The sequence below is a fragment of the Verrucomicrobiia bacterium genome, assembly GCA_035946615.1.
GTDB lineage: Bacteria > Verrucomicrobiota > Verrucomicrobiia > Limisphaerales > UBA8199 > DASYZB01.
On sequence record DASYZB010000137.1, the window covers coordinates 1 to 48,047 of the forward strand.

38 protein-coding genes, 1 tRNA gene and 1 pseudogene are annotated in these 48,047 nt (G+C 57.6%); 22 read left to right on the top strand and 18 right to left on the bottom strand.

The features are described from left to right. Positions 1–164 precede the first annotated feature (164 nt). The 3 genes from VG146_19980 (at position 165) to rnhC (ending at position 2,166) form a co-directional block, all read left to right on the top strand. Entirely contained in the window at positions 165–467 is a 303-nt protein-coding gene (locus tag VG146_19980) for a hypothetical protein (GenBank protein HEV2394638.1), read from the top strand. A 151-nt stretch (positions 468–618) separates the two neighbouring features. Then, positions 619–1,197, top strand: coding sequence for a hypothetical protein (locus VG146_19985; protein HEV2394639.1), 579 nt, complete (start codon positions 619–621; stop codon positions 1,195–1,197). Between the two features lie 3 nt (positions 1,198–1,200). Continuing rightward, complete coding sequence (rnhC, locus tag VG146_19990; protein ID HEV2394640.1) at positions 1,201–2,166, top strand: ribonuclease HIII; 966 nt, start codon at positions 1,201–1,203, stop codon at positions 2,164–2,166. 10 nt (positions 2,167–2,176) lie between these two features. Here rnhC and VG146_19995 read toward each other — a convergent pair whose 3' ends face one another. Then, a complete protein-coding gene (locus VG146_19995) occupies positions 2,177–2,869 on the bottom strand; it encodes a hypothetical protein (protein HEV2394641.1) in 693 nt (230 codons plus the stop codon). A gap of 155 nt (positions 2,870–3,024) precedes the next feature. Between VG146_19995 and VG146_20000 the strand changes: the two genes are divergently transcribed. Further along, a tRNA-Pro gene (locus VG146_20000) sits at positions 3,025–3,102 on the top strand. A gap of 266 nt (positions 3,103–3,368) precedes the next feature. Here VG146_20000 and VG146_20005 read toward each other — a convergent pair. Together VG146_20005 and VG146_20010 are read right to left on the bottom strand one after the other, a co-directional pair. Further along, the gene (locus tag VG146_20005) at positions 3,369–3,713 is read right to left on the bottom strand and encodes a nucleotidyltransferase domain-containing protein (GenBank protein ID HEV2394642.1); all 345 of its coding nucleotides are present in this window, start codon (positions 3,711–3,713) and stop codon (positions 3,369–3,371) included. Between the two features lie 55 nt (positions 3,714–3,768). Continuing rightward, positions 3,769–4,107 (bottom strand): P-II family nitrogen regulator, encoded by a 339-nt coding sequence (locus tag VG146_20010; GenBank protein ID HEV2394643.1) that lies wholly within the window; start codon positions 4,105–4,107, stop codon positions 3,769–3,771. Positions 4,108–4,485: 378 nt separating this feature from the next. Between VG146_20010 and VG146_20015 the strand changes: the two genes are divergently transcribed. Together VG146_20015 and VG146_20020 are read left to right on the top strand one after the other, a co-directional pair. Further along, positions 4,486–5,727, top strand: coding sequence for an ATP-binding protein (locus VG146_20015; GenBank protein ID HEV2394644.1), 1,242 nt, complete (start codon positions 4,486–4,488; stop codon positions 5,725–5,727). Then, complete coding sequence (locus VG146_20020) at positions 5,724–6,428, top strand: response regulator (protein ID HEV2394645.1); 705 nt, start codon at positions 5,724–5,726, stop codon at positions 6,426–6,428. The genes VG146_20015 and VG146_20020 overlap by 4 nt, the downstream gene beginning before the upstream one ends. A gap of 111 nt (positions 6,429–6,539) precedes the next feature. On the opposite strand, the gene VG146_20025 is transcribed toward VG146_20020, so the two are convergent. The 3 genes from VG146_20025 to VG146_20035 all read right to left on the bottom strand — a co-directional run bounded on the left by VG146_20025 (position 6,540) and on the right by VG146_20035 (position 10,983). Continuing rightward, on the bottom strand, positions 6,540–8,297 hold the full coding sequence (locus VG146_20025) for a protein kinase (GenBank protein HEV2394646.1): 1,758 nt from the start codon (positions 8,295–8,297) through the stop codon (positions 6,540–6,542). Positions 8,298–8,549: 252 nt separating this feature from the next. Beyond that, positions 8,550–10,601, bottom strand: a complete 2,052-nt coding sequence (locus tag VG146_20030) for an APC family permease (protein ID HEV2394647.1) — start codon at positions 10,599–10,601, stop codon at positions 8,550–8,552. Between the two features lie 43 nt (positions 10,602–10,644). After that, positions 10,645–10,983 carry a P-II family nitrogen regulator gene (locus tag VG146_20035; GenBank protein HEV2394648.1) on the bottom strand — a complete coding sequence of 113 codons (339 nt, stop codon included), beginning with the start codon at positions 10,981–10,983 and terminating at the stop codon, positions 10,645–10,647. A gap of 307 nt (positions 10,984–11,290) precedes the next feature. On the opposite strand from VG146_20035, the gene VG146_20040 reads away from it, so the two are divergent. Continuing rightward, a complete protein-coding gene (locus VG146_20040) occupies positions 11,291–12,718 on the top strand; it encodes a sodium:proton antiporter (protein ID HEV2394649.1) in 1,428 nt (475 codons plus the stop codon). Between the two features lie 80 nt (positions 12,719–12,798). Here VG146_20040 and VG146_20045 read toward each other — a convergent pair whose 3' ends face one another. Further along, positions 12,799–13,167: a hypothetical protein gene (locus tag VG146_20045; protein ID HEV2394650.1), complete on the bottom strand. Its 369-nt coding sequence runs from the start codon at positions 13,165–13,167 to the stop codon at positions 12,799–12,801. 422 nt (positions 13,168–13,589) lie between these two features. On the opposite strand from VG146_20045, the pseudogene VG146_20050 reads away from it, so the two are divergent. Continuing rightward, a pseudogene (locus VG146_20050) lies at positions 13,590–14,021 on the top strand (ammonium transporter). Positions 14,022–14,441: 420 nt separating this feature from the next. On the opposite strand, the gene VG146_20055 reads toward VG146_20050, so the two are convergent. Genes VG146_20055 through VG146_20065 form a run of 3 tightly spaced genes read right to left on the bottom strand, consistent with a single transcriptional unit; the run spans position 14,442 to position 21,611 of the window. After that, positions 14,442–15,872 carry a sugar porter family MFS transporter gene (locus tag VG146_20055; GenBank protein HEV2394651.1) on the bottom strand — a complete coding sequence of 477 codons (1,431 nt, stop codon included), beginning with the start codon at positions 15,870–15,872 and terminating at the stop codon, positions 14,442–14,444. Beyond that, positions 15,873–19,430 carry a DUF5107 domain-containing protein gene (locus tag VG146_20060; GenBank protein ID HEV2394652.1) on the bottom strand — a complete coding sequence of 1,186 codons (3,558 nt, stop codon included), beginning with the start codon at positions 19,428–19,430 and terminating at the stop codon, positions 15,873–15,875. A 15-nt stretch (positions 19,431–19,445) separates the two neighbouring features. Continuing rightward, entirely contained in the window at positions 19,446–21,611 is a 2,166-nt protein-coding gene (locus VG146_20065; GenBank protein HEV2394653.1) for a DNA topoisomerase IV subunit A, read from the bottom strand. 82 nt (positions 21,612–21,693) lie between these two features. On the opposite strand from VG146_20065, the gene VG146_20070 reads away from it, so the two are divergent. Both VG146_20070 and VG146_20075 read left to right on the top strand, forming a co-directional pair. Next, positions 21,694–21,948 carry a hypothetical protein gene (locus tag VG146_20070; protein ID HEV2394654.1) on the top strand — a complete coding sequence of 85 codons (255 nt, stop codon included), beginning with the start codon at positions 21,694–21,696 and terminating at the stop codon, positions 21,946–21,948. Further along, complete coding sequence (locus VG146_20075; protein HEV2394655.1) at positions 21,945–22,409, top strand: type II toxin-antitoxin system VapC family toxin; 465 nt, start codon at positions 21,945–21,947, stop codon at positions 22,407–22,409. Before VG146_20070 ends, VG146_20075 begins: the two co-directional genes overlap by 4 nt. Positions 22,410–22,411: 2 nt before the next feature. Here VG146_20075 and VG146_20080 read toward each other — a convergent pair whose 3' ends face one another. Together VG146_20080 and VG146_20085 are read right to left on the bottom strand one after the other, a co-directional pair. Then, positions 22,412–24,238, bottom strand: a complete 1,827-nt coding sequence (locus tag VG146_20080) for a toprim domain-containing protein (protein HEV2394656.1) — start codon at positions 24,236–24,238, stop codon at positions 22,412–22,414. Between the two features lie 141 nt (positions 24,239–24,379). After that, the gene (locus VG146_20085; protein ID HEV2394657.1) at positions 24,380–25,276 is read right to left on the bottom strand and encodes a diacylglycerol kinase family protein; all 897 of its coding nucleotides are present in this window, start codon (positions 25,274–25,276) and stop codon (positions 24,380–24,382) included. A 272-nt stretch (positions 25,277–25,548) separates the two neighbouring features. On the opposite strand from VG146_20085, the gene VG146_20090 reads away from it, so the two are divergent. Beyond that, positions 25,549–26,655 carry a carboxypeptidase-like regulatory domain-containing protein gene (locus VG146_20090; protein HEV2394658.1) on the top strand — a complete coding sequence of 369 codons (1,107 nt, stop codon included), beginning with the start codon at positions 25,549–25,551 and terminating at the stop codon, positions 26,653–26,655. Positions 26,656–26,833: 178 nt separating this feature from the next. On the opposite strand, the gene VG146_20095 is transcribed toward VG146_20090, so the two are convergent. Together VG146_20095 and VG146_20100 are read right to left on the bottom strand one after the other, a co-directional pair. Then, the gene (locus VG146_20095) at positions 26,834–27,757 is read right to left on the bottom strand and encodes a CheR family methyltransferase (protein ID HEV2394659.1); all 924 of its coding nucleotides are present in this window, start codon (positions 27,755–27,757) and stop codon (positions 26,834–26,836) included. Between the two features lie 509 nt (positions 27,758–28,266). Continuing rightward, entirely contained in the window at positions 28,267–28,719 is a 453-nt protein-coding gene (locus VG146_20100; GenBank protein HEV2394660.1) for a hypothetical protein, read from the bottom strand. Positions 28,720–28,808: 89 nt separating this feature from the next. Here VG146_20100 and VG146_20105 point away from each other — a divergent pair, with 89 nt between their 5' ends. The 10 genes from VG146_20105 (at position 28,809) to VG146_20150 (ending at position 40,933) form a co-directional block, all read left to right on the top strand. Continuing rightward, positions 28,809–31,112: a tetratricopeptide repeat protein gene (locus VG146_20105; protein ID HEV2394661.1), complete on the top strand. Its 2,304-nt coding sequence runs from the start codon at positions 28,809–28,811 to the stop codon at positions 31,110–31,112. Further along, complete coding sequence (locus VG146_20110; protein HEV2394662.1) at positions 31,109–32,140, top strand: galactitol-1-phosphate 5-dehydrogenase; 1,032 nt, start codon at positions 31,109–31,111, stop codon at positions 32,138–32,140. The genes VG146_20105 and VG146_20110 overlap by 4 nt, the downstream gene beginning before the upstream one ends. 6 nt (positions 32,141–32,146) lie before the next feature. Further along, positions 32,147–32,986 (top strand): glucose 1-dehydrogenase, encoded by an 840-nt coding sequence (locus VG146_20115; protein HEV2394663.1) that lies wholly within the window; start codon positions 32,147–32,149, stop codon positions 32,984–32,986. Between the two features lie 22 nt (positions 32,987–33,008). Then, the gene (locus VG146_20120) at positions 33,009–33,989 is read left to right on the top strand and encodes a prepilin-type N-terminal cleavage/methylation domain-containing protein (protein HEV2394664.1); all 981 of its coding nucleotides are present in this window, start codon (positions 33,009–33,011) and stop codon (positions 33,987–33,989) included. A 236-nt stretch (positions 33,990–34,225) separates the two neighbouring features. Next, positions 34,226–35,335: a hypothetical protein gene (locus VG146_20125; protein ID HEV2394665.1), complete on the top strand. Its 1,110-nt coding sequence runs from the start codon at positions 34,226–34,228 to the stop codon at positions 35,333–35,335. A 61-nt stretch (positions 35,336–35,396) separates the two neighbouring features. Continuing rightward, positions 35,397–35,591 carry a hypothetical protein gene (locus VG146_20130; protein ID HEV2394666.1) on the top strand — a complete coding sequence of 65 codons (195 nt, stop codon included), beginning with the start codon at positions 35,397–35,399 and terminating at the stop codon, positions 35,589–35,591. Between the two features lie 324 nt (positions 35,592–35,915). Continuing rightward, positions 35,916–37,985 (top strand): glycoside hydrolase, encoded by a 2,070-nt coding sequence (locus tag VG146_20135; protein HEV2394667.1) that lies wholly within the window; start codon positions 35,916–35,918, stop codon positions 37,983–37,985. A gap of 8 nt (positions 37,986–37,993) precedes the next feature. Further along, positions 37,994–39,100: an alcohol dehydrogenase catalytic domain-containing protein gene (locus VG146_20140; GenBank protein ID HEV2394668.1), complete on the top strand. Its 1,107-nt coding sequence runs from the start codon at positions 37,994–37,996 to the stop codon at positions 39,098–39,100. Between the two features lie 92 nt (positions 39,101–39,192). Further along, positions 39,193–39,963, top strand: a complete 771-nt coding sequence (locus tag VG146_20145) for a glucose 1-dehydrogenase (GenBank protein HEV2394669.1) — start codon at positions 39,193–39,195, stop codon at positions 39,961–39,963. Positions 39,964–40,045: 82 nt separating this feature from the next. Then, positions 40,046–40,933, top strand: a complete 888-nt coding sequence (locus tag VG146_20150; GenBank protein HEV2394670.1) for a TIM barrel protein — start codon at positions 40,046–40,048, stop codon at positions 40,931–40,933. Positions 40,934–40,975: 42 nt separating this feature from the next. Here VG146_20150 and argF read toward each other — a convergent pair whose 3' ends face one another. The 3 genes from argF to VG146_20165 are packed head-to-tail and all read right to left on the bottom strand — an operon-like array spanning position 40,976 to position 44,001. Continuing rightward, positions 40,976–41,875 carry an ornithine carbamoyltransferase gene (gene argF, locus VG146_20155; GenBank protein HEV2394671.1) on the bottom strand — a complete coding sequence of 300 codons (900 nt, stop codon included), beginning with the start codon at positions 41,873–41,875 and terminating at the stop codon, positions 40,976–40,978. A gap of 4 nt (positions 41,876–41,879) precedes the next feature. After that, complete coding sequence (locus VG146_20160; protein ID HEV2394672.1) at positions 41,880–43,163, bottom strand: acetylornithine transaminase; 1,284 nt, start codon at positions 43,161–43,163, stop codon at positions 41,880–41,882. Between the two features lie 37 nt (positions 43,164–43,200). Then, entirely contained in the window at positions 43,201–44,001 is an 801-nt protein-coding gene (locus VG146_20165) for a nitrilase-related carbon-nitrogen hydrolase (protein HEV2394673.1), read from the bottom strand. 406 nt (positions 44,002–44,407) lie between these two features. Here VG146_20165 and VG146_20170 point away from each other — a divergent pair, with 406 nt between their 5' ends. Then, positions 44,408–46,000: a peptide chain release factor 3 gene (locus VG146_20170; GenBank protein HEV2394674.1), complete on the top strand. Its 1,593-nt coding sequence runs from the start codon at positions 44,408–44,410 to the stop codon at positions 45,998–46,000. Positions 46,001–46,016: 16 nt separating this feature from the next. Here VG146_20170 and VG146_20175 read toward each other — a convergent pair whose 3' ends face one another. After that, on the bottom strand, positions 46,017–46,925 hold the full coding sequence (locus VG146_20175; GenBank protein ID HEV2394675.1) for a LysR family transcriptional regulator: 909 nt from the start codon (positions 46,923–46,925) through the stop codon (positions 46,017–46,019). Between the last annotated feature and the right edge of the window lie 1,122 nt (positions 46,926–48,047).

Below are 48,047 nucleotides of genomic sequence, written 5' to 3' on the forward strand. Positions count from 1 at the left end.
CCCCGCGAAGGCAAGCCTTCACGGGGGTTCCTGTTTAAAGCATCAGCGCGGTTTCAGGAATTTCGAGGGGTATTTCCGCTTTCCGTCACAATCTACGACCGCTATCCGCCACCTGAGCCTCGCTTTGCGAGGCCACGCTCATTGAGGCCAAGGAAAGAAATTCCATGGAGCTTCTTGGATGGTTGAAAAAAGGCAGCAAGGGGCAGAAGGAATTGGGCGAAATGTCCAAAAGGCAAGCTCTGCAGTTTGCGCGAAAGCTGTATTCTTTGGGCGCAGGCAAGGTCTGGACAACCAAGATCGAGCGGGATGAGGATGGAGCTGAGTTTTCAAACAGGCTCATTATCGCGTTGCCTGAAGTATCAACGAAGCAAAGCAAGATTTATGAACTATGTGCCGACCCAGCACGGCCATTTATTGGTGGCAGAGTTCCCGCCATCAGGGTGGGAAAGAAATATATGAGTTTTTGATTTAAAGACCGTGTCTACCCAGGCTTGCGCCCGCCAAAAAATCCATCTCCTGCCTAGCCACAATCCCAGACCTTCTTGCGAAGCCAACGGAATGTTGGAATGCGCGAATGCGCGCTTGCCAGAACGGTTGCAGCCGATACACTGCTAGGCCATGAGATTGTCTCTTTTTTCTGCCATGGCGCTGGCGTCGCTGGTCGCCGGGTGCGCCCACCACAGCACTCAAAAGACCCCGGAGCCACAGGCGACCACAGCGTCTTATCCTTATACCAAACCCCTCACCTCGCTAGGCGCGAAATACGGCGCCTTGCCGACCGCCGTCCAAAACACCGTGCGCGCTCAAGCCGGGGTCGAGGAGCTTGCCGATGTCCTCAAGGAATCGACCGCTGACCGCGTTTATTACAAGATTCTTTTCAAGCAAACCCGGAATTTCCCGCCGCTCTATGTCGCCGCCGATGGCAGTGTGCTCAACCCCGACCTTACCGTGGCGGTTCCCGCCCCCCAGGAAGGCAGCGCCTTGGCCAGCGCGCCTCCGACCAAAGTGCAAATGCAGGACCTGCCCACTGATGTTTCCAAAACCATTAAAGAGCGCGCGTCCAACGTCGAACCCGCCTCCATCACCAAGGAAATCTGGGGCAATCATGTGGTGTATGTCGTTTCCTTCAAGGAGCAAATCCCCAAGCTCTACATTATGGGCGAGGACGGCGCTACGCTGACCGAAGCCACCAAATAACCGTTGACCTCCTACACGTCGAAGCTCTCGGACGATCAGGCCGCGGCCCTCAAGAGCTGGCTGCAGGCGCATGGTTATTCGTTTCGTCAGGTCCCCTATGCGCGGTTTGCCGCCGAAAAGGAGAAAACCAACCTGGTCTTCTACGAAAGCGGCAAACTCGTCGTGCAAGGCAAGGGAACGCATGACTTTGTCGAATTTGTCCTTGAACCCGAGATTCTCAAGCAAGCCCGGCTGGGCTACGAAGCGGTTTTGAACCCGGAGTTGCTGCTGCCCAGGCTCGGGGTGGACGAAAGCGGGAAGGGTGATTTCTTCGGTCCTTTGTGCATCGCGGGGGTGTATATCAATGAAGACGTGGTAAAACGCTGGAAAGATTCCGGCATCCGTGATTCAAAAAATATTTCCAGCGATAAACGGATTAGAGAGCTGGCGGAACTCATTCGCGACACGCCCGGCTGCGTGACGAACGCCGTGTGCATCGGCAACGAAACCTATAATCGCCTCTACGCCAAAATGCGCAGCGTCAATACGCTTCTGGCCTGGGGCCACGCACGGGTCATCGAGAACCTCATGGGCCTGAAATACAAAATGAACCCACCGCCGGTCCGCGCCATTAGCGATCAGTTCGCTTCCAACAAAGAAACTGTTGCCAAGGCGCTCATGACCATGGGCCGGACTGTCGAGTTGGTCCAGAAACATCGCGCGGAGGAAGACCCGGCCGTGGCGGCCGCATCAATCTTGGCCCGGCATGAATTTGTGACCCGGTTAGGGAATCTGGAAAAGCAATTTGATAGGGTGCTTCCCAAAGGCGCCTCGGCTGCTGTTGATGCGGCCGCCAAGGCCTTTGTTGAGAAGCACGGCGCTCAGAATCTCCCCAAAGTTGCTAAAATGCATTTCCGAACCGCCTTGCGGGCTCAAGGCCTCCCTGAACCGCCCAAAGTCGAATGGCGCCGCCGCCCTGCCGGGGCTTGAATCTTCCGCGTCAGGAAGCTTGCTTCACCCAGAGACGCCGATAAGCCGGCCTGACTGCAGTGGCCAACCGCTTCGCAAACCCAAGCGGCAGTTTCAACCGAGTTATCAAACTTTGAACATCAGCCGCATCGCGCAGCCGGTCCCTGGCTGAGAGATACGAGGCCAGTTTATCGTTTATGAACGCAACGGTGGCATCGCCTCGCAATGTAAATGCCAGTTTGCCCGCAGGATGCGCTCGCCCCTTTTGCATCCCACGAATCCTGGCGATTTGCTCGTGGGTGGTTCCCTCTGGCCATAGCTCAATCGGAACGCCGTGCGGTCCAATAACCGCTAGCCCGGCTTCCGGCTTTTGCGGCAGACCAAAGCGGATGCCGGGCCGGTCGGTGGCTATTTCGCTCACCGCCTGAATGGCCCGCAACCAATCCGACCGCCGCACAACCAAATCGATGTCCTTGGTTGGCCGGCCCGCTCCGCGCAAGTTCAAGGCGATGCCACCGGTCTCACGAAACTGTATCCGCTTTTTTTTGAGCACCCGAGCCGCCTGTTTATACGCATCCAACACATTGGGGTGCATCATGGGTTCAGCGTCGAATAGATGCACGGCGGAGCCGGCAACAGAGGCTCTATTTCCCGCCGATTCCCGCAGCCCGTTTACCTTTCGAGCCGCTCTCGTGCTGGCTTCATTCCAACCGCGACGATTCATCGAGTTGATTATACGTTGTGTCCCTCGGCATCCCAATCCTGAAGATTGCATTTCTTCACCAAATCCGAGTGTCACCCTGACACCCTGACTCCCCCCATCTAGCCATTTTCTTATTGCGCGCGCTGCTGCTAGGGGGATATTCTCAGCCCGTTCATCGGAGCGTAGCTCAGCCTGGCTAGAGCACTTGGTTTGGGACCAAGACGTCGCAGGTTCAAATCCTGTCGCTCCGACCATTTTCCCTCTTTTGGTTCTTCGTGAAAAGGCGTCACGCCCTGTCCCCGACCAATTTTAATGCCACGTTGCCAAGGCGCTGATTCGCGTTGCCGTTCATTTCAGAAAATCATCCAACCCCTTTTCGAGCTTTTGCAATTTTTCTTCCAAACGCATCGTTGCTTGCGGAATTCATCCCACTCGGACGAGTTCATTCTCCGAGCGGAGGTAGCGGGTGAACGGCGTGTTACTGCCCAGGTCAATCAAATCCACCGAACGGCCAATCAAATCACTGACACGCGCCCATGCGATAGAAAACCGACGGCGGCAGCCCGGAAACCGCTAGGTCGAGATCGGAAGCGGCATCACCTGTCCCGCGTGCACCGGAGCCAAAGACGTAAATTTCCCGTAGGTCATCGCCGGTGAGTTCCCCTGGAGCTGTCACGATGAAGGTCGTTCCATCGGCGGCGGCAGCATCGCTGGAAGCCCCCGTCGAGGTGCCAGTGGGGTCCGGTTTGGGTTCGGCGGCGGCTGGAGCACTGGCGGCTGAAACCGCGTTGGTGTCCTGGGCGCGTGCGATTGTCCAGCAGCACAAAGCCAGAACTGGCAACAAATAAGCAATTCGTTTTAACATAGCTTCTAACGTGTTGTTTGAGCTTGTTCTATGGTGGTGTGGTTTAATCGAGGCTTCAGACTGCTTTAACCCCTTTCTCCTCGGTCCGGATGCGGATGGCATCGTCGATGGTCGAAACGAACACCTTTCCGTCTCCGATTTTGCCGGTCTTAGCGGTGCTGACGATGGCGGCAACGGCGCCATTGAGGTGCTCGTCATCCAGGACGATCTCGACTTTGATTTTGGGGAGGAAATCCACCGTGTATTCGCTGCCCCGGTAGATTTCCGTATGGCCCTTCTGTCTGCCAAACCCCTTGCACTCGGCGACGGTCACCCCGGTGATGCCGACCTCGGCCAGTGCGTGCTTTATCTCTTCCAACTTGAATGGTTTAACTATCGCATCGATTTTCTTCATATATGTTTCGGGCCGGTTGCTGGCCGCGCGGTCAGGTCGGTCAGCCGAACTGGGTTCCCGCTCACGGCCTCTCGATCAGTTGGTTGTTTGCCGCGCACCAGAGGCGCTTTAGCAACGGCGGTGCCAAGGGGAAAGACAGCCCAATAATCAGGCGTTTTCGGCCTGTTTTTATGGGGTATTTATGTAAAACGCTCTCTTGTTTATCTGGCTTTAACCTGGGAATTTTGTGTCGCCTTTTAGCCACGGCGTTCACTTCCTGAACAATTCAGGTGCTGGCCGATTTTAATTTGCAACAGGCGCTTACAAGCCCACTGCCAATCCGGCTAAAATTGATTCTGGCTTGTAACAGTTTACAGGTGTTACACTGGGCTTCGAACCATGCGCGAAGCCAGTCAACCCGGCACCGGGCTCGCCCGTGTTGCTAATCCTGGAACGGGACGTTCCTCATTGCGGCATGGCAAGCCTCGACATCAACCGGAGCCGCTAACCATTCCTTCCCCACAGGCACAAGGAGATAGCTCGCCACGACAGGATGGGGCCGGTTGGCGCGAATACGCGGTAGCGGTGACGACGGTCGCGGCGGTCTCTGGGCTCAACTTGTGGCTGCAGAAATGGGTGGGTTATGAAGCGGTGGCACTGGTTTATTTGCTGGCAGTGATGTTGCTGGCGCTGGGGGTAAGCCGTGGGCCCATCCTGTTTGGCACAGCGCTGACGGCCCTGAGCTATAATTTCCTGTTCGTCCCGCCGCGCTACTCGTTGGGAATCGAGCGGTTCTACGACAAGATGATGCTCGCCATGTATTTTTTTGTGGCCCTGACTGTGGGGCAACTGACCGCTCGGCTCCGAGCACAACGGTTTGTTGATAAGAAGCGAGAGGAAGAACTGCGGGAAGCAGAAATCAATTCGCGGCTGCTTGGGGAATCCGAACGGCTCGGTCGGACTTTGCTGAACTCAGTTTCGCACGAGCTACGAACGCCTCTTGCTGCGATTACGACCGGGACCAATAGCCTGCGCGCCGCCGGACCCCTGACGCCGACGCAACAAAATCTGACCGCCGAGATTGAATCCGCCGCCGGGCGCCTGAATCGGGTCGTTCAGGGCCTATTGAGTGCCGCGCGTCTTCAGGCCGGTCAACTTAAGCCGACCTTCGACTGGTGCGATATTTCCGAGCTGGTGCGAGTAACGCTGCGCGAGGCGGCGCCCTGGCTGGCGGGTCATCTGGCGCAAACGCAAATCGCGCCGGATTTGCCGCTGTTGAAGGCTGATTTTGTATTGCTGGAGCAAGCTCTGAACAACCTGGTGGTGAATGCGGCAGTGCATACGCCCGCAGATACGGTCATTGATATCAAAGCTCGCATCGAAGGGAGGTGGGTGGTGTTGGAAGTGGCCGATAACGGCCCTGGTCTGGCGCGCGAGCAACTCGAGCGCGCATTTGAGATGTTTCAGCGGGGACCCGATACCAAACCGGGGGGCGCCGGGCTGGGATTAGCTATCGTCAAAGGGTTGATTGAGGCGCAGGGAGGCCATGTCCGCGCAGCAAACCGCCCGGGTGGCGGGGCCCTGTTCACGCTTTATCTGCCCGTGCCCGAGGCTCCTAACGCCCCACCAGAAGCATTGTGAATTCCTGCGAAAAAAAGAGCCCGGTGTCCGTATTGGCGATTGATGATGAGCCACAAATCCAGCGTTTGCTGACCATTGCCCTCGAGGCACAAGGGTATCGAGTGGCGACGGCCGGTCGAGGGCAGCAAGGCTTGGGGATGGCTGCCCAGCGCCGCTATGACCTGATTATTCTCGATTTGGGCTTGCCCGATACCGACGGGCTGTTGGTTTTAAAGCAACTGCGCGAGTGGACTCAGGCACCGATCATCATCATCACCGTGAAGGACGCCGCCGATGACAGGATTGAAGCGCTGGACTCCGGCGCCGATGACTACGTCACCAAACCTTTCAATACAGGGGAACTCCTGGCCCGCATGCGAGTGGCCCTGCGCCATTCGAATCGCCTAAAATCCGAAGAGCCCATTTTCCATTTCGGCGCCCTGGAAGTGGACCTCGCCAGCCGCCGCGTGGCTCTGAAAGGCGAACCGGTGAAACTCACGGCCACCGAGTACATCTTGCTGCGGCTTTTTGTTCAGCATGCCGGCAAGGTGCTGACTCACACTCAAATCCTGCGCGAGGTCTGGGGCGCCGGACATGAAGAGCATACAGAGTATCTGCGGGTTTACATGGCCCGTTTGCGTGAAAAGCTCGAGACGGACCCCGCCGCCCCGCCTTTGTTCCTGACCGAGCCCGGAGTGGGGTATCGTCTGGCCGAAGGGTGAAAGAGAGTTTGCTCGAAGTTCTGGTTGGGCTGTCCGCTACCCTGTTCGGCGCGGGGCGCGCGCTCGCCAGAAAACGCAATTGGATGGAGTGGGAAAAGCAGCCGGCGCAATTTACCGTTTCTTGAAGTGATAGAAAAGGATTAGGAACAGGAGCACTTGAAATAAAATGACTCCGACTACAACGGGGACCATGCGGAAGCGGGACTTCCAGATTTGGGGCGCCTGCAGGCGCGTGTGGCGGGCGGTCATTTCGACAATTTCGTAATCATCCAACTCCCGCTTCATGTCAGCAGCGGATTGGTAGCGCCGCTTGGGATCCCGCTCCATGGCATGGAGTATGATCTCTTCAAGAACTGGCGTTAGTTTCGGGTTGAGTTTTCGGGGCGCAATCGGGTCGCCGGTGACGCGGGCGTTCATGATGACATAGGCGCTGTCGCCGCCGAAGGGAGGGTCGCCGGTGGTCATTTCATAAAGGATAGCTCCCAGGCTATAGATGTCGGTCCGTTGATCGCCGCGGCTGCCCCGGACCTGCTCGGGGGCCATATAATCCGGGGTGCCCATAGCCGGGGTAAAGCCAACAAAAGTGAGCCGTCGAGATTGCTGGGCGCGGGCGATGCCAAAATCCATGACGCGGATGGCGCCGTCGTTGCAGAGCATGATGTTTTGTGGCTTCAAATCGCGATGCACGACCCCCTTTTGGTGCATATACTCGAGCGCCTCGCAAATGCGGCTGGCTATCTTCACTGCATCCGGTTCGGGCAAGGGGCGGACATTCTTGAGCAACTCGCTCAGGGTCTGGCCTTCGAGGTATTCCATCACCAGGTAAGGCCGGCTCTTATTCTCGACGGGAATGATCTTGAGGATATAGGGGTGCTGGAGTTGCAAGCCGATCTCCTCCTCGCGCCGAAAGCGATCAAAGCCGCCGGGGTCGCTTTCGATTTGAAGATAGGGGACCTTGATGGCCACCGCTTCGCCGGTCTTGCGGTCATTGGCCTTAAACAGGGAGGCCATGCCGCTCTTGGCAATCACGTCGGTGATCTCGAATCGATCATCCAGCAACGTACCGACTCCCAAGTCGCTGCCCAGTCCGCTGCGCCCCCGCGCCTCGGGAGGAAGCGTCTTGGAACGGTCCACTTCCCATACCTGCACAATCTGCAAGGAAACATTGTCGCTTACCTGGCGCTTTTCGGTCAGCGCGAGGAGTCGTTTGCAGGCTTCGCCCGGATGATATTTCACCACCGCGTCGAGAATCTCATCGTCCAGGAGGAATCCATAAAGGCCGTCGGTGCATTGAAGGATGATGTCCCCCTGCTGTAACGGCAGGGTGGTAATGTCATAGTGGCACATGGGCTCATAGCCAATGCTGCGGGTTAAAGTGGAACGGTGGGGGCTGGTCATGGCCTTGCGTTCGAGCAATAACCCGAGCTTGACCTGCAGCGAGGTGTAGGAGTGGTCGGTTGTGAGGCGTTTAATCTTGCCGGCGCGAATAAGGTAAGCGCGTGAGTCGCCGACATGGGCGATCGTGACTTTGTCATGCCGAAACAGGGCTACGTTGAGAGTTGTCGCCATGCGCCCGTTGTGTTGGGTCGCTTGAAAGACCTTGGCGGCTGCCGTGTCGAACATCTGGCGGATAGTATCGGTTACCGAGCCATCCGGTTTGGATTCCTTGAATATGGCCAAGGCGGTTTCGGTTGCCAGGCGGCTGGCCACGCCGCCATTGCCTTCCCCGCCGACGCCGTCGGCCAGGATGGCAACGCTGCCCAACCTCTGCCGGAGATCAAACTCGGCGGGTTCCCAAAACAGCACGAAATCCTCGTTATCCTCGCGCACCGAACCGGTGCTGGAAATTTGATGGCATTTAACGTTCATCTCGGGTTAAGGAACTTACCGGTTATGTGCCGGGTGTCGAGACGGCAGTGGCCATTCCTTGGGCTGATTTTGTTTTTTGACATGGAGAGTTGTGGTAAAGATTGGGGTGATTCTAAAGCGGCAGAGGACTGCCGCAGTCCAAGACGCTGCGCGTTGGGCAGCGCCGCTATGTGCGCTGAGGAATAGGGAACCCGGCCGTCCCCCCAGAGATGGCCGGGTCGCTCTTTGCGCTTGGTTCCTCTGATTCCTGAGCTAAAAAGCAGGCTTTTCGGTAAGCAGGACCGGTTTACCAGCTTTAACGCTGCTCTTCTTGAAGTAGAAAACCCCGTAAATACCCCAGACAGCGGCGAAGGCCAACGCGATGTATGGTTCCTTCCAACTCATCCCACTGACGCCACCCAAACTCGGGATAGGACCGATCAGGTAGAACAGCATGCAGGCCAGGTTGGCCAACAGACCGAATATCGGGATGAACACATGCTTGAATCCGTTGAAGCTATGGTGCTCTTTAAAGGCCACCATCGCTATAACGCAAGTTGTCATGTAGAGCAGAAACGTGCCAAAGTTGCTGATTAACGTCACGATCAGGAAGGTGTTTGGCATTTTGCTCAGCGTATCCGGGTTAAAACATCCGAAACTGTACCAGATGTTGTGATACTTGGCATCCAGCGGGGTCAGGGTGGTGGCTCCACCGAGGTAGGTCGTGCAGGTGATGATGCCAAAAATGATGGAGATGACCACCAGCGCCCAAATAGCGCGATGGGGCGACAGGGTTCGACCGTGCAAAAGACCGAAATGCGACGGCACTTCGTTGTCGCGGCCCATCGCGTACGTGACGCGGGCGCCGGTATTCATGCAGGACAAGGTTGTGCCGATTAAGGCCAGGAACACGGTGAAGGCCTGAACGAGCATGAAAGCCCTGCCGGCGGAGTAGCTGCCAAAAAGCCACGTGCCGGTGAGGACCATCATATCGCCTATAGGCGCGCTGGACCCGCCCGCCATCGAGATGGTATAGCCGTTGTGCATCAGATAGTTGGCGGCGAAATACTCGAAGAGGTAGCAAATCGCCCCCTGGATAACCAGCGAGAGCAACACCGCGCGCGGGATGTCACGCTTGGGGTTCTTTGCCTCTTCACCAAGCGAGGTGCAGGACTCGAACCCGACCAGGATCAGAATCGCAATGCAAGCCTGAATGAAGAACAGCCCTATCCCATGAGGAGCAACAACCGACACGGCATTGGGGTGAAAGTTGAAGGTCAGAGGGTCCTTCGCATCGCCGGCTTTCCCCGTCCAGGCATCCTCGGGTTTGTAACTGACGGTAAAGGGATCGGCAATCGCATGCCCGTCCTTGTCCAATTTGAGCTTGCCGGCATCGTCCTTTTGCCAAGCCGGGTACGGGTCCCCTTCGCCAAGCCCCATCGCAGTCAGCGCGCCCAGAACCGCGGCGTCTGTGTTCTTGGTCTTGTCCAGGTCATCTTTGGTGACCGCACGGTCTTGCTGCTTATAAACGGGCTGTCCTTTGTCATCGGTCTTGGGCGAATTATCAGCCCAGGAATCCTGAACCGGTTTGCCTTTGTCATCGGTCACATTGACTTGGTCCACGTTGTAAGCGACAGGCGTGCCATTCGAAAGGTGGAGCCCCGGAGAGCCCTGCGGATGGTGAACACGGTAGGCGATTGCGATGATCGAAAAGACTATCAGCGCGCTAATCTGGATGATGTTGATGGCCATATTCACCGCTGTGCTCCCATTGACACCGCGAAAGGCGATATAGCCCACCACCAGAGCGAACACGATGCAGAACAAGTACATGAACAGGGGGCTATTGTACGTGCCGTTGAAGGTGTTAGGCCAAAACTGGTTGGCCAGGTAGCCGGCCAGGATGGCAGTGACGCCAACCATGCAGCCTGGATATACCCAGTAGTACAGATGACTGGCCCACCCGGTGAAGAATTTCGCCACGCGCGCAAAACGGTAGGCGCCTGTCTTGGAGAGAAAAGCTTGCTCTGCGTAGAGGTAGGACGACCCCGCGCCTGGAAAGAGCTTGGAAAGCTCCGCGTAACTGATGGCCGTCGCAAAGCAAAGCATCAGCGCCCCTATTATGCCGAACCACATGGCGGCGCCAGCCATTGGCGCGCCGTAGAGGGACTGCTCTGCAAAGGTGAGCCACAAAAAGGCGCCTGGGGCAATGAGCGCCATGGCGTTGATAGTGAGCCCCGTTAATCCCAAGGTTGCTTTTGTCGTCGGGGGCTTTGCGCCCTCTCCACCCGATGTTCTGCTGGTTGTTGTCGATGCGTTTGCCATATTTTTTGGTTCTGTTGTGCGGACTATTCCTGCATGTTTTCCCCTAAACGGCTGCCTCCCCTATCTCCTCTGTGCGGATGCGAACGGCCTCCTCGATCGAGGCGACAAATACTTTTCCATCGCCTATCTTGCCGGTCCGGGCGGCCCTGACCACCGCGGCCACCGCTGCCTCAGCATGCGCGTCAGAGACCACCAACTCGATCTTCACTTTGGGCAGCAGGTCCACAGTGTATTCGCTCCCGCGAAAAATCTCGGTGTGACCTTTCTGGCGTCCAAAGCCCCTCACCTCAATAACCGTCATCCCCTCGATACCAATCGCGCCAAGGGCGTCTTTGACTTCGTCGAGTTTGAAAGGTTTGATGATTGCTTCGATCTTCTTCATCCGCTTGTTCGGTGAACGGAGGCTGTTAAGCACCGGCAATGCCAAGCGAATCAGGAAGAAGTATAACAACCACGTTACCAAATATTTATAAAAAGTCGCCTATCCTTTATTTATGGCCTGTTTATGAAGAAATATTGGGATTTAATTTCTTTTTAATGCAATCTCTGGTTGATTTTGCCCATCGAGCTTATTTCAAATCATGATTCTATTTGGTATCGCTAACGCGAATCTTCATTTTTCTTGGGCCGGCCCCGGAAAATCACCGGCTTGTAAAGGCCCGGCGCACGAATTGCTCTAGCGCGCGTTTATGGAATCGTTGCCGATCAATCCGCCATTGGCCATGGCGATACCGTTTGGAATCCTCCTGGGGGCAATTGCTTTGGGCCCGCTCTGGTTTGCGGATTGGTGGGGGCGGCATTACGGCAAGGTCTCTTTGGCGTTGGCGGCGATTGTGGTTGGGATATATGTGACGGTGTTCCGCGGGGCCGGGGAGGTTTGGCAGACAGCCCGGGATTATATCAGCTTCATCTGCCTGATTGGTTCGCTATTCGTCATCTCGGGTGGAATCCACATCAATGTAAAGGGAGAGGCCACTCCTTTGGTGAATGTGTTTTTTTTGCTGATCGGGGCTTTGGTAGCCAACGCCCTGGGCACAACAGGGGCCTCAATGCTCCTGGTCAGGCCCTGGCTGCGCATGAACAAGTACCGGTTAACGGCTCATCACGTCGTTTTTTTTATTTTTATTGTTTCCAACGTGGGCGGGAGCCTGAGTCCAGTGGGCGATCCGCCGCTCTTTTTGGGCTATCTCAAAGGGGTCCCCTTCGGGTGGGTTGGGTCTCAATGCTGGCCGATGTGGGCTACCGGGGTGGGGATTCTCTTGGCCATGTTCTTCGTCCGGGACACAGCTAATTTCCGCCGCGCGCCCGCCCGGGTGCGTGAAGAAGAAACCGCGCATGAACAATGGCGGTTTCTGGGACTGTCGAACGCGTTATTCCTGGGCCTTGTGATTGGGGCGGTTTTTATCAAGCGGCCTCCCTTTTTGCGAGAGGCGCTCATGGCGGCTGCCGCTGCGGGGTCCTACTTCACCACACGCAAATCGGTGCATGACTCCAATGACTTCAACTTTCATCCCATCAAAGAGGTGGCCCTGCTGTTCGCGGGGATTTTTGGCACGATGATACCGGCTTTGGACTGGCTCCAGGGGCACGCCGGCCAACTGGTTCAGCCGACCTCCGGTCTTTTCTACTGGGGCAGCGGGACCTTATCCAGCGTGTTGGATAACGCCCCCACATATCTCAGTTTCCTAAGCGCCGAGTTCGGGACCTTTGCAATACCTGAAAAGGCGGCGGCAGTGCTGGTCTGGCTGAAAACCCACGGTCCGGATGTGGCAGCGGCGACCGGGCCGCATGCTGAGCAAATCTGCCAGGTCATTACGGCACTCAAAACACATCATCCGCAGGTGTTGCTGGATGGAAGTTACACACAGGCGCATGCCGAAATGGGCTTGCTGCTGGGCAACCCGCTTTACGTAAAGTGCTTGCGGGCAATCAGCATCGGTTCGGTCTTTTTTGGGGCCAACACCTACATCGGCAACGGCCCGAATTTCATGGTCAAGGCCATCGCCGATCAGCAGAAGACCCATACCCCCACGTTCCTGGGCTACTTTTTCAAATTCACCCTGCCTTTTATGCTGCCGATGTTGTTAGTGGTTTGGTGGCTCTTTTTCAGGGGCTGAGAGAGCGGAGGAGGATGCGGAAAGGGACCAAACAGGACCTCCTGGAAGTCAGCCCTCCGACCCGGCTCGACCCCTGCGACTTAAGTCCGAAAAGCCAGCACAAAGGCGATTTCCAAGGCCCACAAGCAGCCGCTGCCAAACAGCAGGCGGTGAATGAAACGGTTGGTCCGGCGCATCGCCTCCAGGCCGAGCCGCATGAGCGAGACGTCAATGACCCAGAGCATGCCGGGAGGGCATGGGGCTTTCGGTTCTGATAGCCGCTCATAGCGACTGGCAATATGGCCTTCTGCGGCCAGATGCCGTATGAAAAAGCACTTCCGCCGCTCGGAATAATTGTTGCGCGCGGCCCGGATAACGACCTGCTCGCCGTGTTGCTCGACATAAATCACGTTATCCGGTTCAAACATGAAGAACGGGACGGGCTTTTCAGAGATCGCTTCGATCCGCATAACGAATTAGACTGCTTTGCCGCCAATCAGATTCATGGATGCACTCTGACACGACATCTGGTGGTCAAGCAACTAAAAGATGCGATTTCTTTTAAAAAAAGGCGCTGTCGCTCGCTCAAGCAGACCGACTGTTCCAACCACGGCCAGCCACGGCCAGTCCGCATTGAATTGCGGCATTGCGCCCGGCGCGGTCGTCCATTAACATGGCGTCGGCTTTTATTTCACGCGTCACTCGGTCAACGCATTGGTGTGACCTCGTGTGCGCGAATCCGAGTCTCCATTGTATGTCGCCGGACCGCTTCCAACTAATTGACCGGCGTGAAAATTCTCTGGTGCGCGAAATCATAAAAGCAAAACTCCCGGAGCCGGGCGGCGTGTCAAGATGGACCGCAGAGGGCAAGCTCGTGCATCCCGTGATGCCCCACAATATTCCCTTTGTCATGCTGGGCACTTTCATCCTGGCCTTCGGATGGTTCGGATTCAATCCCGGCTCAAGCCTTGCAGGAACCGACCTGCGCATCGCGGTCGTGGCTGTCAACACGATGCTCGCCTCCGCCACCGGCGCTCTGGCTGCCACACTATGGATGTGGTGGGTGCGGACGAAAAAGCCTGACCCTTCCATGATGTGCAACGGCATGCTCGCCGGCCTGGTGGCCATCACCTGCCCTTGCGCGTTCGTCAGCGCGGGCGGCGCCTCTATCCTTGGCGCTATTGCAGGCGTCCTCGTCGTTGAATCTGTGTTCTTCTTCGATAAGATAGGCATCGATGATTGCGTTGGTGCTATCTCCGTCCACGGTGTCAACGGCGCTTGGGGCTGTCTGTCGCTGGGCTTGTTCGCCGATGGAACCTACGGTTCAGCCAACGGCTCATTTCAGGTTCGCCAGTTCTCGCTCACGACCGCTTGCCGACGACGCTCTTGTTCAAACTCGGTCAGGGTTGCGACGTCCGTTTGCGTGGCCTGCTTTCTCAGCCAATTGAAATGATGTTTCCAATCTGGCCTGCGCTCAGGGCCTGGCTGCGTTCGTGTGATATACCCGATCGCTCTGCCGTTGCGACTGCAGTTCAAAACTTTCCCCGCGCTCGACGGCATCGACGTCTTCCCGTTCAAGTCACGTATGGTCAGCAAATTCATGTCAGACATGATAAGCCCGATAAACGGTTTTTTGGCCAATGATTATTCTCCATGCTTACGCTGGACAAAGGCGTGCTCGCCGACCGGAAAAAAGAAGGAACACTTACTTGAATCCGAAATAGCCACTTCGCCGGTTATTCGGTTATTCTGAAGCGGTCAATTCCCTCTCGATTTGTTCCAGGGTCCGGCCTTTGGTCTCGGGCAATCTGGCCAGAATGAAAAAGAAGCCGGCGACACAAATGCCGGCGTAGAGCCAGAACGTGCCGGAGGGGCCTAACGAGGCCTTCAGCAGCGGAAAGGAATAAGTGAGCAAGAAGCAGGCTACCCAAAGGGAAGTGACAGCAACGGACATCGCGGCGCCCCGGATGCGGTTGGGGAAAATCTCCGAGATGACGACCCAGGTAACGGGGGCCAGCGACATGGCATAGCAGCCGATGGCCGCCAGGACCAGCAAGAGCATTGGAACCCCTTGGACTCCGCTGTGGTAGCAAAAGCCAAGGGCGATATAGATGACCGCAAGCCCCGCAGCCCCGATGAGCATCAGCACGCGGCGTCCACTGCGATCGACGAAGCCCAAAGCGACAAAGGTGAACACGAGGTTTACCGAGCCGGTCCAGGCGATGTTCTTCAGCACATGGGATATATCGTAGCCGGCCGCCTGGAAGATTTCTTGAGCGTAATTAAAAATCACATTGATACCGCACCACTGCTGAAAGACGGCAAGACCGGCACCCAGGAGGAGCACCTTGAGCACGCCAGATTCCAGAAGGTCTCGAAAACGCACGTGGCCGATTTCGCCTTGGGCGAGCGTATTCTGCACGTCGGCGACCTCGGCCTGGGCATAGGCCTCGCCACCGATGCGGGCGAGTATCCGTTTAGCCAGGTCGCTGCGCCCGTTCTTTACCAGCCACCGGGGGCTCTCGGGCACAAAGAGCATTCCGGCGAAGAACAGCAAAGAGGGAATGGCTGTGACTCCAAACATCCAGCGCCAGCACGTCTGGCCGTACCAGGAGATGAGGATGTACTCCTTGGTGGCGCCGGTCGGCAGGTGGCGGCCAAGAAACCAGTTGACGAATTGCGCCAACAAGATGCCAACCACAATCGTCAGTTGGTTGAGTGAAACCAGACGGCCCCTCAGGCGCGCGGGGGCCGCCTCGGCGATGTACATGGGCGAGAGGTTCGATGCCAGGCCTATCGCAACGCCCCCCAGGATTCGCCAGATGACAAAGACCGTAAAAGTCGGCGCCAAGGCGTTGCCGACCGAGGTCAGCGCAAACAAGACGGCGGAGAAAAGCAGCAACCGCTTCCGTCCAAACCTGTCGCTCGAGGCGCCCGCCAGAAGGGCGCCCAGGAGACACCCCAGCAAGGCGCAGCTATTGGCCCAACCCGACTGCGAAGCCTGGTTCAAATGAAAATAGATTTCAAAGAACTGCTTGGCTCCGCCGATGACGACCCAGTCATAGCCAAAGAGCAGCCCGCCTAAAGCCGCGACCGCCGAGATGAACCAGACATAGCCCGGATGGCCGGAGGTTGCGGGCTCCTCAACTTTTTGGCTTTTGGCTGCCACAGTCATTCAAGGTTGGGGATTGGCTGGAACTCGTCGCTTCGGCGCGTGAACAGCCGATATATTGGAAAGGGCTGGAGCGGAAAACATTTTGAGATGCAACTGAGCGGCTAAATGGCCAGGGTCAAGTTGCTGCACGCGGCGCAATTCCTTTTCGGCGGACGCCCGTTTGTCCAAACCATACCAACCCAAGCCCATCAAGTACCGGCAGTTCACCTGGTTACGCCGGTCCAAATCGTCGTCGAACACCATGAATTCAGGGAGAGAAACCGCGAAATAATCAATGACGATTTTATCATGGAGATGTTGCTGGCCAAAGCGCACGAGAGTTTCAAAGCGGCGTTTAGCTGCGGCTGTGCGGCCCAGCTTTTGCAAGGCCAGGCCCTGGTAGAAAATCGTGTCGGGATTCTGGTCGTTATAGTACAGCGCGGGAGATGGCGCGTCCATGCCCAGGGCGGCCTTTTCCCAATATTTGCGGGCGGCCTTTGAATCCCTCCGCCACGCGTGCGCGATACCCAGCCAGTAAAGGATTTGGTTTTCCTGCGCCCCATGGAGTTTGCCCTCGCCGAGGTTTTCGGGATAGGCGCGCGCCCGGTTGAGCAGCGCCACGGGGTCGGCCTCCATTGTCCCGGGCAACGCGCCCGCCCCGGCCGCGCTGCCCGCTTCAAAAACGGCATGGCGTAATTGTTCCTTGGCCAACTCCACCAGACTCGTCACGTATTGCCCCGTAACTTTTCCTTCACCGCCCTCCCATGGATGGAACTTGCGGCTTAACAACAGGTCGAGAGCCTCTTGATGCCTCGCAAAAAAATTCAAGAGCGTTATATACTCGACCAGCAGGTCCTCGCGTTGGGAGAGGATGTGGAGATGCCTTTGCAAAAACTGAAATCTGCTCCTGGCGGAAACGCCGGCCCGCCTTTTCAGTACATCCAACTCGAACAGAACGCGGACATCGGTCTGGTCCAAAGCGAAAGCCCGGTTTAAAGAGGACAGCGCTTTGGCCGGGTTATGCTGCTTGTTAAAATAAACCAACGCCAGGTTCCGGTGCGGGGTGGGCCATTGGGGTTCGATGCGGCGGGCGGCTTCCCAGCAAACCGTGGCCTCGGGAACCTGCCGTTTGTCGTACCAAAGGTTTCCCAGGAAAAAGCCCGCTCGCGCATCGCGTGGATTGAACTTCAACGCGGTCTGCAGCGCCAGAATGCTTTCGAGACTGTTCGGGAAACAGCGCTCAGGATTTTGGGCGCGCGCTTTTTTAAAATGGCGTGCCGCCTCTTTTGTGTCTCCCTTCAAGGCGGCGTAATAACCCAGGAAATAAAACAACATCGAGCGCGCATTGGGCATTCCGGTTTGGCCCATGTGGCCAGGGGCACGGGTTTTCGAGCCGTTGCCCAGAAGGGCGCTTGGGGCGCTTGTCTGCAATGGCCGCTGGAGCAGTCCCATGGCCTCGCCGTAGGCGCCCAGAGCGGCGTAATCCGCCGCGATTTCCAGAGAAGTATGTTCGCTATAGCGCATTAAGCTGAGCAACTCGGCTGCATCCTCTTTTCCGAGCAACACCCGCTCGTTTCGCGCCCCGAAATCGAGCGGGTCTCGCTCGATGGCGCGGTTGGATAAATCCAGAGCCTCGGCTGTTCGATTCATTTTGCGCAGCAAAACGGTCTTTAAATGGGCGCTCTTTTGATTGCATGAGTTCCTTTCGAGAGACCGGTCGATGAATTCCAGGGCCTGCTCCAAATCGTCGCGCATAGCGGCCAGTTGAGCGAGTTGGAAAAAGGCCGCATCCTGCCGCGCAGCGTCCCACGCGCTCTTGCAAAACGCAGCACAAGCCTCTGCCGGGCGGCCTAAATAGCGCAGGCAAACACCCAAATTGTAGTGAGGCTCGCCGTCCGGCGGATTTGGGTTGTGACGCATTTGCGTTTTGATTGCGGCGCGAAAATGCTGCTCCGCCTCGATGAACTGTCCTCGGCGCAGCAGAAGCAGACCCAAGGCATTGTTGTTGCGAATGTCGCCCGGCTCATGGCGCAGGGCCTCGCGGTAATAGTCCTCGGGTTCGCGTGTGGCATGACGGTATTGTTCGAGATGCAGACCCGCCAGAAGGAGCGCCTCGCTACCGGTCAGCTTGCGGCGTTCGGCAATGGCCATTGCCGGCTCGGGCATCGCCTCCGGTTGCTTGGGTTCGGGCGAATAGGAAACCAACCGCTCTCCATCGGCGGCGCAAACGCTCAGTTCGATGTCTTGAGGCCGGGTGTGCGCCGGCAAACGCACCGTGGCAATTAACGGGCTCTCGGGGCCTAGATCAGCTTGGCGTTGCCACAGGAGCTTTCCTTGTACGGCCAGGCGCACAGCGGACTTTTGGCGCGCCGCACTGGCGTAGGCTCCCAGACGGGCTTGTCCTCCTTGAACTTCAAGGCTGATGGCCGCATGAATCGTGGCATTGCGCACGTAACCAATCCCTTTGTAGGGCAGAAAGAATTGCTTGACCAGCTTCTCCTCGAATGGCCGGAGCCATGAAAAATCGGGCTGGTTATCGGCGAACACACCGCACATCAGTTCCGCATAGGGCCCGTCTTCGTCGGTCAAATTCCGGTCCCACGCTTTTCCGAAGTCGCCGCAGCCCCAGACCCATTGTTTCTTGCCTGGAACGAAGTGGTGATCGGCCACATGAAGGACGCCGGCCTGCTTTCCGTGATCATACCCGCCGAGAAAATCGTAATCGGACCGTGCCGCCATATAGGAAGTCGGGACCGGAAGGTTTTTGTACCAGGAGATATCGACACCCCGCGAGTAATCCACCTTGTAGTAATGTCCGCGCGCTATGGGGAAAGCCGATACGTCGCGTTTGCCATGGTCATAGACAGCCTGGACATCGGGCGGAAAAACGGACTGGTACTGATCGTTGACATGCACAGCAGGGTTGGTCCAAAGATGGAAGCTCTGGGGCAATGCGGTGGGGTTGAATAGGCGAATCTCGATTTCGAGGATGGCCTGCCCCGGATGCAGCGTCAGGCCGAGGGTGCCTTTCAGATGCCACATCGGCTCAATCTCGCTCAACCAAAGAGTTTTGCTCCCGCCGGGACCGGCTGTGATGGCGTAGTCCACCGGGCAATAGGTGCCCGGGCGGTGATGTTGCGGCCAGTTAAACTCGATGCCGCCTGAAAGCCAGGGCCCCGCCAGCCCAACTAGCGCCGGCTTAATGACGCGATTGTGGTAAATGAAAGGGTAGTTGTTCGTCTTGTCGTAAGCATATTGGATGCGCCCGCCAAACCCCGGCATCACCATTAACTTCAAATAGTCGTTCTCCAAAAAAACCACAGGATGGCGCTCACTCACCTTCTCATCCCCGATGCGGTCAATTACCGCATAAGGATAAACCCGCCCCGAGCTTCCCTGGTACACCCTCTTTTCCAGGAACATCGGGTTGCGGTTCGGTTCGCCGGCCAGATACGTCGGAATGGCAAGCTCTTCAGCCCAGATGCGGACCCATCCTTCCTCGCCCGCTCCTCGTTTTGGCGGTCGGTTGTCCAGGGTTTTCGAGGATGCGGACGACGAGGAGGATCTCAGCGGGAGCATATTCAAAACATGCTTTTAAACGAACTGCAGCTTGCTGGTGGGAGCTTCCGGGTCCCAGCCGCGCGGCGGCGCGCTGTTGATCGAGGAGACATCTTTGATGGAGATTTGGCGTCCGCGCGTTTTAGGGCCTTTGACCTCGACTTGAGTTGGCGCACAGGTCTGCTGATTAATTTTTTGATAAGGCGCGGGCTTGTACTTGATAAACAGTTCCGCAGGGGTATCCGGCTCGAAGAAGAGGACCTTGGATTTAGGGGGGATGCAATGGTACATCTTGTTAAGAATCGAGCCGCCAAAAGTGAATCGCTTCAGGAATGTGGCTTCGCGGTTGGTATAGGCGCAAGTAAAGACTCGCTCGCGCTCGGGCAGCCCGCAATAGATCAGGTCCGGTCCGACAAAGAGCTTCTCGGCCAACTCGACCACCTGGTAATGGCCGTCCTTAAAAACCAGCACGAGCTTGTCAAATTTGGTGCACTCCACCTTGAATTCTTCACCGGAGACTTTGTGGCCGACATACCCGGATTCCCGGTCGTAAGCGACTTTGAAGGCCTTGAAAGCGACCTCACGCGCATCGACTTCATCGTAACGGCTGGATTTGGTCAGGCGCGGGTACATCGGCGCGTACTTGGCCAGGAGCGCTTCCAGATGGCTGATGACATAGCGGGTAAGGCCCTTGAGATTCTTGCGGGTCTCCTCGATGTCAGCCTTGACCCGCTCCATCTCCTCACGGTGCTGGTTGATGTCAAAGACAGAAATGCGCCGAATGCGGACCTGGAGCAGGCGTTCGACATCGGGCTGAGTCAGTTCGCGAACCAGTTGTTTGCGGAATGGTTTGAAGCCGTCCTGGACCGCTTCGAGCACTGCCTCATTGGTTTTGCATTGCTCTATCTTTTTGTAGATTCGTTCTTCGATGAAGATGCGTTCGAGGGTGCGGAAATGGAGTTCGTCCTGGAGTTTGCCGAGTCTAAGTTCGAGTTGGCGTTTGAGAATGGCGACCAGTTGCGCCGTGTTCTCCTGCAAAACCTCCGAGACGGTCATCTCGACCGGGCGATTGTTTTTGATAATGACAATGCGACTGGCAATGGAGACCTCGCAGTCAGTGAAGGCGTAGAGGGCATCGGCTAATTGCTCGGCGCTGACGCCGCTGGGCGCCTTGACCTCGATTTCAACATCCTCAGCCGTATAGTCATTAACGCTGCGGACCTTGATCTTGCCCTTGCGCGAGGCGTCTTCGATGGATGCCATCAGCGAGTCGGTGGTGGTTGTGGGCGGGATTTCCTTAATAAGAACGGTCGAGTCGTCCTTGATTTTGAGTTTGGCGCGGACCTTAATTTCCCCGGCGCCATCCTTATAGCCGCGGGCGTCCATCAGGCCGCCGGTCTGGAAATCAGGGAGGCACTTAAAGGGCTGCTTTTTGAGAATCGCGATCTGGGCTTCGAGCAGTTCGGGGAAATTGTGCGGCAGGATGCGCGAAGCCATCCCGACGGCGATGCCCTCGGTGCCGAGCATGAGCAGGAGCGGGAGCTTGCAGGGGAGGGTAACTGGCTCTTTTTTGCGTCCGTCGTAGCTTGGAACAAACTCAGTCAGCTCATCATTGAACAATTCAGTACGAGCCAATTCTGTGAGCCGGCACTCGATATAGCGCGCAGCGGCGGGTGGATCGCCGGTGTAAATGTTCCCAAAGTTTCCCTGACGTTCGATGAGATAGCGTTTATTCGCGAGCACAACCAGGGCATCCCCAATCGAAGCGTCACCATGCGGATGGTACTTCGTGGTGTCACCTATTACATTGGCAAGTTTTGTGAAGCGCCCATCGTCTGATTGGTGCAGCGCCCATAAGATGCGGCGTTGGACCGGCTTGAGACCGTCCGCCAGATTGGGGATGGCCCGGTCGCGGATGACGTATGAGGCGTAATCGAGAAAGCTGCGATTGACCCGCCGATGCAGCGGCAACTCGATCTTGCCAGGCACAAACGGACGTGGCGGCGCGGTGTTGGCGACATTCTCGGCCAGGACGTGGGTTTCGCCGTTGCCATTGCCGTTTTTGGCAGGCTTGATTTTGGCGGGTTGGCCATTGCTGCTTGGGGGCATCGGTGTAGCGTGGACTTCTCCGGGCGTGGCCTCCGGCATTTCCTGGATCGGAAGCTCAGGCTGGGTTTCGTTTTTTTTGCGCTTAGCGGGCATGATGAAAACTTGCGTGCGTCAGGTTTCTGAATTGGAACAGAGGCGTTTGACTTTTAAACCAATGTCGGACATATTGTCGGACATGAAGACATTTACTGTGCGAGACTTGGATCGCAAACCAGGCGAAGTGCTGGATGCTTGCGACACACAAGGCGCCGTGCGCATCCAGCGCCGAGATGGGCGCAGGTACACCGTCCGGCCTGAAGACGCTCCGGTTAAGAAAGCGCCCTGGCAGAAGCTGTACGCGGAGCACCGCGCCCGGATAAAGGGAATCTTTCCCAAGCCACTCCCGCAAGAGTTCGTCGATGCGTTGGACAAACTGATCCGAGGTGATTGAAACCTTACGCCGATACTAACTTCTTCACCCGGTACTACCTGGAAGTGCCGGACTCCGAGGGACTGGGCGGCCTTGCTGAGGCTGCAGGGCGTTCCGGCGCAGGGGCGCTCCCGGTGAGCTGGTTTCTTCGGATGGAAATCTGTAACGCTCTGCAATTGTGCCTCTTTCGCGCGCGTGATTTCCGTCAGGCACATGTCACTGCCGAACAAGTCTCTGCGGCTATGGCTTGTCTGCGAGAGGATTTGAAACGCGGAGCTTTGTTGCGAGCCGTTGTGTTGGCCGTTTCGGACCTCGAGGGGCAATTCGAGGAACTCAGCTTGCGTCATACGGCCAAACACGGGTTCCGGACATACGACCTGGTGCACGTAGCCTCCGCGCTGTTGTTGGGCTGCGACACCTTTTGGAGTTTTGATTCCAAGGCTACCCGCCTGGCTGCCTTGGAAGGATTGGAGACAATTTGATTTCATTCTTCCACCGGTACGACCAGGTTCTCCATGATATAGTCTTTGCGTTCGGGAGTGTTTTTGCCCATGTAAAAACTCAGAATCCCGGAGGCCTCCTGCTTGGGTGCGTATTCCACCTGGCTGAGGCGCATCTCTTTTCCAATGAATTGCTTGAACTCGGCGGGCGAGATTTCGCCCAGACCCTTGAACCGGGTGATTTCACCTGATTTTCCCAGCTTCTGCGCGGCAGTGTCCCGCTCGGCCTCCGAGTAACAGTAGAGTGTTTGCTCCCTGTTGCGCACCCGGAACAGCGGGGTCTCGAGCACGAAGAGATGGCCGTCATGCACGAGTTGATCGAAGAAGCGGAAGAAGTAAGTAATCAGCAAGTTGCGGATGTGCAGGCCATCCACATCGGCGTCAGTGGCCAAAACCACCTTTTCATAACGCAACCCTTCAAGGTTGTCCTCGATATCCAGGCTGCGCATCAGGTTGTACATCTCGTCATTTTTATAAACGATGTCGCGCTTGAGGTCCCACACGTTCAGCGGTTTGCCCTTGAGAACGAAGATAGCCTGGTTCTCAACATCCCGGCAGCTTACAATGGACCCGGCCGCCGACTGGCCTTCGGTGAGGAAAACCATCGTTCCTTTGCCCTTACCCTTGGCTTTGTTGAAGTGCTCCTTGCAATCCTTAAGCTGCGGAATGCGGATGGTGATGGCCTTGGCCCGCTCGCGCGCCAGTTTCTTGACCTCTTGCAATTCCTTGCGCAGTTGGCGGGTGTCCTGGACTTTGGCGATGATTTTTTCAGCGATTTCCTTGTTGCGATTGAAAAAATGGAGAAGCTCCTCGCGCACCCGGTTGACCAGGTCCGTTCGGATTTCGGTGTTGCCAAGCTTGTTCTTGGTTTGCGACTCGAATACAGGGTCCTTGAGCCGAATAGCCACCGCCCCAATCATGCTTTCCCGCACGTCATCACCTTCGAATTTTTCGTGGCCATATTCATTGACGGCTTTCAGGAGGCCCTCGCGGAAAGCGCTCAGGTGGGTGCCGCCGTCGGTGGTATATTGGCCATTAACGAACGAATAAAACGTTTCGCCGAAGCGGCTATTGCTGTGGGTGAAGCAAAACTCGAGGGTCTTTTCCGCATAATGGAGCGGCGGATAAATGGGTTCACTGCCGTCTGCCTGCAGGTCCTCCATCACAAGGTCGAACAAGCCCTGGCGCGATTGGAAAACCTTTCCATTGTAGAGCAGCTTTAGCCCGGTATTGAGGTAGCTATAGTGGCGCAAGCGGCGCTCGACATGTTCCGCACGGAATTCGATTTGTTTGAAAATTTCCGGGTCAGGCTCGAACCGGACGAGCGTGCCATCCGGCTCGGTAGTTTTGCCCTTATTCTCCTTCTTGAGCTTGCCCTGCTTGAAAAGGGCCTCGACGAATTGGCCTTCGCGAAAGCTGCGCACCAGGAACTCTTTGGAGAGCGCATTGACGGCCTTGGTGCCCACCCCGTTCAACCCCACACTGAACTGAAATACGTCGTCATTATATTTCGCGCCGGTGTTAATCTGCGACACGCACTCGATCACTTTTCCCAGCGGAATCCCACGCCCAAAATCACGCACCGTCACCGCTTTGTCGGCGATAGCGACCTGGACCTCCTTGCCGGCGCCCATGATGAATTCGTCGATGGCATTGTCGATCACCTCTTTGAGCAGGATATAGCATCCGTCATCGTAGTGGGACCCGTCCCCAATCCGGCCGATGTACATGCCGGTGCGCAGCCGGATGTGTTCCAGCGAGGAAAGCGTTTTGATCTTGCTCTCGTCATAAATGTGTTTGGTGTCTGCCATACTTCAAAACACAGAATATCGGCCCGCCGGCTCAGGTTGCCAATAAGAAATCTCGGTTTAAACCAACTCGGTGTGCCGGCGGGATGCGCCCCTCCTCGGGCGCGGCAACGTTGAAACAATGAGGGACGCCCGCGTTACTTTTCATGAGCCCCGCACAACCACCCTTAGCCGGGAGCGCTCGATGGAAAAAGTCGCTGGCAAATGGCCCAGCAGTTCGCCATCGATCTGGATGGGGGTCGAGGCCGGGCTTGTCAGGGTCACCGATTGGGCCTGGAAAACCTGGTTGCTGGAAGCGGGCAGCACCCCGCAGGCCAGCAATGAGGGCCCACAGCGCGCCAGGGTCAGCCAGTTAACCCGGGGAAACACGCAGACTTCCAGCAGCCCATCGCGCAGGTCCGCTTTGGGAAAGACCCGGAAGGGTCCTCCATATAAACGGCCATTGCCCACAAGGACCAACCCCCCGGTCAGGGCATGCCGCCCATCGGTCACCGTGATTTGGGATGGCATGCCCGCCAGAGCCTGAAAACCCGCAACCACATACGCTAGGGGCCCGATCTTTTTCTTCCATTCCCAATCCACCAATTCGACCGCTCGCGCGTCCAGCCCCGCGCCCGCTAATTGGGCGAAATAGCGGGATTGTGAAGCGCCGTCTGCCCCGTAATCCACTTTGGGAAGATCAATCCGGGTTTCGTTTCCTGTGAGAACCACCTCCCACGCCGCGCCGAGTTTAAGGGGAAGATTCAACTCGCGCGCAAACACGTTGACTGTCCCCAAGGGCAGCACCCCCAGACGCGCCCGCTCGAATCCATCCCGCGCGTCACCGATGCCATTAAGCACTTCATTGACTGTGCCGTCACCGCCGGCGGCAACCACAGTTTCAAACTCTTCGGCAACAGCCTCGGCGGCCAGCCGCCGGGCGTCCCCGGGGCCGCTGGTCAGCTTCAGCGTGCTTTGGGCGCCTATGGCGTCCAGATGCCGCCGAAACCGGCGCGCCTTCTCGCCTCGGGCCGCGGGGTTGAAGATGATGCAAATGCTCACGCGACATTCTTTGCGGACGCCAGAAGCAATAGTCGAGTAGAAAGGACAGGGGGGCGAGGTGCCCGGGGCGCCAGGTAGGGGGTTTAGCATGTGTTTTGGGGTGATGACCTACTTTCAGGAGAAGGGGCTAGTGTATTTTAATCAGTTCCATTAGCACGCCTTTTATACGCGCGTTCTGTGTGACGCCGACTTGCCGGGCGCAGCCTGGCAAAGGAAACAGGCTTCCTTCCACCCGCGCAGTCTGTCGCGTGCTTTTGAAAACCACCGAATCTATGAAAACCTTCCCTGGTGCAATGGCAGCCCTGTTGGTGTTGGGGGCCGGCCTTCAAACCTCAAACGCCTCGCAAACTGGCGGTTTTGTCTTTTGCGACACCGACCAGAGCGGGCAGTTCGATTCTAATGACACGCCGATTCCCGGCGTCCTGGTCGTGGTGACCAACGTCAGCGGGACTTTCTCGAATGCGAACTTTACAGACACTCCCGACGGGGGGTTTGTGCTGGACCTGCCACCGGGGCCGGACAGTTACGTCGAGTATCTGCATCCTCTCACGCTTCCCTCGGATGCAACGGTTGTGCAACCGCCCGGAGGGGTTTACACATTTACGCTGGATGGCGTGGTACAAAGCAACTTTCTAGGCAATTTCCTTGTTAGCAGTTCCAGTTGCGCATCTAACGTTCCCCCGCCGCCGCCTCCACCGGCCACCAACATCTGCTGCCTTAAGGCCACCGGGGTTATTTGCGGAAAAGGGCGGCCTTTGTACGCGTTCACCGGCAGCGCTTTGCCCGGCTGCGGCTCAACAAATGGGGACACTGGTGAATGGAACCTGATTGCAACCTGTCAAAGGCTGCGCTTTGAAGGACAGGTTTTTGAAATCACCGATTGCGGTGAAGTCCAGAGTAACGGATGCGATTATAGTTTCATTGAGTTCCAAGGAGCTGGGAACCTGACTGGCTTGGGAAATTGCCACACCAATTATGGGGTGGTCTATTTCAGCGCCCACGCCGAGGACCATGGCCATTCGAAGAAAGCTCCCGACCAACTGTACTTCCGCGTATATGGCTCGGATGGCACGACGTTATTATTGATCGGCGGGGACACCAACAACCCGATGGATGTGATTCCTGTGCCGCTCTCCAAAGGGGACCTGGACATCGGCCATTCCTGTTGCCAAACAACCGGCCCGGAGGGAGGAGAAAATGAAGGCGGACACAACCATCAAGGGCAGGGCAATTGCGATCAGGGCCATGGCAATCCCCACGGAAACAATGGCGATGATCAGGGAAAGGGTGATGATAACCACGGCGGCAAGAACGGCAATTGCAACAACTTACAAGGCGGCCAAGCCCACGCAAACAAAGGCCACGGCAAGGGGCATTAGAGATCAAACTGAACCTTGGCAGACGGTTGAACCCACGCTCACCCCTAGCCGCGGACTGTGTCTGTAAGCACGGGCTTACTTGCCGGCCCTGCAGGGGTGGGTGTGGCCTTGATGCGCTTGGGAGACAGGCTCTCGAGGTGAACTGTGGATACGAGTCAAGTTCTTGAGTCTCCTGTGCTCAAACTGGCTGTTTTCGATAGATGCAGGCCGATTCGCGTTTCCAGTGCAAGGCTTCCGGTGGACGTTCGGCTTTCCCGGTCACCAGCAGTCCGCCCGGTTTCAATTGTTTGTCTAATTGCTGCCACACCGAGTTTGCATCTTCGGCTTCCAAATAGATGGCAACGTTGCGGAACAGAACCAAATCCCAGCTTTCGTCGGGATTGTGAAGCCCGAGATCAGCTACCCGCCACTCGATGCGTTCTCTTAAAGATGGCAAGATGAAGGCACGATGCCCGCCGATGCGGAAATAATGTTGTTTGCGCTGAAGCTCGATGTCATCGAGTTCAGAGACCGCAAAGGACCCGGACTTGGCTTGTTCGATGGCGTCAGACCGGCAATCCACCCCCAAGAGGCGACTGCGTTTCAACCTGCCCAGTTCATCCAGGAGGATGGCGACCGAATACAATTCCTGTCCCGCGGAACAGCCGGCGCTATAGACACGCATCGCTCCGCTCAATCTCAATGCATCCGCAACCAGCACCTCGCGCAGATGTTCGAACACATCTGAATCGCGAAAGAACCCGCTCACGCCAATCAGAAGGGCGCTCAGTGAGGCGCGTAAGAGTTCAGGGTTTTGCTTCAGCATCAACAGGCCGGCGGCCTCGTTGGGTGCGCGCAAAACGCGCAAGCAGGCACCCACTCGACGATTCAAGGCCTTGGGTTGGTAGCAGCCCGCTCCAAGTCCACTCTGCTGAAGAACAAAACGCAGAAAAGGAGACAGCGCCTCGGTGATAGCCGGGCCCCTTTTTGCTTTCGGGGCCGCATGGCTCGGTAACCGTATTCTTGGCGCCGCCAGGCGCGTTCGGGGCCTCGCTCCCGGCCCTGCTTCTTCTGGCCGGTCTTCGCCGGCAAAGTAAATGTGGCTCAGTTCCATCATGTCCATCCTGTTCTGAAACCTTAGATACCCTCTGCTCCAAACGGTTCAAGACTCGACTCTGGAATGATCGCCAGTGGCGGGGCAAGGCCCCATGTCCAGATTTGGACGGCGTAAACACCCCGCATAGTGTTATCGCTATTCCAAGGACCAGGGTTAGCATCATTGTGGAGCTATCGCACTCTGGGTTTATAATAATCAACAAAAACTTTGCCGCTTCACCTTCTATTAAGGTGTGGTCCTCTATCGTGGGCGCATGAAAGTAAATTTATACAGGTCATTATTGAATCCAGCGTTCAAGAGATTTCAGACTTTGCCGTTGTCGCCAGTTGGCAGCGCGATCCAGCGCGTCCGAGTGGCCCCAATCGCCATGGGATGCGCCGGGAAAGCTGGGCGCGGAGACCACAGCGAAGATCCAGCGGGAGTTGAAAGCGCCCGGTTCTGTTTAAGCCAGGGCGGATTAATGGCTTCTGCGAGTCTCGGCTGCTGAGAAGAGACCTCTTGCAGTGGCGTTTCGCCTACTTGCCAGCTCCGTCGTGGGCGGGGGCGGTTTTGACGCGCTGGTAAACGTCCACTACCGGTTTTTGGTTCTCGCGGTCTTTATCAAAATTGGAAGCCAGGTTCCAGGTGTCTCCATCGAGCTTGTAAACGCAGGCATACTCGTCATCCACGTCGTCAAGGGTCGAAAGAGAATTCCCGGCGCGAATATGGATGAAGCGGACGGAGCTAAATGGGCCGAGCTTTTCCAATTTCAAATCGCCTTCAGCGTGCAACACCAGGTGATCATCGGCTCCCAGGATTTCGAAGACGAATTTGTCCTTCTTCACCTGGATTGTTTGCCGGTAGGTTTCGCCCTGGTCATTGACCTTTTTGACGAGCCACTTGCCTGAGAGGAGGGCCGCATCGTCCGCCTGCAACTGGGTTGCCCAAAGGCCCAGCGCGAGCAATAGAGTAAGTTGAAATGTTTTCATAGATTGCGTGACCTTAATGCGGCTTTAGCCGTAATCGCAAGCTGGAATAATGCTTTTTTTCCGCTTTTGGCTGGTGATAAGCTGGCCGGGTGCCTGGACCGAAGCCCAAGAACCGACCTGAGCGCGCGCCAAATCGCCCGCCGCCCGCCAATCGCGCAGATGCCAATCCGCCCGTGGTTTTTTCCCCGGCCCGGCGGTGGGCGTTCCGAATTGCGATTGTTGTTCTGGCGCCGCTGCTGGTTGTTTCCCTTCCCGAGTTGGTCCTGCGCGTTATCGGCTACGGTTATCCCACCAGTTTTTTTCTTCCTACCCTCATCCTTGGCCGGAATGTTTACATAGAAAACGACCGATTTGGTTTGCGATTTTTTCCCCCGGAACTGGCGCGCAGCCCATCGCCGATGGTAATGGCAGCAGAAAAACCGCCCGGTAACTATCGGATTTTTATTTTTGGTGAGTCAGCGGCCCTTGGGGACCCTGAGCCGGCCTACAGTATGGGGCGTTACCTGCAGGTGCTGCTGCAAGACCGCTATCCGGGCGCGCATTTTGAGGTCGTTTGCACCGCGATGACAGCCATCAATTCGCATGTCATCCTGCCCATTGCCCGTGAATGCGCCCGGCGCCAGGGCGACATCTGGTTGATTTATATGGGCAATAACGAGTTTGTTGGGCCATTCGGCGCAGCAACCGTCTTCGGCCCGCAAGCCCCGCAATTGGCTTTGATTCGGTTGAATATCAAACTCAAATCCCTCCGGCTCGGTCAATGGCTGGCCAAATTTGCCATCCGCCCCTCGAAGCAAGAGCGATGGGGCGGCATGAAGATGTTTCTCGATAACCAGGTCGGCCCGGAGGACCCGCGCAGGGGGCGCGTGTATAACTATTTTCGGCGGAACCTCGAGGACATCATCGAATGCGGTCAGGATGCGGGCGCCAAGGTCCTCGTCAGCACCGTGGCGGCCAACCTCAAGGATTGCGCCCCGTTCGCCTCAGAACATCGCGCAGGGTTGAGCGACAGCCAGCAGGCCGCCTGGAAGCAGCTTTATGACAGTGGAATTGCCGCACAGAACAGCGGGAGAACCGACCAGGCCATCAGTAATTTTAACGCTGCCGCGCGGATAGACCCCTTGTTCGCCGAGTTGCAGTTTCGTTTGGGCCAATGCTATTTCACACTGACCAATTCCGCCCAGGCCCGCAGCCATTTTGGACTCGCTCGCGATTGCGATTCACTCCCGTTCCGCGCCGATTCCCGGCTGAACGAGATTATCCGCCAAACGGCTGTCAAGGAATCCGCCCATGGCGTTGTCCTGGTGGATGGCGCTGCTGCGTTGGAATCCAAAAGCGCCCAAAATATTACAGGCGATGAGGTCCTCTTCGAGCATGTCCACCTTAATTTTAATGGCAATTACCTGCTGGCACGGGCCTTTGCCGAGCAAGTGGCCAAGTGCTTGCCAGAAGCCATCACGCGCGCCGCTGCAGGCCATTGGGCCACCCCCGAGCTTTGTGCCCGGAGCCTGGCATTGACCGACTGGGACAGGCAGCGAGTTTACGAAAGCCTGCTGCGCCGGTTGGCTGAACCGCCCTTCATCAACCAGACGGATCACGCGACCCAGCTCGCCGTGCTTCGGGACAACCTACTGGCTTTGCGCCCCGGATTAACCACCGTGGCCGCAAAAGAGGCCCGTGCGGTCTATGCTCATGCCATCGCCGCGATGCCCGATGATTTTTATCTCCATGCTGATTTCGCCAAGCTGCAGGAAGACACCGGCGATTTGCCCGATGCCATTTTGGCATGGCAGCACGCTCGCGACTTAATCCCATTTGCCCCCGGCCCCTATTATTATGCCGGAAAACTCCTCGCGCGCGCCGGGCGCTCCAGCGAGGCGCTCGAATCGCTCACGCGCGCCTTGGAGATTCGCCCGGACCTCCCGGATGCCTTGGACGAAAAGGGACGGCTGCTGGTTCAGCAGAAGAGGGCTGAAGAAGGACTGGCGCTGATCGATAAAGCCATCCAATATGAGCCGGCGAATCCTTTGTTCTGTATTCATAAAGCGGAGACCTTGGCTGCGCTGGGCCGTCACGAAGAAGCCTTAGGGGCGCTGCGGACTGCGATTAGCCTTGATCCTGGCTTCTGGGAAGCCCGCTACCTCCTGGCAGTTGAATTGGCCGTCGATGGCGACGTCTTTGGCGCTGCGGGCCAGTTCCGGGAAGTCATCCGGCTCAGCCCGGCCAATATCTCAGCCCACTTAAACCTCGCTATCGCCCTGGCAAAACTCGACCATATCGACGAGGCAAAGGCTGAGTTTCGCGAAACGTTGCGCCTGGACCCTCAAAACCGCAAAGCGGCCAATTACCTCAACAGCCTCGATCGGCTCGGAGGCGCAAATAAGATTCGATGAAAGCCCTGGTCCTTAAAGAGTACAACCGCTTCAGTTTCGAAGAGGTGCCGGCGCCCGAGCCGGCGTCCGACGAGGTGCTCATCGCGGTGAAGGCCTGCGGTATTTGCGGCAGCGATGTCCATGGGATGGATGGCAGCACCGGGCGCAGACGCCCGCCCATCATCATGGGCCACGAAGCGGCCGGGGTGGTGGCCGGAGTGGGCCTTGGGGCGGCCGGCTGGGCCGCCGGCGACCGGGTGACTTTTGATTCAACCATCTACTGCGGGCAATGCGATTACTGCCGGCGTGGACTGGTGAATCTATGCGACCGCCGGCGCGTGCTGGGCGTCTCATGCGCCGACTACCGCCAGAACGGGGCTTTTGCCGAATTCGTTACGGTGCCCCAACGTGTGCTGTATCGGCTCCCTGATGGCCTGGCTTACGAGCACGCGGCCTTGGTCGAACCGTTTGCCATTGCGCTGCACGCCATTGGCCGAGCACCTCCGGCGCTCAATGACGCGGTTGTAGTCGTGGGCGCCGGCATGATTGGCCTGGCCCTGGTGCAAGCCCTGCGCCAGACCGGCTGCGGCCTGCTGATAGCCGTCGATATCGCCTCCGATCGGCTCGAACGAGCGGCACAAGCCGGCGCCACACACACTCTCAACTCCGCCACTCAAAATGCCGACGCAGCGATACTGGAACTGACCCAGGGCCGCGGCGCAGACCGAGCCTTTGAAGCCGTCGGCTTGGGGCCGACGGTGGAATTGGCGCTGCGCTGCGCTCGCAAAGGTGGTGCTGTGACCCTCGTAGGGAACGTGACACCACGCGTCGATTTTCCACTCCAGATGGCCGTCACCCGCGAGTTGTCCATTCACGGTTCCTGCGCGTCCAATGGCGAGTATCGGGCTTGCCTCGATATGCTCGGGCGCGGGGTCCTCAACCCCGGCTTGCTACTGAGCGCCACAGCGCCGCTGGCCGACGGCGCGGCGTGGTTCGAGCGGCTGCATCAAAAAGAACCCGGCCTGCTTAAGGTCGTGCTCCAGCCCTGACCTCTCATGAACCCTTTCGATCTCACCGGCAAGGTCGCGGTCATCACCGGCGCCAGTCGCGGACTGGGTCAATACTTCGGGCGCGCACTGGCGCGAGCTGGCGCGGACCTGGTCATTACGAGCCGGCATCCGGACACACTGAAGCCATTCCAAGCGGAGATAGAGGCGCTCGGACGCAAGGCCCTGCCCTTACCCCTGGACGTGCGCCAGCAGGAGAGCATCCAAAAAATGGCCGCCGCGGCCATCGCGCAGTACGGCAAAGTGGACATCCTGGTGAACAACGCCGGGTGCAATGTGCGCAAACCGGCCCTGGAAATCACCTGGGAGGATTGGAACCTGGTGCTCGAAACCAACCTGCGCGGCGCGTTTTTTGTGGCGCAAGCAGTGGCGCGGCACATGATTCCAAGGCGCTACGGACGCATTATCAATATTGGATCGGTCACCTGCGTCGCCGGCTATGCGGGTCTCGGACCTTACGGCGCCAGCCGGGGCGGGATTAAGCAGCTTACGATGAGCCTGGCCGATGACTGGGGCGCCCACGGAATTACCGTTAATTGCCTGGCCCCAGGATGGTTTAAGACTGCTCAAAATGCCCTGATGTACGAGGACCACGAGTGGGTCAGCTATCTCTGCGACAGGATTCCTCTGAAACGGCCTGGCCACCCACAAGACCTCGAAGGCGCCGTCGTCTTTTTGGCTTCGGACGCCAGCGGTTATGTGACCGGCCAAACCTTGCTGGTCGATGGCGGCATATCCACCGGGGCAACCCGCGCATTGCCCCGCCAGCCCGCCAGCCCGCCAGCAACAGCAACAATCCCCCTTTCCAAAGTGAGGAGGGTGATGTAAAATACAACTCATTGAACCCATTATGAAACCGCATGCGCGTCACCCCAATCCGTTGAAGCTGTATGGAATTCAGGCTGCCGGGCCATGCCCCGGAACTCACCGGAGGGCATGTTCAGGCAAACGCACCGGCGTAAAGCAGGGCGGCGGGTTCACGCTCATCGAACTCCTGGTCGTGATTGCTATTATTGCGATCCTGGCGGCCATGCTCCTGCCGGCCTTGAGCAAGGCCAGGACAAAGGCCCAGGGGATTGGCTGTCTGAACAATCTGCACCAACTGACGCTGGCATGGCACATGTACTCGACTGATTCCAATGATCGGGTTGCCAATAATTACGGGGTCACTCAAACGGAAGATGCCATCAACGCCAAAAAATTCGATAACTGGGTAAATAACGTGATGACTTGGAGTGCCAGTAGCAGCGTTGCTGACGTGAGCGTCACCAATATCGCCTGGGTGGCCAACGGCGTCCTTGGCAAATACATGGCTGTTGCGGTCAATGCCTATAAATGTCCGGCCGATAATTACCTGAGCCCGGCGCAATCTGCGGCCGGCTATAAGATGCGCAATCGCAGCCTCTCGATGAACTCTGTTTTTGGGCGATTCAGCATTGGAGATGATCCAACGGCCAAGGGCCAGAATTGGGGTTTTCCCGAGTATATGCAGTATCTCAAACAATCGCAGGTGTTGCGCTCCGCTAAAACGTGGCTGTTTCTGGACGAGCACCCGGACTCAATCAACGACGGCTATTTCATTAACAACCCACAAGGGGTTAATCATTGGCAGGATATCCCCGCTTGCTACCACAACGGGGCCTGCGGGTTCGCTTTTGCAGATGGGCATTCTGAAATAAAGAAGTGGCTGAGCGGCACGTCCAAGTACACACGTGTGCAGTTTGCGTATCCTGCAACAATAAACTTCGATGCCGCTGGACAAGCTGACTTTGCCTGGTACCTGGAACGCACAGGTTACGTCCAAAACGGCCGGCCGATGTTCGGCTATTGAGGGAATTGAACGGAAGCAAACGAAGGAAACGAAGCAACAGCGCCGGTGAACAGCCGCTGTGGACCTCTTCGTTTGCTTCTGTGATTCCCCTTCCGAATTGTCTTTCGGCAGGTGAGTGCTTTGTTTAGCTTCTGTGGGATACGAGGGACCGAAGCGGGTGATTTTGGCGCTCTCGTTCAGTTGTGCAGCAGTCATTTGATTCTCATTCAAATCCGCCGCCCGGGTCGCCGGTAACGTTGAGCGGCCCCCCCCGGGTTGCTTTGGACCCTGTCGCCGAAGCCGCCAAAAGGGCCCTGACCGCCCAGGGCGCAGCCGAAGCGCTGGATGAATTGCGCCGGCTCTGTGTGGCTCAGACCGAGGATACTGCCCCGCTGGAAGCCAAAGTCGAGCAATTGCGTCTGGCGGGCTATCGGCAGGAACTCAACCAGGTCCTGCAGGAGGCGCTCAGTTCGCCTCAGGCGCACCCGCACGTCGGGGCGTTATGGATGCGGCGGCTGGTGAGCAGCAATAATTGGGACCGCCGCTATCCCCAAGGGATGGACCAACTCTGCCGGCGCGGGGAAATTGGGCGGCGGGCTGTAATAGAATTTCTGCAAGCAGCCGGGGCCAGCCGCAAAGGTCGCCTGGTGTGCCATGCGCTGCGCAAGCATGGCAAATGGCTGCGAACTCATCCCCAGGGATGGCGCGCGGCCGCGCGCGCTTTGGCCGATGTCCGTGAGTACCGGCGCCTGGCGCGGTGGATGTCCTCTTGGCGCACAAAACCCGAACTCGATGGCGAACTGCTCTATTGCCTGGCCCTTGGCTTGCGTGGGACGGGTCATGAGAGGAAGGCGCAGCCTTTTGTGCGGCAGGCGCTCGAAAAGCCGGATGCCGAAAAGCAGTTTCCTGTGCTGAAGCTTTGGGCGGCGCAGGAGGAGGCCTTGGCGGGCGACGTGCAGGCCGCCGAAGGTTTGTACAAAGAGCTGAAATCGGTTGCGTGGGATGACGACTCGGTGTGCGTTTATTATCTGACCCGCGGGGTATTGCGGGTGCGCCAGGCCGCGCGCGCCAGCCGGAAAGAGGTTTTCGATTCGGCATCTACACGCGTCCAGGAGCGGGTGCGGCGGGTGGCCATTTACAAGAGGGACGTGATGCTGCGCCGGCAATATCGGCGTTGCCTGTGGCGGATGGCGGTGGATTCAGGGCGCTGGGGTAGTGGTGCGATGGCCGCCTGGCGCAGCGCGGAAAGTGTGTGGCTGCTGCTGCCCCTGGCGCTAGTGCCAGGGCTGCAATTGTTCCTGCCCTTGTACCTGTTCCGCCTGTGCGCCCGCCGGCGCGGGTTCAGGAAAAAGCGGCCTGGTTTTTAAATTCATTTGGGGGGTTGAAAGGGCTGTGGGAGAGGCTATCTTGATTCCAGAAGGGAGTACCATGAAAGTGAAGAGTGGAAAAACTATTGAGCAGCCGAAACCGTTCACGCCCGGGGTTACCAAGGCCATGGTCCGCCAGCATGCCTACGAGATGTTCCGCGATAAGCTCCCAGCCCATCCGCTTAAGCTGGAGGACTGGGTGCTCGCCGAAAAAGACCTCGTAGCCAGCCTCGAAGCGGACAATTTGCCCAAGTAAGCCAGCGGCACCGGTTCAAATCAACGCGCGTCAGGAAAGTCTGGCGCAGCAACCTTCCTGAGTGCAGGAGACGACGTAAGGAGTCTCTGATCAGCAACTTCCGGGTGAACCAAAGTGTAGTTCATGTTACGGACTCCTGAGTGGCCGTCCTCGAATGAACGGCACGTTTTCACGCGCCAGCCAGCAGCAACACCCTCCCTGTTTGAATCGTCCTGTTCCTTTTTAAGGACAGTGGCTAGGATGACGCGAGATGGGGCGCCGCTCACGCGATGGCCCCCGTCTAACCTTATGCGCGCACAACTTCTTGGAAGCACACCCTGTATCATGGCCGGCCTATTGGCATTTTATCTGCCCGCGTTTAATGGCGTGGCGGCCACGGCGGATGCCTGGCAGATCGAGAATCGCTCTTTGATTGTGACGGTCCGGCCTGAAACCGGTGTCATTTCGGTCAAGCCGAAGGACGGAGGTCACGAATGGAGCAATTCTGCAGGCCAGGGGCCTGGGCCTGTTTTCCGCAACGCGCGAAAGGATGGGAGCGCACCCCGGCGATTGGTTTTTGATGCCCCTCTTCGCGCTGGCAACACTAATCGCTGCAGCCTGACCCTCAGCCTGCGCGAGCGCGGCGCGGATTTGTTCGTGGCGATTGACCTGCCGGACCGGCAAAAGAGTATTCACGATTTTTTCCCACTGCAACCGTTCGTGCTGGAATCGACCAATGCCTATTTGGTGGTGGCGGATTATTCCGACGGCCACCTGTACACACTGAACTCGAAGCCGCAACGCGCCTGGTTCAATCTTTGGTCCATTGACATGCCGTGGGCAGGTGTTTGCGACCTGCGCACTGGCCGTGGTTACGCGCTGGTTGTCGAGACCGATGACGATGCCTGTATCCGGCTGGTGCAAGCACCCGGCCAACAGCAGGAACTGTGGATGCCTCAAGCCGGGTTCCAGGCGAGCCAGGGGCAGTTCCGCTATCCTCGCCGGTTCTTTTACCATTTTGCATCCAGCGGCGGCTATGTCACCCTCGCCAAGCGCTTCCGCCAATACGCGCGGGAACAGGGGTTGCTGGTCACCTTTGCAGAAAAACTGAAGAAAAATCCCAACCTCACGCGCCTGTTCGGGGCGCCAGACGTTTGGGGAAATGCCTCGCTCAAGTTTGCGCGCGAGGCCAAAGCCGCCGGTGTCGAGAAGATGATTATCCAAGGGCGCGCGTCCGCGGAGGAGATGAAAGCAATCAACGCTCTGGGCTTCATCACGAGCGAATATGACAATTACACCGACATCCTCCAGGTGGAACCGGGCAAGCCCATAGATGCGCATCATGGCCATCTGCCCCAGGATGTTGTGCTAAAGGCAGACGGCGAGCGCATGAAGGCATGGTTGACCTGGGATAAAAAACAATACATGAAGCGTTGTCCTGCCCTGTGGGTGGCCGCAGCGAAGGTGGTGATTCCCGAAGTGCTTGGGCAATACCCGTTCCTGGGGCGGTTCATCGACGTCACGACCGCCGAGGACCTTTACGTATGCTACGATCCGCAGCACCCCTTAACGCGCAGCGCCAAGCGCCAGTGCGGGGTGCATTTGCTGGGCTATGCCCGTTCGCTCGGGCTGATTATGGGTGGCGAGCATGGCCGGTATTGGGCGGTGCCGGAGCTGGATTATATCGAAGGCATGCAAAGCGGCGGCTCTTATTCCTGGCCTTCCGGCTGGCTGCTCCGTCCCAAATCCAAAGACCAGCAATTCGAAAATCCGCATGGGGGCAAGTTCGGTTCCTGGGCCGAATACGAGACCTGGGGCATCGGTCACGCCACGCGGGTGCCGTTGTGGGAACTGGTGTTCCATGACTGTGTCGTATCGACCTGGTATTGGGGTGATTCGAGCGATTTCCTCCTGGAAGCCGCCCCGGAAGTGACGCCCAAGAAAGACGCCTTCAACGTTCTTTACGGCACCATCCCGCTGCTCTGGGCTAACAAAGAAGGCTCCTGGCAAACTGCGCGTGAGACGTTCCTGCGCACCTATCGCAACACTTGCAAACTGCACGAAATCGTCGCCGGCACCGAAATGTTGAGCCATGAGTTTCTCACACCCGATCGCGCGGTGCAACGCACCCGGTTTAGCGATGGCACAGAAGTGGTGGTGAACTTCGGTGCGCAGCCCGCCCTGGTGAAGGTGAAGGGTACAAGCTGGTCGCTGCCTAAAAACGGCTTCGCAGTCAAGGGACCGAGGATTGAACAATCCCTTGCGCTCGTCGATGGAAAGGTCAAAAGCAGAATCAAAACAAAGAATTTTCGGTTTTCCGAAACATTGCCGCCTCCCCGACAGGATGCAGCCCAAACATTAAAACCGGCGCGGGAAAACAATTCGCTGCTCGGTTTGGCGCCTTTGGCTCGATAACACGCCCTATGAGAGCGGCCATCCTTTATGGGCAGGAAGATGTGCGGGTGGAACAAGTCCTGCCGCGCGCGCTGGCCCCGGGTGAAGTGCGAATCCAAATCGAGGCCGCGCTGACCTGCGGGACCGACCTCAAGGTCTTCAAGCGCGGCTATCATGCGCGCATGATTGTTCCCCCGGCGGTCTTCGGCCATGAGCTGGCCGGGGTGATTTCCGAAACGCAAGCCCCAGAGGAAACGGCGCAAACCCCCGGTCCGGGTGCTGGAAGTGCCGAACACGAATTCGTCGCTCGCGCCGTTGGCGCGAGCCTGCGCCCAGCTCCCAAAATCGGGGACCGGGTGGTGGTGGCCAACTCGGCCCCTTGCGGCAACTGCTTTTATTGCCGCGCCAACCAGGAGAACCTGTGCGACGACCTGCTGTTCCTCAATGGCGCTTACGCAGAATCGATTGTTGTTCCGGCGCGAATCGTGCAGAAGAATCTGTGGCCGCTCAAGCCGGGGACGGCTTTCCGCGATGCGGCGCTCGTCGAGCCGTTGGCGTGTGTCGTGCAGGGCATTGAGGATGCAAAGTTGCGGGCCGGTCAGCGCGTGCTGGTGCTGGGCGCGGGTCCAATCGGTTTAATGTTTGTTGTGCTGGCGCGCCAGCTCGGCTGCACAGTGACCGTGGCCGGACGCGGCGAAGGCCGTTTGCAAACGGCGCGCCGGCTTGGGGCCGAGACAGCAATCCCCGTGGTAACCGGCGATGAACTGGAGCCTGGGAGCCTGCCGGGCTCACCGTTCGATGTCGTTATCGAGGCGGTGGGCAAACCTGAGACATGGGAAGCCGCGGTGCCCTTGACGCGCAAGGGCGGATTGGTCAACTTTTTCGGCGGCTGCCCCGCCGGCACAAAGGTGGCGCTGGATACGGGCTTGATTCACTATTCGAACCTGACGCTGGTTGCGAGTTTCCATCACACGCCGCGCGCGGTGGGCCGCGCGTTGGAATTAATCGAAAGCGGGATCATCAACGCTGCGGACTTTGTCGATGGTCAATGGCCTCTGAGCCGGCTGCCTGAGCTGTTTCAGTCGATGGCCGCCGGCAATCGCGCCGTGAAAACGTTTATCAACGTCAAAGCGTAGCTTCGCCTCGCGACAGCTTCGCCTTGCAAGGTTGACTTTTGCCGGGTTATAGGCGATTGGGCCAGATGTGAGCGGGCAAAACTGGAGGGAATATGAGGTTAAAGGATAGAGTGGCGGTGATCACCGGCGCGGGCAGTGGCATCGGCGCGGCGATTGCAGAGCGATTCGCGGCGGGAGGAGGCCGGGTAGTGATCAATTATCACCCCGGGGGCAAGCACAACGGGGCTGAACTGGCCGGCAAACTCACCCAAAACGGGCAGAGCGCCATTGCTATCGGCGCCAACGTGGACCAACGCGCTGAGGTGGAGCAGATGTTTCAGCAGACCGTCGCCAGATTTGGCCGTGTCGATATCCTGGTGAACAATGCCGGCATCGAGATTAACAAGCCTTTCATCGATCTTACAGATGAGGAATGGAGCAAGGTCATCGGGGTAAATCTGTATGGCAGCTTTGTGGTCAGCCAGACGGGGGCCCGCCAGATGGTCAAGCAGGGGCAAGGCGGCAAAATCCTGTTCATCTCGTCGGTGCATGAGGACATCCCGTTTCCACGCTATACAGCCTATTGCGCCTCGAAAGGGGCTATCCGGATGATGATGCGCAATTTGGCCATCGAACTTGCCCCTTATAAGATCAACGTCAATAATATTGCCCCCGGGGCGATTGCGACGCCGATAAACCAAAAGGTCCTTGAGAACCCGCAGGAAAAACAGAAGGCCATTGGCGAAATCCCTTGGGGCCGCTTCGGTAAACCTGAGGAGGTGGCATCGCTGGCCGTTTTTCTGGCAAGCGCTGAAGCCGATTACGTCACCGGGAGCACCTACTACATGGATGGCGGGATGACGCAACAGGTGACGAAGTATTGAGCGCAGATGGCTCAGAAATATGGTAATCTTGGCCGGCCAAAAAGTCCGTGCCATCGTATGCGGGCGGGTATAGTATCGCCCCATGAAGCAAAAAATTTCTCGCCGCTCGGCTCTGCGCAAAGTCACCGGTGGCACCGTGGCGCTCGCGGCTGCCGCCAGTTTATCCCGCCGCCTTGAGGCCGCCGACGACGCGGTCGGTTCGAAGCTCAAGTACCGCATTCACCCGTCGGTTTGCAAATGGTGCTACGGGAAAATCCCGCTGGAAGACTTTTGCGTGGCGTGCAAACAGATTGGGCTGCAATCGATCGATTTGCTCGAGGTGCCGGACTTTCCGCTTCTCAAGAAGCATGACCTGGTGTGCGCGATGGTCAGCGGGGTGCCGGGTGGCATCGGCAGCGGGTTGAACCGGAAGGAGAATCACGATCGGATTGTGGAGTTTTTCGAGAAGACGGCGCCGATTGTGGCGGAGTATGGGTATCCGAACATCATCTGTTTTTCCGGGAACCGCAAAGGGATGAGCGACGAGCAGGGCCTGGAGAATTGCGAGATTGGGGTTAAACGCATTGCGCCCATCGTCGAGAAGTACAAGGTCACTGCTTGCATGGAACTGCTCAACAGCAAGCGGGACCATAAAGATTACATGTGCGATCATACCGCTTGGGGCGTTGAGTTGGCCAAGCGCGTCGGCTCCGATAATTTCAAGCTCCTTTACGATATTTATCACATGCAGATCATGGAGGGAGACATGATCGCCACCATTCGCGAGAACCATCAGTACCTGGGCCATTATCATACCGGCGGCGTGCCGGGCCGTGGCGAAATTGATGAGACCCAGGAGATTTATTACCCGGCAGTCATGCGGGCCATCGTCGAGAGCGGTTTCAAAGGGTTCGTTGCGCAGGAGTTTGTTCCCAAGCGCAGCGACGTGCTGGCTTCCCTCAAGCAGGGTGTGGAAATCTGCGACGTTTAAATCGGCGCCTGCTGCGAGCGGCGGCGGTCTTTTGAGCAGCCTTCATCCTCCTGCCAGCCACTCCAAGACGCCCTTCTGCGCGTGCAACCGGTTTTCGGCCTGATCGAAAATGGTTTGCGCATTGGCTTCAAAGGTTTCCTCGTCAATCTCCTTGCCTCGATAGGCGGGCAAACAGTGCATCACCAGCGCGCCTGGCCGGGCGAGACCGATCAGAGACGCGTTGATCTGATAGCCGGTTAATTGCCGGATGCGCTCGGCCGATTCAGCTTCCTTTCCCATCGATACCCACACATCGGTATATAATAAATCGGTGTCTTTGGCGGCTGCCTTCAGGTCCGTGGTGCAGGTGACCTTCCCCCCGGCCCGTTGCAGCAGTGCCGTTGCGGGTTGAAAGGCCTTCGGCGCCGCAATGCGCAACTCGAAGCCGAGCCGGGCGGCGGCAAAAATCCACGAGTTTGCGACATTGCAGGCGCCGTCCCCGATAAACGTGACCACTTTGCCCTGGATTGAGCCGCGTTTTTCCTGATACGTTAAGACATCCGCCAGGATTTGGCAGGGATGCTCCTCGTCGGTGAGCGCGTTTATCGTGGGAATCCCCGCAAACCGGGCGAACTCCTCGAGATCGCTTTGGGCAAAAGTCCGAAAGACGGCGCCTTGCATCATCCGGCCCAAAACGCGGGCGGTATCCTTGATCGGTTCGCCGCGCCCGAGTTGGATTTCTGTTGCGGGCAGAAAAATCACATTACCGCCAAGTTGGCGGATGCCGACCTCGAATGAGATGCGGGTGCGCGTGGAGGATTTGGCAAAAAGCATGGCCCAGATTTGCCCGCTCAAAGGCTGGTTCGATGCCCTGCCTGGTTTCTTTTTCAACTCAACCGCGCGAGTCAGAATGGAATCCATATCGGCCCGCGCCAGCTTTTCGATACTCAACAGGTGTTTCATGCTATCATCCAAGACCTGCCAACACCGATTCGACAATTCCCAGCCCTTCCTGGGCCTCGGCTGGGCTCAGGTTCAGCGGCGGGAGCAACCGGATAATCTGGGCGCCTGCAGGAATGGCCAGGAGCCCCGCCCGGTGCAGCAGGTCCACAAACCGCACCGCCTGTGTTCGGGTGCTCTCGCCCGGCAATCGCGCCTGGTCCGGGACCAACTCGATTCCCAACATCAGCCCGAGCCCGCGCACCTGGCGGATTACTCCGGGATGCTTTTGCGCGAGGGCTTGCAAACCGTTCTTGAGAAAATCGCCGATGCGCCGGGCATTGTCGGCCAAGCCATCGCGTTGGATGACTTCCAGAATTTTCAATGCCACAGCGCAAGCCAGGGGTGAGCCGCCATAGGTGCTGCCGTGGGTCCCTGCGCCCAGAACATCCGCATACGGCGCCCGCACCCAAAAAGCGCCTATGGGAAAACCGCCCCCGAGGGATTTGGCCATCGAAAGGCCGTCGGGCAAAAACTCGCCGCCCTCGACGGACTCGATGATGCGTTGAAAACTCTGAAAACGCCCGGTGCGGAAGTGGCCATCCTGAACGCCATCCATGAGCAAGAGCAGTTTCCTTTGATCACATAACTGTCGCAAACCGAGTAAATAGTCCGGTGTGGCCGGTTGCACCCCGCCTTCGCCTTGCACACCCTCGATCAGAATGGCCGCTGTGGCAGGCGACAGCGCAGCCCGCATCGCATCGAGATCGTTGTAGGGCACCTGCCGGAATCCGGCGACCATCGGTTCAAACCCCTTCTTGACCTTCTCCTGGCCCGTTGCGGCGATGCCGGCCAGCGTCCGCCCATGAAACGAATTCAACGTGGTAAGAATCTCGAACCGGCCCTCGTCATGGCCAAATTTGCGCGCCAGTTTAAAAAGCCCCTCATTGGCTTCACCTCCGCTGTTGCAGAAAAAGCATTTGCCCGGCCCGATGTGGCTGGACAATGCCTGGGCCAGTTTTCCCTGGGGTTCATGGTAGTAGAAATTCGAGACATGCACGAGCCTGCGCGACTGCTCGATAAGGGCGGACGAAATCGCCTCGGGCGCATGCCCAAGGGCAGAAACGGCTATGCCGCCACCGAGGTCGAGATAGCGCTTGCCGCTCACGTCATAGACGTAGCTGCCGGCGCCGTGGCTGAGCACCAGGTCGAACCGGCCATAACTCGGAACCACGTGCTGCTGAAAAAGCTTCTGCACCGCAGCGGCGTCGTTGCGCACAATCGGCGGGGGCGCCGGAACAATTTCTTTCATACTCGAGGCATTCCCAGGAAGCAAAAGAGACAGCACTTTACCTGGAAACCGCGCCGAGGGAAGGAGGAAATTGATTTCTCATATCCGCTAGAAAAGGCAGGCCCTGCCGGTACTTCCGCAAAGCGGCCAAATCCAAAGCGGCACGTGTCGAGCCTTGGCTCGTGCCGGCATCGGCCAGGATGTCGCCGTTAAAATCGACGACCAATGAGCGGCCAGGATAGGAGTAGAAAGGATCGGAACCGACGCGGTTGACGCCGGCCACGTAAGCCTGGTTTTCAATGGCGCGAGCTTGCAACAGGCGCACCCAATGCTGCAATCGCTTTTCGGGCCAGTTGGCAATAACCACGAAGAGCTCGGGCTGGTGGTCGAGGGCGGCCTGGCGGAACAGTTCCGGAAAGCGCAGGTCGTAACAAACAAAAGGGCATACGGAGCAATCCGCCCATCGGAACGCCACCGGTTTTTCACCGGCAACATAATGCTCGGACTCGCCCCCCGGAGTGAATGGCCGCATTTTGGCGTAGAAGGCCAGCAGTTTGCCGGTGTTCGAGAATACCAGGGCCTTGTTTCGAGCGCGCCCGTCGCGCCCACGCATTGCCGCGCCCGCAACCAGGCAAACGTCATACTGTCTGGCCAACTCGGCCAGGAAGTTCTCCGTTTCTCCCCCATACGCCTCGGCGATAGCCCCTGTGTTCATGCTGAAGCCGGTGGCGAACATCTCGGGCAGCACCACAAGTGAACCCTTCGGCGGGGGCGCCTTTGCCAAGAGGCCCCGCACAATTGCAAAATTGGCCGGCTTATCTTCCCAGGCGCTATCAAGCTGGAGAGCCACTACATTCATTGCGCCAAGCTTATTGCGAGACGGCGTTCTTGGCCAGAGTGACCAAGCCGCGCCCAGCAGCGCATTTAAGTGGACTTGCGGCGCCTGGTCCCAAAACCCCCGGACCCTGAGATTTTTCCCCCGTTTCATCCCCCGTCATTAACTCATTAACTGCAACTTCTCCTTTACCTTGAGGGCGTCTTGGAGTAGAGTCCAACCAGTGCAATTCTCAGTCTATCAGAGTGCCAGCCGCGCGCGTTCGGTTTCATTCGAAAGCGCAGCCGCCCCTCTTTTCCCCACTCCACCTTAGCTGAGGCACCCCATCCGGGCCATCCTGGGATTTCGCCAGGATTTATCGCAGCGCCTTTCCAGGCTGCTTTCGCCATTTGGCCGTTTCTCAACTCGATTACAATTTTTAATATTTTTAATGCAAGCTGAAATTTCACGCCGGCGCACCTTTGCGATCATTTCGCACCCCGACGCCGGCAAAACCACATTGACGGAAAAATTCCTCTTGTACGGTGGCGCAGTGCATTTGGCAGGGTCGGTGACCGCGCGCAAGAACCAGCGCGCCACCACGTCGGATTGGATGGAGCTGGAGCGCCAGCGGGGGATTTCGGTGAGCTCGACGGTGCTTCAATTCGAGTATCGCGGTTATTGCATCAACCTGCTCGATACCCCGGGCCACAAAGATTTTTCGGAGGACACCTACCGGGTGCTGACGGCTGTGGACGCGGCCATAATGGTGATCGACGCCGGCAAGGGTATCGAAAGCCAGACACGCAAACTATTCGAGGTCTGCCGCCAGCGGCGCATTCCCATTTTCACCTTCATGAACAAGATGGACCGGCCCTCGCGCGAGCCGCTCTCGTTGCTGGATGAGCTCGAGCGCGTCCTGGGCATCGCGGCATTCCCGGTGAATTGGCCCTTGGGCGACGGCCAGGATTTCCGTGGCGTTTTTGATCGAAAGGCAAAGCTGGTGCATTTCTTTGAACGGGTGCCTGGGGGTGAATATCGCGCGCCGGTGTCAGTGCATGGTCTCTCTGATCCATTGGTACGGGACCAAATGAGCCCTGATGTTTATGCCCGAACGGTTGAAGAGCTGGCCATGCTCGAAGGGGCCGGAGCGCCCTTCGAGCATGAAGCAGTTCTTGCGGGGGAATTGACTCCCGTTTTCTTCGGCAGCGCCGTGAATAATTTCGGCGTGCAACTGCTCCTGGATTCTTTCCTGGAACTGGCGCCGGCCCCCCGCGCGCGCTCCGTCAATGGACGTCTCATACCCACCCAGGGGACGGCCTTCTCGGGTTTCATTTTCAAGATTCAGGCCAACATGGACCCCAGGCATCGAGATCGCCTCGCCTTCGTGCGCGTTTGCTCGGGTTTGTTCGAGCGCGATATGACGGTGGTGCATACGCGCACCGGCAAAAAGGTTCGTTTATCAAGTTCTCATAAACTCTTCGGACGCGACCGCGAGACAATCGACCAGGCCTATCCGGGCGACGTAGTGGGCTTGGTCGGGCATGCCGAGTTCCGCATCGGCGACACATTGGCGCAGGATGAATCGCTCGTTTATAAGGAAATCCCCAGGTTCACCCCCGAGTGCTTTGCGTGGCTGCAGAGCCCCAGCACGGCGCAATTCAAGCGTTTTCGTGAAGGCTTCGAACAACTGTTGCAGGAAGGAGTTGTCCAATCATTTCGGCTCAAGGACAGCAGCCAGCGGGCGCCCTTGCTGGGCGCTGTGGGCCCCTTGCAGTTTGAAGTCGTTCAGTACCGCTTGCAGAGCGAATATGGGGCCCAATCCCGCCTCGAACCGGGTCCTTGGAAAGTCTTGCGCTGGGCCGCCACAGAGGAAGGCGAGGCGATTGATGAAACCAAGCTGCCGACGGGCGCGCACCTGGCCTTCGATGTCGCCAATAAGCCGGTCATCCTGTTTGCCGAGCAGTGGAGTTGCGATTTCTTCGCCCAACGCAATCCCGACGTGCGTCTATCCGCCCTGCCGGTAGAAGAGCAGACGCAATGATCTGCAACCTCGGCAGCTACTTTGCCTCTTTCAAAACGCCCAGGAATTCCTTCATGGCAGGAGAAAGAACTTTGTTCTTTTTGTAGATAGCGGCCAATGGCCGGTGAAAATCGCCGTCTTCGAGCGCGACCTGGGCCAGTGTTTCCTTTGACACTTCCTGCACCACCGTGCCCTGCGGCACAATGGCCACCCCGGCATCGATTTCGACTGCCCTTTTGACGGTCTCAATATTATCAAACTCCATCACGTGCTGGACCTGCACCCCATGGTCTTTGAGGATTTTGTCCAATGCGCGGCGGGTGGGGATGTCGGGTTCAAAGCCGATAAATTTTTGGCCGGAAAGGGCCTTGAGCCGGACGCCCTTGCTTTTGGCGAATGGATGCTGGGGATGGCAGATCAGCACCAGCGGGTCCTTGCGCAGCGGATAAATCTCCAGCTTGCTGTCCCGGACCGGGTAGGCCACCAATCCCAGATCGACCACGTTGCCGATGACATCTTCATAAACCTGGTTGGCCCGCCGGTACTCGACGTGCACGTTGACTGTCGGATAGCTCTTGAGGAATTGCTTGATGTAAGGGGGCAAATCATGAAGCCCAATGCTGTAGATCGTCGCCACCCGGATGGTCCCGGAAATAATATCTTTGATTTCCTGCAGCTTGTTTTGCAGCGCATCAAAAGTCTGCAGGACTTGTTTGCTGTAATCATACAGCACCTGGCCTTCGCGCGTGAGCCGAAACCGCTTTTTGCTCCGCTCGATGAGAAGCGATTTGAACACCCGTTCGAGCGAACTGATCTGCTGGCTCACCGCCGACTGGGTCACTTGGTTGATCTGGGCCGCCTTGGTAAAGCTCTCCGTCTCCGCCAGGTCGCAGAACATCTTAAGGCTCTCGATTTGCATAAGACCATGAAATACAAAATCGCTCAAAGTCAGTCAACTTATGTTTTCTTACATTCGAGATAATGGCACAGCCAATGCCGAAGTCCTCCGTAAGTCATTGTAGGAGACGACGCGAGGAGTCTCTGATCAAATTCGGCCTCCGCACCTCCGGAACCCGTTGATCAGAGACTCCTTACGTCGTCTCCTACATGGATTTGGTCCAGGCTTTGTCGCTGGGCCTGAGATGATGGCACGGCCAGTGACAAAGTCGGTACAAGCGCAACCGGCGGTACCGCCAGTTGCGCTGACTGGCAACTGCCGCATCGCGGATTGCCAATCCACGGACGTACCACTGCCCACCGCCCACCGCCCACCGCCCAGGCAGGCCCTGCTCTATTTCGTTGCGATGTCTACGATCCTCTGCCCCTTGTCCTTGAGGTACGGAAGCGCTGTGTTGGAATTCCTCAACCAAAAACGCATCTCCCTGCCGGTTGTTCAAATCGGCTGCCCGACCAATTCATCGAGCACGCCTCGACCGTCGAGGACCTGCGCCGCAAATACGGCCTGACCGTCGAGAGCGCCCTCGAGAAGGTCCGCGCCGAGTTTGCCAACGGCGCCCCCGTCCGCGAAGCGTGGTGGCGTAGGGAACTATGCAAAGTGAAAATCTTTGCGTTCTTTGCGTTCTTTTGCGGCTGAACCGTCATAGCTCACTGCTGCGAGGGTGAAAACCGATCATCGACAACCAATTTTAGACCTTGCCATATGCGGACCGGAGGGGTTAAGATGGAGCAGGTCCAGGCTGATAATGAACAGGTTAGAAAAACGGGGCGACGGAAAATCCGGGCGGGGGTATGCAACTGCAGTCGCATAATCAGAGTTGGGTGAAATCTCGCGCGTGAACGACACCGAAACATCATCTGCACGTCCAACCCGCAAAGCGTTCTGGGGGCCCGGCATCGGGAAGACATCAGGGTCACATCTCAATAATTGACCATTTGGGAGTTGACGTGGCACGTTCTTTCGCTTTGTATTCCGCTCATGGCGCGGCCCTTACGCATCCAACGGCCCGGCGGACGCTATCACGTGACCTCTCGGGGCAACGAGCGCAAACCCATTTACCGGCAGGAGACCGACCGGCTGCACTTTCTGACGCTCCTGTCCGAAACGACC

Excerpts from the sequence above, each read along its gene's own strand:
- VG146_19980 (HEV2394638.1), top strand. The coding sequence starts at position 165 with ATGGAGCTTCTTGGATGGTTGAAAAAAGGCAGCAAGGGGCAGAAGGAA.
- VG146_19985 (HEV2394639.1), top strand. The coding sequence starts at position 619 with ATGAGATTGTCTCTTTTTTCTGCCATGGCGCTGGCGTCGCTGGTCGCC.
- VG146_19995 (HEV2394641.1), bottom strand. The coding sequence starts at position 2,869 with ATGAATCGTCGCGGTTGGAATGAAGCCAGCACGAGAGCGGCTCGAAAG.
- VG146_20005 (HEV2394642.1), bottom strand. The coding sequence starts at position 3,713 with ATGTTAAAACGAATTGCTTATTTGTTGCCAGTTCTGGCTTTGTGCTGC.
- VG146_20010 (HEV2394643.1), bottom strand. The coding sequence starts at position 4,107 with ATGAAGAAAATCGATGCGATAGTTAAACCATTCAAGTTGGAAGAGATA.
- VG146_20015 (HEV2394644.1), top strand. The coding sequence starts at position 4,486 with ATGCGCGAAGCCAGTCAACCCGGCACCGGGCTCGCCCGTGTTGCTAAT.
- VG146_20025 (HEV2394646.1), bottom strand. The coding sequence starts at position 8,297 with ATGAACGTTAAATGCCATCAAATTTCCAGCACCGGTTCGGTGCGCGAG.
- VG146_20030 (HEV2394647.1), bottom strand. The coding sequence starts at position 10,601 with ATGGCAAACGCATCGACAACAACCAGCAGAACATCGGGTGGAGAGGGC.
- VG146_20035 (HEV2394648.1), bottom strand. The coding sequence starts at position 10,983 with ATGAAGAAGATCGAAGCAATCATCAAACCTTTCAAACTCGACGAAGTC.
- VG146_20040 (HEV2394649.1), top strand. The coding sequence starts at position 11,291 with ATGGAATCGTTGCCGATCAATCCGCCATTGGCCATGGCGATACCGTTT.
- VG146_20045 (HEV2394650.1), bottom strand. The coding sequence starts at position 13,167 with ATGCGGATCGAAGCGATCTCTGAAAAGCCCGTCCCGTTCTTCATGTTT.
- VG146_20055 (HEV2394651.1), bottom strand. The coding sequence starts at position 15,872 with ATGACTGTGGCAGCCAAAAGCCAAAAAGTTGAGGAGCCCGCAACCTCC.
- VG146_20060 (HEV2394652.1), bottom strand. The coding sequence starts at position 19,430 with ATGCTCCCGCTGAGATCCTCCTCGTCGTCCGCATCCTCGAAAACCCTG.
- VG146_20065 (HEV2394653.1), bottom strand. The coding sequence starts at position 21,611 with ATGCCCGCTAAGCGCAAAAAAAACGAAACCCAGCCTGAGCTTCCGATC.
- VG146_20070 (HEV2394654.1), top strand. The coding sequence starts at position 21,694 with ATGAAGACATTTACTGTGCGAGACTTGGATCGCAAACCAGGCGAAGTG.
- VG146_20080 (HEV2394656.1), bottom strand. The coding sequence starts at position 24,238 with ATGGCAGACACCAAACACATTTATGACGAGAGCAAGATCAAAACGCTT.
- VG146_20090 (HEV2394658.1), top strand. The coding sequence starts at position 25,549 with ATGAAAACCTTCCCTGGTGCAATGGCAGCCCTGTTGGTGTTGGGGGCC.
- VG146_20095 (HEV2394659.1), bottom strand. The coding sequence starts at position 27,757 with ATGGACATGATGGAACTGAGCCACATTTACTTTGCCGGCGAAGACCGG.
- VG146_20100 (HEV2394660.1), bottom strand. The coding sequence starts at position 28,719 with ATGAAAACATTTCAACTTACTCTATTGCTCGCGCTGGGCCTTTGGGCA.
- VG146_20110 (HEV2394662.1), top strand. The coding sequence starts at position 31,109 with ATGAAAGCCCTGGTCCTTAAAGAGTACAACCGCTTCAGTTTCGAAGAG.
- VG146_20115 (HEV2394663.1), top strand. The coding sequence starts at position 32,147 with ATGAACCCTTTCGATCTCACCGGCAAGGTCGCGGTCATCACCGGCGCC.
- VG146_20120 (HEV2394664.1), top strand. The coding sequence starts at position 33,009 with ATGAAACCGCATGCGCGTCACCCCAATCCGTTGAAGCTGTATGGAATT.
- VG146_20130 (HEV2394666.1), top strand. The coding sequence starts at position 35,397 with ATGAAAGTGAAGAGTGGAAAAACTATTGAGCAGCCGAAACCGTTCACG.
- VG146_20135 (HEV2394667.1), top strand. The coding sequence starts at position 35,916 with ATGGCCGGCCTATTGGCATTTTATCTGCCCGCGTTTAATGGCGTGGCG.
- VG146_20140 (HEV2394668.1), top strand. The coding sequence starts at position 37,994 with ATGAGAGCGGCCATCCTTTATGGGCAGGAAGATGTGCGGGTGGAACAA.
- VG146_20145 (HEV2394669.1), top strand. The coding sequence starts at position 39,193 with ATGAGGTTAAAGGATAGAGTGGCGGTGATCACCGGCGCGGGCAGTGGC.
- VG146_20150 (HEV2394670.1), top strand. The coding sequence starts at position 40,046 with ATGAAGCAAAAAATTTCTCGCCGCTCGGCTCTGCGCAAAGTCACCGGT.
- argF (HEV2394671.1), bottom strand. The coding sequence starts at position 41,875 with ATGAAACACCTGTTGAGTATCGAAAAGCTGGCGCGGGCCGATATGGAT.
- VG146_20160 (HEV2394672.1), bottom strand. The coding sequence starts at position 43,163 with ATGAAAGAAATTGTTCCGGCGCCCCCGCCGATTGTGCGCAACGACGCC.
- VG146_20165 (HEV2394673.1), bottom strand. The coding sequence starts at position 44,001 with ATGAATGTAGTGGCTCTCCAGCTTGATAGCGCCTGGGAAGATAAGCCG.
- VG146_20170 (HEV2394674.1), top strand. The coding sequence starts at position 44,408 with ATGCAAGCTGAAATTTCACGCCGGCGCACCTTTGCGATCATTTCGCAC.